The 57671-nt window shown below is 50.5% G+C and carries 51 protein-coding genes and 1 riboswitch (1 of these 52 only partly in view); of the genes, 30 read left to right on the top strand and 21 right to left on the bottom strand.

The features are described from left to right. Nucleotides 1-72 precede the first annotated feature (72 nt). Together BMW55_RS02715 and BMW55_RS02710 are read left to right on the top strand one after the other, a co-directional pair. Complete coding sequence (locus BMW55_RS02715) at nucleotides 73-1776, top strand: cell wall-binding repeat-containing protein (protein ID WP_170839702.1); 1704 nt, start codon at nucleotides 73-75, stop codon at nucleotides 1774-1776. A 165-nt stretch (nucleotides 1777-1941) separates the two neighbouring features. Next, nucleotides 1942-3348: a sigma-54 interaction domain-containing protein gene (locus BMW55_RS02710; protein ID WP_342027727.1), complete on the top strand. Its 1407-nt coding sequence runs from the start codon at nucleotides 1942-1944 to the stop codon at nucleotides 3346-3348. 145 nt (nucleotides 3349-3493) lie between these two features. Here the strand turns inward: BMW55_RS02710 and BMW55_RS02705 are convergent, their stop codons facing one another. The 7 genes from BMW55_RS02705 to BMW55_RS02675 all read right to left on the bottom strand — a co-directional run bounded on the left by BMW55_RS02705 (nucleotide 3494) and on the right by BMW55_RS02675 (nucleotide 10723). Further along, a complete protein-coding gene (locus BMW55_RS02705; RefSeq protein ID WP_089965093.1) occupies nucleotides 3494-3823 on the bottom strand; it encodes a hypothetical protein in 330 nt (109 codons plus the stop codon). A 63-nt stretch (nucleotides 3824-3886) separates the two neighbouring features. After that, the gene (locus tag BMW55_RS02700; protein WP_089965091.1) at nucleotides 3887-4174 is read right to left on the bottom strand and encodes a hypothetical protein; all 288 of its coding nucleotides are present in this window, start codon (nucleotides 4172-4174) and stop codon (nucleotides 3887-3889) included. After that, the gene (locus tag BMW55_RS02695; RefSeq protein ID WP_089965090.1) at nucleotides 4171-4965 is read right to left on the bottom strand and encodes a ParM/StbA family protein; all 795 of its coding nucleotides are present in this window, start codon (nucleotides 4963-4965) and stop codon (nucleotides 4171-4173) included. Before BMW55_RS02695 ends, BMW55_RS02700 begins: the two co-directional genes overlap by 4 nt. A gap of 422 nt (nucleotides 4966-5387) precedes the next feature. Beyond that, nucleotides 5388-6602, bottom strand: a complete 1215-nt coding sequence (locus tag BMW55_RS02690) for a Ger(x)C family spore germination protein (protein ID WP_089965088.1) — start codon at nucleotides 6600-6602, stop codon at nucleotides 5388-5390. A gap of 219 nt (nucleotides 6603-6821) precedes the next feature. After that, nucleotides 6822-8033 carry a Ger(x)C family spore germination protein gene (locus BMW55_RS02685; protein WP_089965086.1) on the bottom strand — a complete coding sequence of 404 codons (1212 nt, stop codon included), beginning with the start codon at nucleotides 8031-8033 and terminating at the stop codon, nucleotides 6822-6824. Beyond that, nucleotides 8017-9117: a GerAB/ArcD/ProY family transporter gene (locus tag BMW55_RS02680; protein WP_089965083.1), complete on the bottom strand. Its 1101-nt coding sequence runs from the start codon at nucleotides 9115-9117 to the stop codon at nucleotides 8017-8019. Before BMW55_RS02680 ends, BMW55_RS02685 begins: the two co-directional genes overlap by 17 nt. A 25-nt stretch (nucleotides 9118-9142) precedes the next feature. Next, nucleotides 9143-10723 carry a spore germination protein gene (locus BMW55_RS02675; protein WP_089965081.1) on the bottom strand — a complete coding sequence of 527 codons (1581 nt, stop codon included), beginning with the start codon at nucleotides 10721-10723 and terminating at the stop codon, nucleotides 9143-9145. A 437-nt stretch (nucleotides 10724-11160) separates the two neighbouring features. On the opposite strand from BMW55_RS02675, the gene BMW55_RS02665 reads away from it, so the two are divergent. The 3 genes from BMW55_RS02665 to BMW55_RS02655 all read left to right on the top strand — a co-directional run bounded on the left by BMW55_RS02665 (nucleotide 11161) and on the right by BMW55_RS02655 (nucleotide 15892). Then, nucleotides 11161-12738, top strand: coding sequence for a M4 family metallopeptidase (locus tag BMW55_RS02665; protein ID WP_089965078.1), 1578 nt, complete (start codon nucleotides 11161-11163; stop codon nucleotides 12736-12738). Between the two features lie 305 nt (nucleotides 12739-13043). Continuing rightward, complete coding sequence (gene megL / locus BMW55_RS02660; RefSeq protein WP_089965076.1) at nucleotides 13044-14240, top strand: methionine gamma-lyase; 1197 nt, start codon at nucleotides 13044-13046, stop codon at nucleotides 14238-14240. 92 nt (nucleotides 14241-14332) lie between these two features. Then, complete coding sequence (locus tag BMW55_RS02655; RefSeq protein WP_170839701.1) at nucleotides 14333-15892, top strand: sigma 54-interacting transcriptional regulator; 1560 nt, start codon at nucleotides 14333-14335, stop codon at nucleotides 15890-15892. Between the two features lie 119 nt (nucleotides 15893-16011). Here the strand turns inward: BMW55_RS02655 and arsC are convergent, their stop codons facing one another. The 5 genes from arsC to BMW55_RS02630 all read right to left on the bottom strand — a co-directional run bounded on the left by arsC (nucleotide 16012) and on the right by BMW55_RS02630 (nucleotide 20670). Then, complete coding sequence (arsC, locus tag BMW55_RS02650; RefSeq protein ID WP_089965072.1) at nucleotides 16012-16434, bottom strand: arsenate reductase (thioredoxin); 423 nt, start codon at nucleotides 16432-16434, stop codon at nucleotides 16012-16014. A 62-nt stretch (nucleotides 16435-16496) separates the two neighbouring features. Continuing rightward, the gene (locus BMW55_RS02645) at nucleotides 16497-17108 is read right to left on the bottom strand and encodes a DUF47 domain-containing protein (RefSeq protein WP_089965070.1); all 612 of its coding nucleotides are present in this window, start codon (nucleotides 17106-17108) and stop codon (nucleotides 16497-16499) included. Between the two features lie 318 nt (nucleotides 17109-17426). Continuing rightward, nucleotides 17427-18776 carry a vWA domain-containing protein gene (locus BMW55_RS02640; protein ID WP_089965068.1) on the bottom strand — a complete coding sequence of 450 codons (1350 nt, stop codon included), beginning with the start codon at nucleotides 18774-18776 and terminating at the stop codon, nucleotides 17427-17429. Between the two features lie 634 nt (nucleotides 18777-19410). Further along, the gene (locus BMW55_RS20025; protein WP_483099580.1) at nucleotides 19411-19767 is read right to left on the bottom strand and encodes a tetratricopeptide repeat protein; all 357 of its coding nucleotides are present in this window, start codon (nucleotides 19765-19767) and stop codon (nucleotides 19411-19413) included. Between the two features lie 21 nt (nucleotides 19768-19788). Then, complete coding sequence (locus tag BMW55_RS02630) at nucleotides 19789-20670, bottom strand: helix-turn-helix domain-containing protein (protein ID WP_089965064.1); 882 nt, start codon at nucleotides 20668-20670, stop codon at nucleotides 19789-19791. A gap of 220 nt (nucleotides 20671-20890) precedes the next feature. Between BMW55_RS02630 and BMW55_RS02625 the strand changes: the two genes are divergently transcribed. Beyond that, nucleotides 20891-21181, top strand: a complete 291-nt coding sequence (locus BMW55_RS02625) for a hypothetical protein (RefSeq protein ID WP_089965062.1) — start codon at nucleotides 20891-20893, stop codon at nucleotides 21179-21181. 52 nt (nucleotides 21182-21233) lie between these two features. Beyond that, nucleotides 21234-21482: a hypothetical protein gene (locus BMW55_RS02620; protein ID WP_089965060.1), complete on the top strand. Its 249-nt coding sequence runs from the start codon at nucleotides 21234-21236 to the stop codon at nucleotides 21480-21482. Nucleotides 21483-21660: 178 nt separating this feature from the next. On the opposite strand, the gene BMW55_RS02615 is transcribed toward BMW55_RS02620, so the two are convergent. Next, nucleotides 21661-22500, bottom strand: a complete 840-nt coding sequence (locus BMW55_RS02615; RefSeq protein ID WP_089965058.1) for a nucleotidyltransferase domain-containing protein — start codon at nucleotides 22498-22500, stop codon at nucleotides 21661-21663. A gap of 116 nt (nucleotides 22501-22616) precedes the next feature. On the opposite strand from BMW55_RS02615, the gene BMW55_RS02610 reads away from it, so the two are divergent. After that, nucleotides 22617-24533: a serine hydrolase domain-containing protein gene (locus tag BMW55_RS02610; protein ID WP_089965056.1), complete on the top strand. Its 1917-nt coding sequence runs from the start codon at nucleotides 22617-22619 to the stop codon at nucleotides 24531-24533. A gap of 214 nt (nucleotides 24534-24747) precedes the next feature. Here the strand turns inward: BMW55_RS02610 and BMW55_RS02605 are convergent, their stop codons facing one another. Then, entirely contained in the window at nucleotides 24748-25146 is a 399-nt protein-coding gene (locus BMW55_RS02605) for a methyltransferase (protein ID WP_089965055.1), read from the bottom strand. A gap of 673 nt (nucleotides 25147-25819) precedes the next feature. On the opposite strand from BMW55_RS02605, the gene BMW55_RS02600 reads away from it, so the two are divergent. After that, nucleotides 25820-27427 carry a M4 family metallopeptidase gene (locus BMW55_RS02600; protein ID WP_089965053.1) on the top strand — a complete coding sequence of 536 codons (1608 nt, stop codon included), beginning with the start codon at nucleotides 25820-25822 and terminating at the stop codon, nucleotides 27425-27427. A 426-nt stretch (nucleotides 27428-27853) separates the two neighbouring features. Further along, nucleotides 27854-29950, top strand: a complete 2097-nt coding sequence (locus BMW55_RS02595; protein WP_089965051.1) for a (Fe-S)-binding protein — start codon at nucleotides 27854-27856, stop codon at nucleotides 29948-29950. A gap of 56 nt (nucleotides 29951-30006) precedes the next feature. On the opposite strand, the gene BMW55_RS02590 is transcribed toward BMW55_RS02595, so the two are convergent. After that, a complete protein-coding gene (locus BMW55_RS02590) occupies nucleotides 30007-31005 on the bottom strand; it encodes a ketoacyl-ACP synthase III (RefSeq protein WP_089965049.1) in 999 nt (332 codons plus the stop codon). A 541-nt stretch (nucleotides 31006-31546) separates the two neighbouring features. On the opposite strand from BMW55_RS02590, the gene BMW55_RS02585 reads away from it, so the two are divergent. The 11 genes from BMW55_RS02585 (at nucleotide 31547) to BMW55_RS02535 (ending at nucleotide 44897) form a co-directional block, all read left to right on the top strand. Continuing rightward, nucleotides 31547-32470 (top strand): S66 peptidase family protein, encoded by a 924-nt coding sequence (locus tag BMW55_RS02585; RefSeq protein WP_089965047.1) that lies wholly within the window; start codon nucleotides 31547-31549, stop codon nucleotides 32468-32470. 279 nt (nucleotides 32471-32749) lie between these two features. After that, nucleotides 32750-33928 carry an acetyl-CoA C-acetyltransferase gene (locus BMW55_RS02580; protein WP_089965045.1) on the top strand — a complete coding sequence of 393 codons (1179 nt, stop codon included), beginning with the start codon at nucleotides 32750-32752 and terminating at the stop codon, nucleotides 33926-33928. A gap of 203 nt (nucleotides 33929-34131) precedes the next feature. Continuing rightward, nucleotides 34132-34374, top strand: coding sequence for a hypothetical protein (locus BMW55_RS02575; protein WP_089965043.1), 243 nt, complete (start codon nucleotides 34132-34134; stop codon nucleotides 34372-34374). A gap of 20 nt (nucleotides 34375-34394) precedes the next feature. Further along, nucleotides 34395-35210, top strand: coding sequence for a 3-hydroxybutyryl-CoA dehydrogenase (locus tag BMW55_RS02570; RefSeq protein ID WP_425283811.1), 816 nt, complete (start codon nucleotides 34395-34397; stop codon nucleotides 35208-35210). 22 nt (nucleotides 35211-35232) lie between these two features. Beyond that, entirely contained in the window at nucleotides 35233-36375 is a 1143-nt protein-coding gene (locus BMW55_RS02565; RefSeq protein WP_089965039.1) for an acyl-CoA dehydrogenase, read from the top strand. A gap of 25 nt (nucleotides 36376-36400) precedes the next feature. Further along, a complete protein-coding gene (locus BMW55_RS02560) occupies nucleotides 36401-37543 on the top strand; it encodes an acyl-CoA dehydrogenase (protein WP_089965037.1) in 1143 nt (380 codons plus the stop codon). A gap of 25 nt (nucleotides 37544-37568) precedes the next feature. Further along, nucleotides 37569-38525 carry a methylmalonyl Co-A mutase-associated GTPase MeaB gene (meaB, locus tag BMW55_RS02555; RefSeq protein ID WP_089965035.1) on the top strand — a complete coding sequence of 319 codons (957 nt, stop codon included), beginning with the start codon at nucleotides 37569-37571 and terminating at the stop codon, nucleotides 38523-38525. Beyond that, nucleotides 38526-39188 carry a TetR/AcrR family transcriptional regulator gene (locus BMW55_RS02550; RefSeq protein ID WP_089965032.1) on the top strand — a complete coding sequence of 221 codons (663 nt, stop codon included), beginning with the start codon at nucleotides 38526-38528 and terminating at the stop codon, nucleotides 39186-39188. After that, the gene (gene icmF / locus BMW55_RS02545; RefSeq protein WP_089965030.1) at nucleotides 39163-42411 is read left to right on the top strand and encodes a fused isobutyryl-CoA mutase/GTPase IcmF; all 3249 of its coding nucleotides are present in this window, start codon (nucleotides 39163-39165) and stop codon (nucleotides 42409-42411) included. Before BMW55_RS02550 ends, icmF begins: the two co-directional genes overlap by 26 nt. A gap of 241 nt (nucleotides 42412-42652) precedes the next feature. Beyond that, nucleotides 42653-43129 (top strand): DNA-directed RNA polymerase subunit delta, encoded by a 477-nt coding sequence (gene rpoE / locus BMW55_RS02540; RefSeq protein ID WP_425283808.1) that lies wholly within the window; start codon nucleotides 42653-42655, stop codon nucleotides 43127-43129. Nucleotides 43130-43277: 148 nt separating this feature from the next. Beyond that, nucleotides 43278-44897, top strand: coding sequence for a CTP synthase (locus BMW55_RS02535; protein ID WP_089965028.1), 1620 nt, complete (start codon nucleotides 43278-43280; stop codon nucleotides 44895-44897). 479 nt (nucleotides 44898-45376) lie between these two features. On the opposite strand, the gene BMW55_RS02530 is transcribed toward BMW55_RS02535, so the two are convergent. From BMW55_RS02530 to BMW55_RS02515, 4 genes are all read right to left on the bottom strand, one after another. After that, nucleotides 45377-45799 (bottom strand): SRPBCC family protein, encoded by a 423-nt coding sequence (locus tag BMW55_RS02530; RefSeq protein WP_089965026.1) that lies wholly within the window; start codon nucleotides 45797-45799, stop codon nucleotides 45377-45379. Next, nucleotides 45796-46125: an ArsR/SmtB family transcription factor gene (locus BMW55_RS02525; RefSeq protein WP_089965024.1), complete on the bottom strand. Its 330-nt coding sequence runs from the start codon at nucleotides 46123-46125 to the stop codon at nucleotides 45796-45798. Before BMW55_RS02525 ends, BMW55_RS02530 begins: the two co-directional genes overlap by 4 nt. An 83-nt stretch (nucleotides 46126-46208) precedes the next feature. Continuing rightward, nucleotides 46209-46631 (bottom strand): DoxX family protein, encoded by a 423-nt coding sequence (locus BMW55_RS02520; RefSeq protein WP_089965022.1) that lies wholly within the window; start codon nucleotides 46629-46631, stop codon nucleotides 46209-46211. A 585-nt stretch (nucleotides 46632-47216) separates the two neighbouring features. Continuing rightward, the gene (locus BMW55_RS02515; RefSeq protein ID WP_089965019.1) at nucleotides 47217-48272 is read right to left on the bottom strand and encodes a hypothetical protein; all 1056 of its coding nucleotides are present in this window, start codon (nucleotides 48270-48272) and stop codon (nucleotides 47217-47219) included. Between the two features lie 133 nt (nucleotides 48273-48405). On the opposite strand from BMW55_RS02515, the gene BMW55_RS02510 reads away from it, so the two are divergent. Continuing rightward, nucleotides 48406-49014 carry a hypothetical protein gene (locus tag BMW55_RS02510; protein ID WP_139179419.1) on the top strand — a complete coding sequence of 203 codons (609 nt, stop codon included), beginning with the start codon at nucleotides 48406-48408 and terminating at the stop codon, nucleotides 49012-49014. 293 nt (nucleotides 49015-49307) lie between these two features. Here BMW55_RS02510 and BMW55_RS02505 read toward each other — a convergent pair whose 3' ends face one another. Beyond that, entirely contained in the window at nucleotides 49308-49886 is a 579-nt protein-coding gene (locus BMW55_RS02505) for an ECF transporter S component (RefSeq protein WP_089965450.1), read from the bottom strand. A gap of 233 nt (nucleotides 49887-50119) precedes the next feature. Beyond that, a riboswitch (FMN riboswitch) is annotated at nucleotides 50120-50270 on the bottom strand. A gap of 196 nt (nucleotides 50271-50466) precedes the next feature. On the opposite strand from BMW55_RS02505, the gene BMW55_RS02500 reads away from it, so the two are divergent. From BMW55_RS02500 to BMW55_RS02485, 4 genes are all read left to right on the top strand, one after another. After that, the gene (locus tag BMW55_RS02500) at nucleotides 50467-50778 is read left to right on the top strand and encodes a cytochrome C oxidase subunit IV family protein (RefSeq protein WP_089965016.1); all 312 of its coding nucleotides are present in this window, start codon (nucleotides 50467-50469) and stop codon (nucleotides 50776-50778) included. Between the two features lie 159 nt (nucleotides 50779-50937). Continuing rightward, nucleotides 50938-51447: a GNAT family N-acetyltransferase gene (locus tag BMW55_RS02495; protein WP_089965014.1), complete on the top strand. Its 510-nt coding sequence runs from the start codon at nucleotides 50938-50940 to the stop codon at nucleotides 51445-51447. 341 nt (nucleotides 51448-51788) lie between these two features. Further along, nucleotides 51789-52229 carry a helix-turn-helix domain-containing protein gene (locus BMW55_RS02490; RefSeq protein WP_139179418.1) on the top strand — a complete coding sequence of 147 codons (441 nt, stop codon included), beginning with the start codon at nucleotides 51789-51791 and terminating at the stop codon, nucleotides 52227-52229. Between the two features lie 23 nt (nucleotides 52230-52252). Next, entirely contained in the window at nucleotides 52253-52570 is a 318-nt protein-coding gene (locus BMW55_RS02485; RefSeq protein WP_089965010.1) for a hypothetical protein, read from the top strand. A 241-nt stretch (nucleotides 52571-52811) separates the two neighbouring features. On the opposite strand, the gene BMW55_RS02480 is transcribed toward BMW55_RS02485, so the two are convergent. Next, nucleotides 52812-53738, bottom strand: a complete 927-nt coding sequence (locus tag BMW55_RS02480; RefSeq protein ID WP_089965008.1) for a ketopantoate reductase family protein — start codon at nucleotides 53736-53738, stop codon at nucleotides 52812-52814. A 207-nt stretch (nucleotides 53739-53945) separates the two neighbouring features. Between BMW55_RS02480 and kapD the strand changes: the two genes are divergently transcribed. The 4 genes from kapD to fsa all read left to right on the top strand — a co-directional run. After that, nucleotides 53946-54569, top strand: a complete 624-nt coding sequence (gene kapD / locus BMW55_RS02475; RefSeq protein WP_089965006.1) for a 3'-5' exonuclease KapD — start codon at nucleotides 53946-53948, stop codon at nucleotides 54567-54569. Between the two features lie 248 nt (nucleotides 54570-54817). Then, nucleotides 54818-55183: a response regulator gene (locus BMW55_RS02465; RefSeq protein WP_089965002.1), complete on the top strand. Its 366-nt coding sequence runs from the start codon at nucleotides 54818-54820 to the stop codon at nucleotides 55181-55183. Nucleotides 55184-56116: 933 nt separating this feature from the next. Continuing rightward, nucleotides 56117-56971, top strand: a complete 855-nt coding sequence (gene fba, locus BMW55_RS02450; protein WP_089964996.1) for a class II fructose-1,6-bisphosphate aldolase — start codon at nucleotides 56117-56119, stop codon at nucleotides 56969-56971. Between the two features lie 56 nt (nucleotides 56972-57027). Then, nucleotides 57028-57671: the 5' portion of a fructose-6-phosphate aldolase gene (gene fsa / locus BMW55_RS02445; protein WP_089964993.1), read on the top strand. It continues 4 nt past the right edge of the window; only the first 644 of its 648 coding nucleotides appear in the window; it begins with the start codon at nucleotides 57028-57030; its stop codon lies beyond the right edge, outside the window.

The raw sequence follows: 57671 nt of genomic DNA, 5'->3' as shown, positions 1-57671 counted from the left end.
AAAAAATGTCCCCTTCGAATAACTAGTATGGAAGCTATCATTCCACTTTACTCTCTGAAGGGGGCAACTTATTTGGCAAAAGGACATCGCAAATGGGTATCCGGAGTTCTCTCCGCAGCCGTGATTTCCTCCATGCTTGCATTCCCGCAGTTTTCCCATGCGGAAAGCAAGATGAATCTGGAAGAGGAGCTCTTGAATGCGAAAAAATTGAAAGTAATCCGTCAACTGGAGCAGCATTACGACGGGCAGCAAAAACAGTCGTCCAAAGCGCTGAACACCCGCAATACATTGAGCGCTGAGAGCACTGCAGTGACGGAACAGACTTATACCGGTACACTTGCGGAAAATGGATATCATGCTTATGCTTTTACGGTTACCCAGGCAGGTACTGTTCAGATGGATAAAGGAGCAAACGCTGACCAGTACGAAGCCTTGATTTTCAATGTCAATGCTCTGGACCCCTCGCCGGAAGACCTGCAGCCGATTGGCAATGGAGAATCCATTGCTCCCGGGGAATATATTCTCATGACGATAGGTGCTGACCAGGTTCAGTACAATCTGAAGCTCAGCGGTTTCACTTTTGAAGGAACGAATGTCCTCCCTAAACTGACCGTCACTTCTCCTTCCCAAACCGAGGTGCGGTTGGCGAAAAATGCCAAATCTTTGACTGTTTCCGGAGACTCGGATAGCGAGGTAACGATCCATACAAGCTCCCAGGAAACTCCTGTTATGGCACCGGCTGGTCCTTTTTCCAAGTCTGTTCCTGTGCAATTAGGCTATAACGCAGTTGATGTAGAAGCCGTAAATACTGACGGAAACTTAAACGGTAAAATGTATGATGTGATGGTTCCGGGAATCGAACGGATTGCCGGGGCTAACCGCTATGAAGTATCCGCCAATATCAGCAAAAAGATTCCTGTGTTGTCGGATACGGTCATCGTAGCGCGCGGTGAACTCTTCCCGGATGCTTTGTCCGGCGGTCCACTGGCTTCCCTGGAAGCGGCGCCTGTTCTCCTGACCAGATCGAACAATCTGGAAGCGCCCATTAAAGCAGAAATTCAACGCCGCCAACCGAAACGAGTGATCATCCTCGGCGGTACCGGTGCTGTTTCAGCTACTGTTGAGTCGCAAATCAAATCCGCTCTCAACAACGATGTAGTGATTGACCGCATCGCAGGAGCAGATCGTTACGAGGTTTCTAAATTAATCGCAGAGCGTCTGATGAATATCGATCCGGAATTCAAGTCTGATTCAGCTTTCCTGGCTTCCGGCCTTGACTTCCCGGATGCCTTGGCCGCATCCAGCCCGGCAGGACAGTTTTTCTCGCCTGTGCTTCTGACGAAGAAAGACTTTATGCCGGCATCGATCGAAAGCTTTGTGAAAGCCCACAATGAAATCAACACCTATTTCCTTGTCGGCGGTACTGGTGTCATCGGAACTCAAGTGGAGCAAAAACTGAAATCCTTGGGTAAACAAGTGATTCGTCTGGGCGGATCTACCCGTTATGAGACGGCGACCATTGTAGCAGACTTTTTTGGTTTGCATTTAGGCGGACATAATGTGGTATCCCGCGGAGATCTCTTCCCGGATGCCTTGTCCGGTGGCCCGCTTGCTTCGTACAGTGGAGCTCCGATCATTTTGACCCGGCCGACGGCTGTAGATAAATTTACCGCTGAATACTTTGGTACTTACGGAGCAGAAGTGATCACCATTCTGGGTGGCGTAGGTGCAGTCTCCGCTGATGTCGAGAAACAACTGTCCAGCTACATTCCGTAATTTAAAAAAAGAAGGCTGAGGAGTACCTCCGATGCCTTCTTTTTCTTTTACAACTTCAATGTTTTCTGTTTCTGGACACTTCCCCTTCCGCCCGTTACAATTTAAAATGACGAATTTTCATCACATTCCGACCATTAGTCGTGGCATCTCAGGGGGGTGGGGGAAGTGTCCGGTCAGCGGAACCATTCTGAAATTACGGAAGATATGGCTCGGGATCTCCTGGAGTCGTTGGATGAGGGAATTCACATCGTCAATGCGGAGGGAATCACCATTTTTTACAACCGGGCCGCTTCCCTGCTGGATGGATTGGCAGTGGAAGAAGTGATGGGAGTCCACGTGTTGGAGGCGTTTCCATCGCTGACGCAGAAAACGAGCACGCTGATGAACGTGCTGGAAACAGGAATCCCGATGGGTGAGCAGCAGCAAACGTACGTGAATCGGAAAGGCAAACAGATTACAACCGTCAACCGGACCGTACCCTTGTGTCGCGCGGGTGAAATCGTCGGTGCTGTCGAGATTTCCCGGGATATTACGCGCATGAAAGAGCTGTCGGAGAAAGTGATCGACCTGCAGGAGCGAATGCGTGAACCACGAGCGAAAGAAACGGTACTCCAACCACGCTTCTTTCGCTTTGAAGATATTATTACGCAAAACCCGGTTATGCTGAGGGAAATCGAACGGGCCAAACGGGCTTCCTTTACCCGTTCACCCGTGTTGGTCATCGGAGAGACCGGAACGGGCAAAGAATTGATCGTCCAGTCGATCCACAGCCATTCCCCCCGGCGCAACCAGCCGTTGATCGCGCAAAATTGCGCCGCCATTCCGTCCTCCCTGCTCGAGGGAATTCTGTTTGGGACGGTCAAAGGGGCTTTTACCGGGGCCGAAGACCGTCCGGGATTATTTGAACTGGCCGATGGTGGAACCCTCTTTTTGGATGAGATCCATGCCATGCCGATCGATGTGCAGGCCAAGCTGCTCAGGGTGCTGGAGGAAGGAGCGGTGCGGAGAGTGGGAGGCACGGAGATGCGTTCCGTGAATGTGCGGATTGTTGTGGCTACCAATGAGGACCCGCTCCGGAGCATTCAGGAAGGCCGGTTGCGCCGGGACCTGTATTACCGCATTCATGTGGTTGGGATTCATCTTCCCCCGCTGAGGGAGCGAAAAGAAGATATCGAACTGTTAACGCGTCATTTTTTGCAAAAAGCAAAGGAACATGTGCCCACCCGGGTGGAAAAGGTGGCTGACGAAGTGATCGATGCCTTCAGGCATTACGACTGGCCGGGCAATGTCCGGGAATTGGAGAACACGGTGGAGGGGGCGCTCAATCTGGCGACCGGATCAGAGATGAAACTGGAACATCTCCCTTCTCACTTTCATCCCCTCCGCCGTCACCTTGACGCGGAATTCATTCCCGAAGTAAAAAATCTGCGTGAAGTGCTCACCCGGGTGGAAGAGAGCATGATCAAGCAAGCGCTCCGGGAATCGCAGGGAAACGTGCTCAAAGCGGCCAGACGTCTGGGAATCCCCCGGCAAACGCTGCAATACAGGCTTAAGAAACTGAGGATGGAATGAGGGGCCGTTTGACGGGAACAGATGCGCACACGGACGGCACGGAAGCAGACCGCGAAAAACGAATGAAGAGCTGTCGGGACGAGACAGCTCTTCTCTCTTTTGGCTAAGCACCACTCCCGTTCCCGGTGGGGGTTTCACGGAACATTTATGAGTGGGAGGGAGCATACACTTCAAAGACCTGAATCATAAAAAAGGTTGGAACCTTGCTCCCTGTATCGATGGGAGTCATCTCAATCAATTTTTTCTCAACCAGATTGTCAATCAGTTCCGAAGTCAGGGAATAGGAATAGTCAATGATGTTGGACAATCGCCGGGTAGAACTGATCAAGCCGCCTTTGGGAACGGAAATTTTAAATTCCGTGTCAAAATAATTCCTCGGAGCAGCCAAACGGCATAATTCGTAGTAGAGAAACCGTTCTTTGGCAGGAAGTTTTTCAACCACCGAATAAGGAACGCTAAATGTATGTTTCTGCATACGCACTCTCCCCTCAAAGATGTCTTGGCAGAATGATGTTTCTCATCGGAATGTTGTCCGCGATTAAAAGTCAAAGGGCATGCCGCTTGCTTTAATTTGACTTAATCCGGCCGTTCGTTCCATACTCCCTTTGTTTCTCATATTGGTTGTCAGGGGCCGTTCCGGCTGCCTGACAGAAGCAGAAATCTCCCGGGGCTGTAATTGTCCCATTTTATAAGCAAAAAGAAGGTTTTTCACCAATCCGGAGAAATTGATATCCTCCCGGTCGGCAAACTTTAATAATTCCAGCTCGACCGCATCTTCGGTATTGAACGAAACCTGCCTTCGTTCCCTCTTTTTATATGTACTCATTCGCCGATCGTCTCCTTCCCTAAGGCATAGTACCCCAGGGCATTGGCAAACTGAGGATCTTCAAACGCGGTCGTAAATCCGAAGCCCGCCCTTTTAAACGGCTCCAACAGCTCGTGTGCTTTTCCTCCGACCAGCTCGACGACATCAGAGGTATCCCACATTCCTCCCAGGTAGCCGACGATCATCGCGGCCATCTCTTCCGGGTCTGCATCGCGCACGTTTTCCCATCCCTTTGGAATGGTTCCGCTTTCCCGATCGATAAAGATGCCGTCCTTAAAAGTGGCATAGTTGGTGGTGCGGGCTCCCGGGTCAACGATTCTCACGGTTCCCATCCGTTTATGCACCCAGTAGGCTGCACCCCCTTCAATCGTGATGGCCGCTTTTTTGATATAAATTTTCCGGTATGTCCCGTTGAGGATGATCTCGTGTTCGCCTTCCAGCAAAGCCCTAAGACGTGTCCGCTCATCTTCTCTGTACATATTGATCGGCACACCCGTGACCAGATGGATATGACCAAAAGCCCCCGCCTGAAACAGAGCGGTTAAGATAAAGAGAAGGGTTTCCGTATTGACTTTGCTTTCCGTCATCATTTGACGGGTAAAAGATCCTTCCCGTTCAGCCAGCTGTCCGACAAAATAATCTTTTCCCTGATAGGTGATTTCCATATCGTCTTCTAACGTCTGGATAAATGTCCGCTGGCGTGCTTTGGAGATTTTGCTGGGAAAGAGAAATTTCCGGTTGCCCGTAACCGTCTTGACATAGCTCCTTCCGGCATCAACTGCAACTAACATCGTGACCCACCCTTCAACATATGTTGGCTATCGTCCTGACTGCAGGCATGCAAACAAAAAGCGGTCAGGATCTGAGTCCGTACCGGGGTCATCCTCTTCACTTTTTTCAACAGTCCAGTACGTACCATAGTCAATTATAGCGGGATTTTATGCTCGATGTGAAAGAAATCATGTTAATAGATAGAAAAATCCGCATCAACAAACGCTCTCCGTAAAAAGAGAGCGTCATTGGCAACTTGATGGGAGACATCCGGCCTGTTTCTGATCGGCCGGGTCAGTCGGTTTGGTTGTTGTTTTTCTCCTGTGCCGGCGGAGAAGAAGCACGAAGGATGCAGTCATCGGTGCTTGTCGGTAGAGTCATTCAAAAGTGGTTTCGGCATCGCTTCCAAGCTGTTCCTTATGCCCGGACAGCAGAAACTGATTTACTCTTTCAGCTTCGAGCCTTGCGTGCCAAAATCACGAATTTGTATAGTCACCGTGTACTTGATACGGGCCCGGCTAAATTCCTTGTCCCAGTCTTTTTTCACTTTTTCCCATACTTCGGGATACCGGATCCTCAGCTGGTTGCCAAATCCGGCCACATCCGCTTGATACTCGTGCTGGATTTTGTTCAGGGACCGGTCCACCCGTTTTCTCACTTCATCATGGAAGGCTTTTTCCACTTTCTTCAGGTGTTTGCTTTCAAAAGCGTTCCCCGGGATCGCCCAGTCTTCGATCAGCCGGCCTTCAAATTCAATCCCGACATCAAAGGAGATCCGGTTGCCTTCAACGCGGGGGTGGATGTGGCTGTTCAGTTTATCGATCATATAGACGGCAGGCTGGCGCTGTTCTTCATACACGGCTTTGATCGCGCCGCCGCCTCCCTGACCGGTCAACCAGTTTAAACCTTCCAGCTCCTCTTCGCTGAGAAAACCGATCAGCTTTTTTGTTTTCCCCTTGATCACGGCAGCCCCGATAAATTTGACGATTCCTGCTTTGGAGGCAATGCTTTGCAAGAGGAAACTGGATTCGGCTGCCAGCTTGCTGTTTACTTTCCCTAAATTCATCGGGGGCAGAAGGCGGGTGGTTTCCTTTTCATTATCGGCGATGTCGACGAGGCGAAAGGAGGGAATCTCCCCCGGCTCCTGCGTTTCCAATGTATCTTTGGCCCGCCCTCTGGCAATAAACACGAGCACGCTCCTTCTCACGGTCGGGCTGCGAAAGTACTCATTCAGCAGTTGTTGCAGGTTGACGGTCCGCGCAAGCGCTTCTCCGATGACAAGCACTTTGAGATGCTGCCCGAACGTACCCCCTTGATGTCCCAATGAGGGTTCTGAGGCCATTTGAAAGGTGCTGTCGCCCGTCAAAACAATATTTTGGTAAGGTTTTTGCTGCTGTCCGCCGTTTTGTTTTCCTGCGGCGGCGATGAACTCGGGGAGGGCCAGCTGTTGGGTAAACAGGATCAGGTTTCTTTTTTTATATCCGCCGCCTTCTGCCGCCCACTCATCCCCGGGAGTTTCTTCTTCTGCCCGATCCAGCCCTTCACCTACGGTGAACCTCAATTCTTCAACTTCTTTGAGATCCCAGCATCCGGTGGTAACAAGCAACAACACAAGTGCAACGATCAATGGCCGCATGCGGCTATGCCTTCGGTCCATGCTTTCCCCCTTCGTACAGCGCAGCGGAAGCAGGATGTCCACCAACAGAAAGGCTTAACCGAGTAAAGGAGCCACACCCGGCACAGGCATCGGGTACAGGGGACCGGTCTCCGACAGCGATCGCAGTTTGGGCAGTTCCAAACGGGTCTTTCGAGTTGGCAATCACGAGTATCCACTTCCTTTGGATGTACCTTTACCATCTCAGAAAAGAGCTTGATTCTACTCCTTCTGCTTGGTTCCTTGCGTGCCAAAATCGCGAATTTGTACTTTCACTGTGTAATTGACACGGGCCCGGCTAAACTCGTTGTCCCAGTCCTTTTTCACTTTTTCCCATACTTCGGGATACCGGATTCTCAGCTGGTTCCCGAATCCGGCCACATCCGCCCGGTACTCCTGATGGATTTTATGCAGGGACCGGCCCACTTGCCTCCTCACTTCATCATGGATGGCTTTTTCCACTTTCTCCAGGTGTTTGCTTTCAAAAGCGTTTCCCGGGACTGACCAGTCTTCGATCAGTCGCCCTTCAAATTCAACCCGGACATCAAAGGAGATCCGGTTGCCTTCAACGCGGGGTTGGATGTGGCTTTTCATCTCATCGATCAAATAGAGGACCGGCTTCCGCTCTTCTTCATACACAGCTTTGACCGCGCCGCCGGATCCCTGACCGGTCAACCAGTTTAAACCTTCCAGCTCCTCTTCGCTGAGAAAGCCGATGAGCTTTTTTGTTTTCCCCTTGATGACGGCAGCGCCGATCAGTTTTACTTTTCCGTCTTTGGCAGCAACGCTTTGCAGGAGGAAGCTGGATTCGGCGGCCAATGTTGCCGATAATTTGCTCATGGTCACCTGAGGCAAAAGGCGGGTGGTTTCCCTTTGATTATCGGCGATGTCCACAAGATGAAAGGAAGGAACTTCCCCCGGTTCCCTCGTTTCCAGTGTTTCGCCCGCCCGTCCTCTTGCTATAAACACGAGCACGCTTCCTCTCACCATCGGGGCACGAAAATAGATATCCAGCAGTTGTTGCAGATTGACGTTTCGGGCAAGACTTTCCCCGATCACCACGATCTTGAGGTGCTGTCCAAACGCACCTCCCCTATCCTGCAATGAGATTTCTGGAACCATTTGATAGATGTTGTCGCCCGTCAGAACCGTATTCTTGTATGGTTTTTGCTGTTTGGATCCGCCGTCCTGCGCTCCCGCGGCCATGAATCGGGGGAGGGCTTGCTGGTGGGTAAACAGGATCCGGTTCCTTTTTTTATATCCTGCTCCTTCTGCCGCCCACTCATCCCCAGGAGTTTCGTCTGCCCGATCCAGCGCGTGTCCGACTACGAACCTCAATTCTTCAATTTCTCTGAGATCCCAGCATCCGGTCAGTACAAGGATCCATACAAGTGAAACGAGCAGAAGACGTATCCGGCTATGCCTTCGGTCCATGCTTTTTCCCCCTTAGTACGGCAATGGCCAGCAAAATGGGCGGCATGATGCCGGCCACAAATACAAAAATATACCCGAGCAGATCTCCCAGTTTAAACAGATCGTTCACATTTTTCGGGGTCATGGCGACAAGGTAGATGAGCGGCAGCAAGGCGTAGATAAAAGGATGAATATTCTTTTTGAACAACTGGGACAAACCCAGGGCGGCAAAGTAGTAGGCACTCGCAAACGTGGTGAAAATCTGCAGAATCCAGACCGCGAGCAAAAATGTTTCAAAGCGTTCAAACACGATCCCGGTCACTTCAAACGACTGGATCAGGGAGATCGTGGGCCAGGTGGTGAGTTTGGCCAGATCGACGGACAGCCCGCCAATTACCATCACCATGGTCATCACGTAAAAGGCGATCGGGAAGGCGATGCCGACTAAGACCGCTTTGACCGCCTTATCCGGCTCTCTCATAAACGCAGTCAGGATGAGCATCGCTTCCACACCCGCATAAGCAAGCGAGGTGGTTTGGACACCTTTGAACAGGGGTGTCACCTGCCCCAGAACCGGGCGAAGGTTATCGAGTTCAAAAATTTGTAAGCTCAGCAAGAGCACCACAAAGAAAATCAGGACCGTAGGCGGCAGTAAAATTTCAAACAGGCGCATCATTGGGTTGATGCCTCCGACAACCAGATACACGCCTACCCACAACATCATGATCATGGTAACCTCTTTTGGAGTAGCGAGTAACAAGTAGGACTTGGTCACTTCCCCCATCGTCCGTATTTCAAATCCCGCCAACAAAGTAAAGTAAACCACCAGAACGAGACTGAGCAGATAACCCAAAAATTTCCCCACAATCTCCTGGCTGTAGAGGTAAAACGTTTTTCCCGGAAACCGCTGGCTGAGCTTGACAAGGACCGCCGCGATCCCCATCGTGACCAGCCCGCCGAGAATGACCGCAATCCAGCCATCAGGGGTGTTCATCTGTTCGGCCGCTGATCTCGGGAGGGTCAGGATTCCGGCCCCGACAAGAATCGAAGCGACGGCAACAGCTGCCTGTGAACTCGTAATCTGGTCTTTCGGGTTGGTAATCACCAGTGTCCACTTCCTTTAACGCCCATTACCCTTTACGCACTTCATTTTTCGTATGCAGCATCTTCGGGCGGCGTTTCATCATCAGAATCGGCATGCGCAAGATGAAGTCTTTCCAATCGCTCAAACGATAGGGAACGGCAGGAGAGGCATAGGGAACGCCAAAACTTTTCAACTTGACAAAATGAATGCAAATCAGGAGAAAGAACAGCGTAACCCCGTACAAACCCAAGAGAGCCGCAAAAAACATGGCACCAAAGCGAAGGATTCTCAGCGCAATCCCGGCTCCGTACTGGGGAATGGCAAAGGAAGAGATAGCGGTGATCGATACGACGATGACCATAATCGGACTCACAATGCCGGCCCGTACAGCGGCCTCGCCAATGACCAGCCCGCCGACCAGCCCGACCGTCTGGCCCACGGGCTTTGGCAGACGCAGTCCGGCTTCCCGCAAAATCTCGATCGCCACCTCCATAATCAGCGCCTCGATAAAAGAGGGATAAGGAACTCCCTCCCGCGTACCGGCGATCGAAAGAGCCAGTTTCGTCGGAATTAACCCCGGATGATAAGAAACGAAAGAGATATAAATCGACGGCCCGAACAGTGAAACAAAGGCGACCGCAAAGCGCAGCATACGCATCAACGACCCCGCAAACCAGCGTTCATAATAATCTTCAGGGGATTGAAGCAGCATGGAAAAGGTGACGGGAACGATCAGTGCAAACGGTGTTCCGTCCAGTAATATGGCCACCCGCCCTTCCAACAGGGCACTTGCAACCCGGTCCGCTCGCTCCGTATTCTGGAGCTGGGGAAAAGGGCTCAAATAATTGTCTTCGATCAGTTGCTCAATATAGCCCGATTCCGGTACATGATCGATATCGATGCGTTCCAGTCTCGTTTGAACTTCCCGGACGATTTCCGGGTCGACGATTCCGTCCATATAAGCGACCACCAGTTTTTTCTTCGCCGTTTTTCCGATCCAGTAATCGACGAAGGTGAGCTGCGGGCTGGCAATGGCCCTCCGCAACAGGGAGATATTATCGCTTAATGTTTCATTAAAGCCCAGCCGGGGTCCCCGCACTAAAGCTTCCGTCACCGGTTCTTCCATGCCGCGGGATTTCCAGGAGGGTGTTTCCAGGATCAAAATCTCGGGCATTCCTTCAATCAATAAAGCCGAAAACCCTGTAAACACCTCTTCCGCTGCCTCTTTGACGGTGCTGACTGCCTTGATTTTGCTGGCAGGCAGAATCTTTTCTTCGATAAAATCTTTGATATTCATAGCGGCCGGCTGTGGGTCGGGAGGAGTTTCTGCCACCCCGTACATTAACGATTTCATGATCTCGTTGATCAGGTCTTTATCTGTAAGTCCGTCGATCAAAACAACCGCTGCCTCAAGATTGGCAAACCCCAGTTTAAACCTCCGAAAGACGACATCCGGGTTTTGTTTGATCTCTGTTTTCATGAGTTCAAGCCTGGAAGAGAAATCATCCGGAGACACAGTCACAGCCGGTTGGCTTGACTCGGTCTGCTGTTGGGCTTGGCCGGGAGAGAGACGGGTCCTGTCCCGATTGCCGATCTTCTTTGTCTTTAACTGTTTCCGTTCAGACATGTTTCCTCTCCTCTTCTGTCATGTGCGAATCCAGGCATGTAACTTTTCGATGCCATATGGAATGAGAAAAACGAATACCGCCTGCAGCATGACATCCCAGCCGGGAAGATAAGATACAATCGCTTTCCACATCTGCATCACCTTAAAGTTAATGTGTGCAGATACAAAAAATTCCATGCAGAAAAGCGGGCGGATTCATTCAAAAGGGTCGGGCGGTGCGAAAGAATTTTAATCGAACCTCAAAAAATGTTTAGGTTATAAGAATATTAGGGCTATATTATGAATTTATTTAATTAAGTTATAAAATAATTAATAAATTATTGACATCATTCATACTTCATTTACAATTGGCTATGGAGAGCCAATGTATTCATACATACTTGAGGGTACATCGCTCCCGAACATCAGGAATCATCATCAAAGGGGGAGGAAACTCCATGAACAGGATGGCGGCAGCGGGTTTGGTTTTGGCCTTCGCACTCGGGACCAGCGGTCTGTTCGGGCTGACCGCAGATGCGAAGAATGACGGGGGGATTCGGTACAATAAAGAAACCAACACCCCCTCGGTGATCACCGAAAAGTGGCGGGCGCCCCGTACGTTTCAGAGCAGTGAAGTGGTCTGGTCTTATTTGGAGGCGAAGCAAGATCTGTTTAAGCTGAAAGGGGATGTGAAGTCGCAGTTCAAAATCTTGAAAAAGGAGAAGGATTCGCTGGGGATGACCCATTACCGGCTGCAGGAAGTATATAAAGGAATCCCGGTATACGGTTCCCAGCAAACGATTCATGTGGATCAAAACGGGGATGTCACCTCGTATTTCGGACAAGTCATCCCGGGACTTGAGGCGAAAAATATTCCGACAAGGGCCAATATTGACAATACGGGGGCCGTTCAGGCAGTAAAAAATGATTTAAAAGCAAGTCAATTCGCAGCGGATCCCCGGGCTGAACTCATGATCTATCCTCATGAAGGAAAATACCATCTCGCCTATTATGTCACAGCTTCGGTCATTTATCCCCAGCCGGGCTACTGGCACTATTTCGTCGATGCAGTGAACGCGAAAGTGATCGACAAATGGAATGCGGCTGAAGCGACCGGCAGCGGGACCGGAGTTTTGGGGGATACCAAAACCTTTGAAACGACATACAGCGGCGGAACTTATTATCTCTGGGGTCAAAGCCGCGGCGAAGGGATCAAAACCCATCATGCCAAAAATGCTTCCTATACTTCGCCAAAACTGCCGGGAACCCTGATTTCCAGCACCACCAACACCTTCACTGACGGTGCGGCCGTAGACGCTCATGCGTATGCAGAAAAGGTTTACGATTACTATAAACTGGTCCATGGCCGCAATAGCTACGACGGAAACGGCGCTGCGATCGTCTCCTCTGTACATGTGGGCAGAAGCTGGAACAACGCTGCCTGGATCGGCACACAGATGGTCTATGGTGACGGTGACGGGATGACCTTCCGTCCGTTATCGGGGGATCTCGATGTCGTTGCGCACGAGCTGACCCATGCGGTAACCGACACGACGGCTGACTTGATTTATCAAAATGAGTCAGGAGCCCTGAACGAATCCATGTCTGATATTTTCGCGGCCATGGTCGATTCCGATAACTGGCTGATCGGGGAAGACGTCTATACCCCGAATATCCCGGGAGACGCGCTCCGTTCCATGTCCGATCCGGCCGCGTACGGGGATCCGGATCACTACAGCAAGCGCTATACGGGCAATGAGGACAACGGAGGTGTTCACATCAACAGCGGGATCAACAACAAAGCTTGCTACCTGATCGCCCAAGGCGGAACTCATTACGGGGTGACAGTTACCGGAATCGGCCGGGACAAAACGGCAAAAATCTACTACCGTGCACTCACTGTATATCTCCATCCGAGCTCCACTTTTGCCGATATGCGCCAGGCGGCCGTCCAGGCGGCAACCGATCTGTACGGTGCATCCTCTCCGGAGGTTCAGGCTGTGAAAAATGCCTATACGGCTGTCGGTGTAAATTAAGGAAAACGAATCAGAGCATCCCATTCGGCGATCGGCCCGTTCTGCACGCAGTGAGCAGGGCGGGCCGTTATGAGTAGGTTGACGGATTGAAAAAAGGTTATCCTGAATAGGATTTGCCTCCCGATAACAGCAAGTGGCCGCAGGATACGGCTATGAAATGCTTTTCGGCTGGAAACTTTTCTTTCCATCCATTCATAAAAGTTTCCATCTGTCCCCGGGGTCTGGCCGGAATTCAAGGTGTAAGAATATGGCATATTTTTTGCATGAATAGATGGGTGAGCTGATGATCTGGAGGAGGAATCCATATGAGAGTCAATCAACCGGGTGCAGAGTACGGCCGATCGACCCAGGCGATTCATGCAGGATACGATAGAGATCCGGCCACCGGTGCGTTAGCTGTTCCCATCTATCAAACGTCTACGTTCGTTTTTTCATCGGTCGCGGAAGGAGCCAAACGTTTTGCGGGAGAGGAATCAGGCTATATTTATTCCCGGCTCGGAAACCCGACCGTCCATGTGCTGGAACAAAAAGTTGCCGCGCTGGAAAAAGCGGAAGCCGCGCTTGCTTTTGCTTCGGGAATGGCCGCTGTCTCCGCTGTCCTGTTGGGTCTGGTTAGAACGGGGGACTATATCCTTTGCTCCAAAGGGCTTTACGGATGCACATATGGGTTGCTTCGTTTGCTCAGGGAGCGGTTTGGCGTGGATTACTCCTTATGCCATATGAAAGATGAACAAGAGGTGATTCATTCCCTGCAGCCGAACACCAGGATCATCTATGTGGAAACCCCGGTCAATCCAACCATGGAACTCGTCGATTTGCGCATGATTGCCAAAGTGGGAAAAGAGCGGGGGATTTATACGGTTGTTGACAACACGTTTATGTCACCCTATCTCCAGCGGCCCATCGAGCTGGGATGCGATCTGGTCATCCACAGCGCCACCAAATACATCGGGGGCCACGGAGATGTTGTCGCCGGCATCGCGGCAGGTCCGCAAAAGTTGATGGATGAAATACGAATGACCACTCAGAAAGATATGGGCGGAATTTTAGCCCCCATGGATGCCTACTTGCTCATCCGCGGACTGAAAACGCTGGGAGTGCGGATGGATCGGCACTGTGAAAATGCACAAAAAGTGGCGGAGTTTCTCTGTGCCCATCCAAAAGTGGCCCAAGTCTTCTATCCTGGCCTGCCTGGCTTTCCCCAGTATGAGCTGGCCAAAAAACAGATGGACGGATTCGGCGGCTGTCTCAGCTTTGAGCTGAAAGGCGGGCTTGATGCGGGCATTCGCATGATGAACCGGCTTTCTCTGTGTAAGCGTGCTGTCAGTCTCGGAGACGTGGATACCTTAATTCAACATCCGGCCTCCATGACGCATTCCATCGTCCCCGCGGAAGAGCGCAGAAAAATGGGCATCACCGATGGATTGATCCGACTGTCGGTGGGGATCGAAGATGTGGAAGATCTGATCGGCGATCTGGAGCAAGCGCTCACATTTGCCTAGATTGTGTTGCTGTCCTTTTTTCCGGACCATCTCTGACCCGGTTTTTCTTTGTTATCATGAGAATGAGATCTCACATCCAAAAGGAGGTTCTCATGAATACGATCACTTTTAAAGTCCGCACGGAAAACCGGGTCGGGATCACCCATGACGTGCTGGAGTGCTTGTTCTCCGCCCGGATCGACCTGATCAGCATGGAAGTAAAACCTCACTATATTTATCTGAAGATTCCTGAATCGGATCGCTGGTTCCTCTCGGACCTGTTTTTAGCCATTCAAAAGATCCGGGGGGTGAAGCAGGTCGAAATCATGAACTATCTCCCTTCGGAAGCGCGGGAAAACCAGATGAACACGATTCTCTCCACCGTCTCCGAAGGCATTGTCCTGCTGGATGAGCAGCTGTGTATCCAGGCGATCAACCGGGCTGCTGAAGAAATGCTTCACATCACCGGGGAAGAAGCAAGTGGAAAACCGTTTTACCGGCTGTGGAAACAAGGGACCGAAGAGGCGGAGCGCTGCCTGCGGGAAGGAGTGGAGATTCAGAATGTCTCGGTTTCCATTCCGGTTGCCCGGAAAGGCAGAGCCCGTTTTGTCGTCAGCTATTTACCCGTACGCCCCACCGGACGGCGGGAGCGGCAGGGGATCGTGGTCGTCTTGCGCGATATGAAACAAATTCAGCAGCTGATTCAGTCTGTCAACGAAACTGAGGTCATCACCTTTGATGATATCATTCACCAGAGCGCCGCCATGCGAAACTGTATGGAAACAGCGAAACGAATTGCCGGAAAAAATGCCACGATCATTCTTCAGGGAGAGAGCGGAACGGGCAAAGAGCTTTTTGCCAGAGCGATCCACTTTGCCAGTTCGCGGGCAAACGGCCCCTTTGTCCCCATCAACTGTGCGGCCATTCCGGAAACGTTACTCGAAAGTGAACTTTTTGGGTACGAGGCGGGAACCTTTACCGGGGGATTAAAAGACGGAAAGAAGGGACTGATCGAAACGGCGCAGGGAGGAACCTTATTTCTTGATGAGATCGGCGAAATCCCCCTTCATCTGCAGGCCAAATTGTTGCGCGTTTTCGAAGACCGCACAATCCGCCGCGTGGGGAGCCATGCCGTCACCCGCCTCGATGTCCGGATAATAGCTGCCACCAACCGCGATCTTTCCGCCATGATGACCAAGGGGGAATTTCGTGAAGACCTTTTTTACCGCCTGAATGTGATTCCAATCCACATCCCCCCTCTCCGTGAACGGAAAAGCGACATCCGCCTGCTGGCTGAATTTTTCTTGAAAAAGGTATGCCGGCTTGTCCATCGCAATCCCTTGCCTCTTTCCCCGCAAGCGATTCGCCTGCTCGAGTCCTACCACTGGCCGGGCAATGTCAGGGAACTTCAGAACGTGATCGAGCGGGCGGTTTATCTCTGCCCTGAGGAGCAGAAGGAAATAACGGAGATATATTTGAAAAAAGAGCTTCGGTCCATTCCCGCCGATCGCCGGCCCCAACAGTGCTTAAAGGAGCAAATGGAATCATATGAGAAGACGATTCTGGCCGATGCCCTGCACAAGTACAAATCCGCACGGCAGGCCGCCAAACATTTGGGTCTGAGCCATACGGCTCTTTTGAACAAGATTAAAAAATATCAACTGGGTGTGTAAAGCGGCCATGATCCGATGGGGTTCGGTTTCTTACGATCGTGATGAATAACCCGGAATGCACACGCCGATGCATTTCTGCAAGATTGAATTCCGCCGGCTCCCGGAAAAACGGAGCCGGATTATTTATTTTCTTCGGCAAACTGTTGAATCCTTGCTTCGATTTGGTCTCGAACGCGGCGGAAAACTTCCCATACTTCTTCTTCTGTTCCCTGTGCTCGAGCCGGATCATCCAATCCCCAATGATCGCGATGGACATGAACAGGAGTCACCGGGCATTTGTCGTTGGCATCTCCGCAAAGAGTGATGATATAGTGCGCACGGTTGAATAGTTCAGGATCAATGACATCAGAAGTTTGATTGGAGATATCAATTCCTTTTTCGGCCATTACTTTGATGGCTTTTGGATTCAGTCCGTGAGCTTCAATTCCGGCACTGTAAACATCGAAGCGATCACCTAAATATTTCTTTGCAAATCCTTCTGCCATTTGGCTGCGGCAGGAGTTTCCGGTGCATAAGAAATAAATGATTTTTTTGTCAGACAAGGTTGTTTTCTCCTTTAAGCAGGGTTGAACAAAGCGGATTAAAAAGATACTGGCATTTTTAATCAACCATACTTGATAATCATGCCTTCCAAAATATTTGCAATATCTTCCGCTGCATCTGTGAGTCTTTCTAATCTTTCATAGATATCCTTCATTTTAATCAATTCAACCACTTCAACCGGGGGATGAAAAAGGGAGCCAACACTTTCTCTCATTAAACGATCTGCTTCGTCTTCAAGCATGTTGATCTCCACACATAACTTTTGAATGGTGGTAAAATCTTGTTTTTGCAGGGCGATAAATGCATCCCGAAGGTGTTTGCCCAATGGCTCCAGCAAATCCGCAAACCGGATCAAATAGTCTGTAGGCTGATCGATATAGACAATCCGGGTAGCGCAAGACTCCACACCATCCAGGACATCATCCAATTTCCCGGCTAATTGAAGGATATCTTCCCGATCCAAGGGAGGATAATATGCCTTGTTCAGTTCTGAGATAAGCAGTTGGGTATATTCATCCCCTTTGGACTCTAATGCCTTAATCTGTTCAGCGTACTCTTCCTTTTTCTCCAGAGTCCTCACATTTTCACGAAACAGGCGTATAGCTTCGACAATATTGTTTGCGACATCAATTAAAGTCTGATAGAAAAATGCATCGCCGTTTGAGCCAAACAATTGAGATCCCTCCTGTGCTCATCGAATGAGGATAGGGTAATGAATGCATAAAACGATGATTCGTTCGCGCATATATAAGTATATTTGAAAAAAGCCTGCTATCCCACATCAGATTATTTCTATCCCACGCTTTTGCGAATGCTTGTTAAAAGCTGGTTCCGGATTAAAAAAAGACCGCTGATCAAGTCAGCAGCTTTACAGAATGAGATGTGTCAACAGTTGTACAAAATATCATGATGTTCCATCTAGATTGCACACAATCATGAAGCTTGAATCGAAGGTCCCGAGCAAACCCTTCATACAGTATTTTTCGGCTAATTATGGCATATACGTTTCCGCTTTCTCGTATTCCTGTTTTTTGATTTTTTTCATTAAATCCATGGCGCGGGCATAATCGTCATCAATTTCTTTCATTTTTTGATTATACAGTTTGCTTTGATATTGTTTTAACATTTCCCGGCGTTTGTCAAGTTTTTTCGATACAGCCCCCTCATAGCCGCCCATGCTTTCCGGTATGATCTTTTGCTCGACGAGGAATTGAACGGCTGCATTCATGTGTTCATACTCCTTGTCAATCAAGCTGGGGAACTTTCCGGGTTGAATGAAGGTTCCCAGCAGAGACAAGATATAATTATTAGCCCGTTGACGTTCCCAGTATAATTCATTGCTGTTTCCAATGCTCCACAAATTTACTTCATTCGTACGACCAACGTATGTTAAAAAGTCGGCAAATCTGTTCCGCAATTCTTCGCTTGAGGTCACATTGGTGAATTCCCCGCCTCCCGCTTTGGCTACTTCCTCCAGGGCTTTCTGGCTTTTGTCGTCCAAATCTAACCCGATGATGTTGACCACGGCTTTCACTTTGGCTTCATGCAGTGTTTTTGCTTCTTTCACCGGATCGCCGCCGCAGGATTCAATGCCGTCGCTGACTACATACACCATATTTTCGTCATCGGGATGGGCGGCATGCAAGTCTTGGCCCGCTGCTTTGATCGCCGCAGCCAAAGGAGTCCAACCGGATGGCTTCAACGAGTCGACCACTTTCACAAACCTGTCTTCCTGGTATGTAGACAATGGATAAAGCTCTTCCGTACTGGCGCAAGAGACCGCCTTATCTTTTTGCTGGTTGCTGCCTTTGTGGCCGTAAGCGCGGATGGAGATGCGCACGTCCCCCTCCAGTGACTTGGCAAATTCTTTCACCGCTTGTTTGGCTTCTTCCATCTTGGTTTTTCCATCCACTTTGCCGGCCATGCTGCCGCTGGAGTCGATCAAGACGACGATATTTTTCTGTTTCGTTTTCTTTTGATCATTGCTGCCGCTCTTTGGTTGGTTTGGATCGAAATTCCCCAGCTTGCTTAAGGCAAATGAAGGCTTGTACTCTTTTACTTCTTTGATGACCGGTTTATAATCCTCCGCCAACAGCCATACCAAACGCGTGTACACTTGATCTGCGGTCAGATTTTTGGGCCATTTTTTCAGTTCCTGCTGCACCTTCGCTTCGTCATACCGATCTCCCGCATACTTTCCAGGCCCTTCCATAGCCATGCCTTCGGCTGTCGTCGCTGCTTTTTTTGGCGCAGGTTGTTTGGGCTTAGCGGCTTCACCCGCGCAAGCCGAAGTGAGTAAAACAAGGCTCAAAAGAATACTTAAAAATGAGAGCTTCTTCATGAATAACCTCCTGCGTAAATGGATTGATTTTCCGGATGAAAGGGGATGGTGGTGAAATATATAGAATCACCGTTATCGTTGATCCTATGGATGATTGTTAGGCAAAACCAATTACTGCTCTTACAAACAAAAGCCGGAAATTTGACCCTCCCCCTCTATTGAAAAAATTATATTGCCATTTTACTATAATCTCATTCAGAAATCAGGAAATTTTTTCATCTATTCCTTGGATTGCTAGACTATACCTTTAAATTAAACAGAACGCTTGTTCGTGAAAATGATTAAAAAAATGCCGGACTTACGGGAGGGTTGAAACACCCTCCCGCGTCCGACACACGCGATCATCCCCATCGCTGAATCAAGTGATTTTCACTCGCTTGCAAGGATATGAAGCTTCACCCATACTTCCGGCCCCTAATCGGTTGGAGTTGTACCATCAGGTATGTCGCCATTGCTGTTGAAACGCAGAACCATGGACATCTCCTCCTTTTCCGTTCTAGTCGGTTGGTTCCGTATCCCATTCGCTGCTGAAACGCTGAGTCATGCATAGATCATCCTTATCGCTCTAGTCGCTTGGATGTGTGCCGTCATCATCGCCCCTAAAATGAAATATCATTTCATGACTCTCCTTTATCTATGCCTCAAGCTCGAAATACATGTCAGCGTATTTGTTAAAATTCTCATAATCCCCGATCAATCGGTACGCCCGCGACAAATGGTATAAGATGTTGGATTTTAGTTTGGAATCTTCAATCTCCAGTTCATAGGCCATTTTTAAATGAGAGATTGCCTTTTCAAAATTCGATTCGGTTTGAAAGGATTTTGCCATCAATAAGAGGCTTTTAGCATATCTTAACATACGATTTTCTCTCTTCGCAATCTCCGCAGCTTTTTGCAAAGTCATTTTTGCTCGAAGAAAATGTTTCATCAGATAATAAACTTCTCCAAGTTCAAAGTAGACATCAAGGACTAACGAGTGCCTTCGAGTGATTTGATCTTTTAATTCGGTCGCTTACTCCAAACACTTCAAGGCATGTTCCAGTTGTCCGCTTTCCTTGTAAATTTTCCCCATTGTTTTAAGCAACTCTAACTGTCGTTCATAGTTGTGATTGACGATAGCAAGATACAATCCCTTTTTCGCACATTTGATGGCTTCTTCGTAGAGCCTGATCTCACTTTTCAATCTTGCCCGCATATCGAACAAGCCGATCACGGAATCGATGTTTAGTTCGAGGGTGTTGATGTTTTTGATATTTTCCAGGTTCTCCAATGCTTTTTCCGTCCGGTCCAGACGCCAGAGATAAATGCTTTTGTTTTGCACCAGACTGATGTAATACGGTTTTCGCTCTCCGTTCAGGTCGAAGCAGCTTAATCCTTCGCTGGCGTGTTGTAGCGCTTTTTCCTTGTTTCCCCTGTAATGCTCGATCACCGAAAGAAGGTTGAGACTGACGGGTTTGAGATTGGTTTTGGCCAGATCCGGCATTTTTTCCAGCTCGTGCAGCGCCCGGTAGATCCACTCCACGGCCGGGTCATATTGATTCATTTTGTAGTGGCAACGGCCTTTTAAGTAATACAGCCACGGGCCGTTGTACTCAGCGGGCAGTTTGTTTAGCCGGGTGAGCGCTTTTTTGGGCTCCGTGTTGATCTTCCGCTCGAGGAGCAGCAAATCCAGCTCCCTCTTTTTCTCCTCTTCCTTATCCCGCTCGGACAGGTCGGACAGGTTCAGTTCCAGTTTGCGCAAGAGGTAGCGCACCTTGGTTTCGTTCTGGGACAGCCCCCTTTCGATCATCGACAGTGTGGTCCGGGGAATATAGTCATCGGCCAGGTCGTCCAGTCTCAATCCCCGTTCTTGCCTCACTTTGCGAATCAATTTTCCCACCCGTTCAAAATCCATCAAGCTCCCTCCTGTTCGCGATTTCCCTACCCGTATCAGTTCTGAAATTTCGGAATCAACCTTGTCCAAATTCGTTCTAAGGTCACATAGGGCGGACGAGTACGGAAATCAACGAAAAATTTAATCTAATTTCTGTAACTTATTGAACTCTCTTCCTGAAATTTCTATACTTAGGTTAAGTCAAATCATTCTGAAAATCAACTGAAAAAGGTTGTGATCCATGATCATTCCATTCGCCGCGCGGCTGAAGAAAGCGGCCGCTCTCTCAGATGTTTCCACGGGCTCTTTTGTATTTCTAAAAACTTTAAACGAAAAGTTGATCATCATTCCCCTCATCGACGCCCAGATTGAGACAAGGGATCACCAACTGATCATTTCGGGAAAAAGCATCAGCGGAAAAAAGAGAGAAAGGAGGGAAAACGGGCTCAAGGCGGGTTGTGAAGCACCAGGGAATGAAGCGAAACAAAAACACCCCCGCGGTGGCAACCTGGGGGGTGAACAGAAAAAATGAGGTTATCCCCATTGTACCATATTCCGACTGAATCCGGAATGGAGGGTTATAAGTGGAAGAACGAGAGATTTTACTCAAATTGGACCGCGAAACCAAACAAATCCTTTGCCGTTTGTTGAGTCAATATGCAGAGTCGCTCAGAGAGAAGGCGGAGGGGCAAAAGACATTTACCCGGCTTCTGATCGCCCACGAAATGGAGCGGACAAACGATGTTCTCAATCAGATCACAACCCAGTGGGGGCAGGCGCTTCCTTCCCTGCCTGCTCCTCCGCCGCCTGCCAAGCCGGGGGATCTTCAATGATGAGATGAATGAGAATATAAACAGGTTACAGGACTCAGGTAGTTCCATAGCCTCGAGTAGAAATGCCCGGATTTCGATCCGGGTTCGTTCACTTTTATACCGTGTGGTCCGGGTCGACTTGATGAATTCATTGAAAACACGCCATTTTTCGTTTTCCATGCTCTTTTGAGCTACCATTTTATTCAGCCTGAAGCAGTTTTTCCGTTTCCGTGACAAGCTCCCGGAGCATGCCGACGGCTTCCCTTGTGCGGTCTTTGTTTGAAGATAGCAATGTAAAGATCCGGTCTACTCTCTTCTTATAGTCCACAGGCTTGATATCAAACCGATCCGCCATCGCTACAGCATTTTTCTCATTGATGCAATATTCTTCGTTCCTGGCAAATAACACTTGATTCAAACTGGAAATCGCGCGGAAGCAATGTCCGGCAACATACGAAACGTCGTCTTTATCTGCATATTTGTCCATGAACAGCAGGGAAAAAGATGCCTCAAACATAAACCATCGGATGATCGCTTCCTGCAGCGTTTTCGGGTACGGCCTGGTTTTCGCTTGTAATTCAGCTATTCGATTTGCCGGATCGGAGAGTATTTGACAGATGGATACCTCCCCCATGTACATGACATTCAGATAAGCATGGGGATGGCCGGTCTGATAGTGAGCCGTAACCGTTCCTTGCAGGCAATCCTCGATGACGCGGGCGACCCTTTTGACATCGCGGAAAATAAAATCAACATGATAACCTTGAATGACGAGCCATCCCCCGCCGTTGACCCACGGTCCCCAGCCTCCTAAAGGGGTAATTAAGTTTGTTCTGTGTTCATCATCCAGTTCCGTCGCGATTTCATTCAAATTCCGCACGTCAAAGCCTGCCGATTCATCATAATAAATCCCGATGTCGATGTCAGAGTCCGGCCGGTGAGTGCCGCGTGCCCTTGATCCCCCCAAAACGACTCCGACGATCCCGGGTACGCCTTCAAGTTTTCTCGTTACATCTTCAATGATATTTTGCACAGTCATCTATATTTCATCTCCCCTGATCGAAATCCAAAAACGACTTGAATCTCAAACTACGTGAGATTTTATAATAGTGGCCGGATGCAGTACAGGAAACAACTGGAGAGGGGAAGCTCTAAATGAAGAAGATGCCTTCTTTATTGTTGAAAGGGATCATTTTTGTTCTCGTTACTTCTTTTATCTGTTCATGGAGTCTGCCGGTTTATGCACAAACACCACGTTCTGAAAAAACCTTAACGGATGTGAAAGAGTTTGAAGCTTTTCTGGACCGGTTTATGAATCAAAAATTAAGAGAGAAAAATATTGCCGGGGCTTCCTTTGTTCTGGTGAAAGACGGGCGGATCTTTATAGCGAAAGGTTACGGCTACGCAGATCTGGAAAAGAAGCAACCTGTCGACCCGGATACAACCATTTTCCGCGTTGCCTCCATATCCAAACTGTTTACAACCACCGCGGTGATGCAACAGGTAGAAAGAGGAAAACTGGACCTACATACCGATCTGAATCAATATTTAACCGGAACATATCTTCATACTCCTTTCGCCAAACCGGTTACGATCCATCATTTATTAACACACACGGCCGGTTTTTTGAACGAAACGAGTATGAATGTGTCTGTCCGCGATCCGAAAAAAGTGAAATCCCCTTATACAGTCGATTCTCCTGTGCTGGAACCCGGAAAGATGATCAGCTATTCGAATGCGGGCATGGAATGGGCCGGACGGCTGGTTCAGGAATCCTCGGGAATGCCGTTCAATCAATATATGAAGAAGAACATCTTTGAACCTCTGGGAATGAAACGCAGTACCTTTTCACAGGATCTCCCTGAAGAGTGGAGAGATCATCTGGCAACTGCCTATCGTTTTAAAAACGGAAAGAATGTCCCTCAGCCTTACTCGTATTTTCATGGGGGGCCATCCGCTTCGCTGCATACGACGGCCACCGATGTGGCCCGGTTTATGATCGCGCACTTGCAACGGGGGACGTTTCGGAACAACAGGATTTTAGAAGAGAAAACCGTCGCGCTCATGCATCGGACCCAGTTTCGCCACCATCCCAAAGTTCCCGGAATGGCCTACGGCTTTTTTGAGGAAGAAATGAATGGCGATCGAGCTCTTTTTCATGAGGGGCGCTTACCGGAGGGCACCAGCCTGCTTTACCTCTTGCCGCAGGAGAATACGGGATTTTTTATCACCTATAATCGCAATCCGGTTGAAGAGAAGGGAAAGCCGGTCACTCAACAGTTGAAGGATGAAATCATGAATCGGTATTTTCCCGGCAAAGCGTCAGCGGTTCGGGACGTACAGCCGGATGACTTTGAAAAGTATGAAGGCGTTTATCGGTGGGAATGGTACCCCCATCACACAATGGAAAAAATCGTCTCGTTGTTTACACAGATCCATGTGCAGAAAAATAAGCAAGGTCACTTGGAATTAAAAAGCATCGCCCACCCGCCGTCCCTGCTCACTTATGCAGAACCGGGTGTTTTTCAAACCAACGAAGGAAAAAAGCTGGGTTTCCAGTCCAATTCATCCGGAGAAATGACATTTTTCTATGAAGAAGGGAATATGGCGGCCTATCAGAAAGTGAAATGGTACGAAACGGATGTTTTCCATTTTGCATTGCTGGGACTGTTTGCTTTTACTTTTCTGCTCGCAATAGGGTACTCCCTCTTTGATCTGGTGAAATATCTGTTGCGAAAGAGAGGGAAGTGGATTTTTTCTGTCATCATCGGGATCACGGGAGCGGGGAATCTTCTGTTTTTGGCAGGGTGCGCGTTCCTGGTCATCATTCCCTACTTCACCACCTACTGGGCGGCGTTTCACTTCGGGATTCCGTGGACGGTCAAATGGATCAGCGTACTTCCGTGGGTGAGTGGTGTGTTAAGTATCGGGCTGTTGATCGAAACGATGATGGGATGGAAAAAACAACGATTATCAACAGGGAGAGGCATTTATTATCTGGTGACAGCTGTGATGACTTTGGCTTTCATAGGATATGGCTGGTATTGGAATCTGATCTGGTTGTCCTATTAATGGCGGGAATCTGCCAGCTGTATGATGCGACAGCCGTTGGGAGTGTGCTGTCGCCTGGCATTTTGGGCTAACAAGAATGAGAACGTATCTGAAAAATGCATCTCAATCCTGTTCATTCCCTCCGTTCCATGGGGTCAAGCGGGGAAACCATCTCGGCACATTTTCCCGGTAAATGACGTAATCCTGTCCAAACCGCCGGACGAGGCCCGGTTCTTCATAGAAGAGGGTAACTGCATGTATCAGCGTCCAGAAGAGGAGAAACCAAACGAGTAAATAAAAGGAGCCGAAAACAACCACTTCTCCCAGTAATAAAGAGAACACCGCTGTACATCGGGTTTCGGACATAGCGATAGGGGCCTGCGACTACCAGCTTTTGAGGCGGATTCCAAGGTGCTAATGTGCCTTCCCCCTTCCGTGCGAACAGACGAATGGTTGTGACAAGGAGGTACAATCCTCCTGAGAGAAGCAATGTTCCCACGATGAGACTCCCTCCCATCGCCCAACCGATCCGGAGATCCCCCGACAAGACCAGAATCAAGAGAGGAATGGTCACGGTGACATTAAAAGGTGCTGCCAGAATGGCCTTCACATGGGAGTAAACAGAATTCTTCATCCTCCACACTCCTTGCCAACATTTTTTTCGCGCCACTGCCTAGGGGTTGAAATCTTTCAGGTCGATGGTCCCGTACATCTGACAGCGCTTCCGTTTTGGTCTTGCATCCGCCGGATTGAAAGCCCTATTCCATGGACCACCAGGTTCTTTTCCTTTCCCCCGCGCATAGGAAAACAGGACCGTATAAGGGAACCATCACAAGCGACAGACTCACCGGAGTCCGGGTAATAATGTGTTTATTCCGCATATTTTTGCAAATAAAATTCCTTTATATGTGAATGAGGTTCAAACACCAACGGAGACCGAAACAGGTTTTTTTGGCTCGCTGTATCCTTTTTCTCCCGCTCACCTGCTCCTTAACCTCATTCTAATATAAACATTTCCAACGGTAAAGTGAGTACTCACTCATAATTATCGCAGAAACTCAACTTCCTGGAAATCAATTCGGTTGTAATCCCCCATCATTGATGAATTTTGCATCAGTCCATGATCCGCTCACCTTTTCGCTTGCATGTCGATCATGCAGGATTCCCATTTGATATTTAATCTTTTTAATTTTTTCAACCCGGTAGTGAAGTTCAAATGATTCAACTATAATGAAGAAGCAATAACCCAAAAACCGCCTGCATCAATGGCGAAAGTCCGGTTACACATCAAGGGGGAGAAACATTTCATGAAGAAACGAGCCGCGGTTGGGATGGTTTTATCCATCGCCCTTGGAGCAAGCAGTTTCTTGTTCCAGCAGCCTGCCGAGGCGAAAGGCGGGGAAGAAATCAGGTACAGTAAAGAGTATAAAACGCCTGCCTATATCGGCGAAAAATGGAGTAAGCCCAAGAATCTGAAAAATGAAGAAATCGTGTGGGCCTATTTACATGCGAAAAAAAGCCTCTTTAAGCTAAAAGGGGATGTGAAATCGCAATTTAAAATCTTGAAACAAGAAAAAGATTCGCTGGGGATGACTCACTATCGGGTGCAGGAAGTTTACCACGGGATTCCTGTTTATGGTTCCGATCAAACGGTACATACGGACCGGGACGGTAATGTCACCTCGTTCTTTGGGACGGTGATCCCGGACCTGGGGGCAAAGAAAATTCAAACCACTGCCAAAATAGGAAAGGAACAGGCCGTTCAGATTGTGAGGAAAGATCTGGAGGCGCAGCCGGGCAACATCAGCCGGCTGGCAAGTGATCCCGATACCGGCCTATATATCTATCCCCATCAAGGGAATTATTACCTGGCCTATCACGTCAAAGTTTCCGTCATCCAGCCCGAACCGGGTTACTGGCACTATTTCATCAACGCAGTAAATGGAGAGGTCATCCGCAAGTATAATACAGTTCATCAACTGACCGGGTCCGGCCGGGGGGTATTGGGAGACAGAAAAACATTTGAAGTCGATCATAAATATGGAAAATATTATCTCAAGGGGACAAGCCGCGGGGGCGGAATCAAAACCTACAATGCCTACCACGTCATCTATGAATCGCAATTGCCCGGCACGATGGTTTCAAGCAAAACCAATTACTTTCTGGACGGAGCCGCAGTCGATGCCCACGCGTATGCGGAAAAGGTTTATGATTATTTCAAAAATGTGCACGGACGCAACAGTTACGACGGCAACGGGGCACCGGTGATCAGCTCTGTGCATGTGGGCAGGAACTGGAATAACGCAGCCTGGATCGGTACGCAAATGGTATATGGAGACGGCGACGGGATCGTGTTCCGCCCCCTTTCGGGAGCCCTCGATGTGGTCGGGCATGAATTGACCCATGCCATAACCGAGAAGACGGCCAACCTGGAGTATCACAATGAATCGGGTGCGTTAAACGAGTCCATTTCCGATATTTTTGGCGCGATGGTCGATTCGGGCGACTGGTTGCTCGGGGAAGATGTTTATACGCCGAAACAATCCGGTGACGCGTTTCGATCCATGTCCAATCCCACTCAGTACGACCAGCCGGATCACTATAGCCGTTATGTCCGGCTTCCCGATACACCGGACGGGGACTACGGCGGGGTACATATCAACAGCGGAATCAACAACAAAGCGGCCTATCTCCTGGCGGAAGGGGGAACGCATTACGGCGTGAACGTGACCGGAATCGGCCGTGCCAAAACAGCCAAAATCTACTATCGCGCACTTACCTTGTATCTAACCAGCCGTTCCACCTTCGCCGACATGCGCCAGGCGGCCATAAAAGCGGCGACTGATCTGTACGGGTCCGCTTCCCAGGAGGTTCAGTCCGTAAAAAATGCCTACTCGGCAGTAGGTGTATATTAGACATTTGGCAAAAGCACCCATTCCGTTTGGGATGGGTGCTTGTTCGTTTTTGTTTTTTTGAGCGAAATATCATCATCTTGCTACCAGGGCCTTTGCGAAGGGCGGCCGGGATGCCCGCCGGCACCCCGATCCCCATATTCAAATAAGTCCCGGTATCTCCCTTGTGTGAACAGGCGAACCGGTTTGAAAATATTCCCTCATAAAAATAAATGATGGACTGCTCCATGAATCAAATCCATCCGTTGGAACATCATTCAGAAATATTTATGAAATGTTAATGCTGTTTCAATTCATGTTAGAAATGAATGAATGACCACTCAGTATTATGATATAATAAGAAAAATGATATAATGAAAACGGATTCATCTCCGATAGCGGCGAGATTGTTTTCTGAATCTATGCAACTGATGGAAAGGGGAGAAATCAATGAATGCACTACAAGTATTGAACCTGATCGCCTTTCTGGCCGTGGCGGGATACGCATTTTACCTGTTTGGGAATGTGGTGTACCAGCGGTATATGTATGTCCGATTGGGCAAACCTTCGGACTTTAACGTGGATTTGAAACAGAGTCTCCATGAAGTATGGGTCAATGTTTTCGGGCAAAAGAAACTGCTGAAAGACAAAAAAAGCGGCATTATGCATGTGGTGATGTTTTACGGCTTTATCATCATCCAGTTTGGGGCTATCGACCTCTTTCTCAAAGGACTGTTACCCGGCAGCCATCTGCCGTTTCCGGCATATCCCGTCTTTCTGTTTATACAGGAGCTGACCACGTTTTCGGTGCTGTTGGCCACCCTGTACGCTTACTATCGTCGCTATATCGAGAAGATTCCGCGCCTGAAACGCGGGTTTAAGTCGGGGCTGGTCATTATCTTTCTCTTATCTTTGATGGCGTCGATTCTGTTTTCGGCAGCCTTTGAAAAGATCTGGTTCGGCCACGAAGTCTCCTGGTACACGCCGGTTTCTTCCTTGTTGGCCCTGCCGTTCATCGGCTGGATGAGCCCTGCGGCCGGACAGGTGATGTTTTATGTGTTCTGGTGGGTGCATGCGCTCGTGCTGTTCAGCTTCTTGGTGTATGTCCCCCAATCCAAGCATTTTCACTTAATCGTTGCCCCGATCAACGTTTTCTTAAAAAGGCAGCAGCCTCCGGCCAAACCGTCCCTCATCGATTTTGAAGATGAGTCGGCAGAAGTGTACGGAGTCGGCAAAATTGAAGACTTTAACCAAAAACAGCTGATCGATCTCTACGCTTGTGTCGAGTGCGGCCGGTGCACCAGTGTATGTCCTGCGGCGGGAACCGGGAAAATGCTTTCCCCGATGGACCTGCTCGTCAAAATGCGTGACCACCTCACTGCCAAAGGGGCGGCGATCACCTCCAAGTCCCCCTGGGTTCCCGGTTTTGCTTTTGCCGGAACCAACCAGGCGGCACTTGAAGTCGCCGTGACCCGGGAAGATGACGGAACCGTCAACTATCCGGTCAACTTGATCGGCGATGTGATTACCGAACAGGAATTGTGGGCTTGCACCACTTGCCGCAACTGTGAAGATGCATGTCCTGTGATGAACGAACACGTGGATAAAATTATCGATATGCGCCGCTATCTCGTGATGACGGAAGGGAAGATGAGCCCCGAGGCTTCGCGGACTTTCTCCAATATCGAGCGCCAGGGGAACCCGTGGGGAATCAACCGCAAGGATCGTGACAAATGGACAGAAGACGCTGAAGTGCCCGTACCAACGGTCAAAGAGGAAAAAGAGTTCGAGTATCTTTTCTTCGTCGGTTCCATGGGTTCCTATGACAACCGCAGCCAGAAGATCAGCCGTGCCCTGGTCAAGATTTTGAACCATGCCGGCGTGAAGTTTGCGATTCTCGGTAATAAAGAGAAAAACTCCGGCGATACGGCCCGCCGGATGGGAAATGAGTTCTTGTTCCAGCAGCTGGCGGCGGACAATATCGCTTTGTTTGAAAAACATAATGTGAAGAAGATCATCACGATCGACCCTCACGCGTACAATATCTTTAAAAATGAGTATCCGGATCTCGGTTTGCAGGCAGAGGTGTATCACCATACCCAGGTGCTTGCCGATCTGCTTCGCCAGGGACGGATCAAGCCCACCAAAGAAGTGAAGGAGCGTATCACGTACCACGATTCCTGCTATCTGGGCCGCTATAACGGAGAATTCGATGCTCCGCGCTACATTCTTCAGCAGATTCCGGGCGTAGAATTGGTGGAAATGAACCGGAACCGTGAAAACGGCATGTGCTGCGGGGCCGGCGGCGGAATGATGTGGATGGAAGAAACGGAAGGAGTCCGCATCAACGTGGCGCGCACCGAACAGGCGCTTGAAGTGAATCCGAGCCTCATCGGGAGCGCCTGCCCCTACTGCCTGACCATGCTTTCCGACGGCACGAAAGCAAAAGAAGTGGAAGAACGCGTAAAAACGATGGATGTAGCGGAGATTCTGGCACTCTCGATCGACTTTGAGAGCCGGGAAGAAGCGGCGGAAGTGACTCATTAACCGGACAATCAATAAGCACTCGCAATCGGTTGGATCGCGGGTGCTTTCTTTGATGGTTAAACCGTCCAGGTAATCAGGGAGGCGGAATGCACAAAACCGCCGCCAAAACCATGGAGCAGCACAGTATTTCCTTTTTTCAGCTTCCCTTCCCGAAGCCCCAGGTGAAGGGCGAGCGGGATAGTGGCAGAGGAAGTATTGCCATAGTATTCAGCGCTGAATAATGTCTTCTCCATCGGAAAGCCGATTCGTTCGCAGACCGCCTGAATGATCCGGATATTGGCACTGTGGGGAACAAACCAGTCCAGCTCATCCAGAGACATACCGGCTTCCTGCATCAGTTTCGGAATCTCTCTGTTTAACGTGCTCACAGCGAGTTTGAAAACTTCCCTGCCGTTTTGCACAATATTTCCTTCTCCGCTTAAGCAGACTCCGTTTAAGCGGTCGGAGATTCCTGTCCGGTAGAGATGGATTCCCGCTCTGCCGTCGGAGCCTGAGACGGAGTGGAGAAAGCTGGGCTGGTGTTCATCTTTTTCCACCAGAGCGGCTCCTGCACCGTCGCCGAAGAGGATACAGGTGGTGCGGTCCGAATAATCGGTCACTTTGGACAGCGTTTCTCCGCCGATGACCAGCACTTTTCGATGGAGGCCGGAGGTGATCAGGCCGTTGGCGAGATTTAAGGCATAGACGAAGCCGGCACACGCGGCACTGATGTCAAGCGCGCCGGCCGAAGGAATCCCGAGCCGTTCCTGAACCAGGCAGGCGACGCTGGGAAACGGGAAGTCCGGCGTGGTGGTGGCCACCAGGATCATATCTACATCGGCAATGGAAACTTGAAACTGTTCCACCATATTTTGTACGGCTTTGACACATAAATCACTGGTAAAGACATCGGGCGGGGCAATTCGTCTTTCGCGGATCCCCGTTCGCTGGACAATCCACTCATCCGAGGTATCCACCATGCGTTCCAGATCGGCGTTGCTCAGAATGCGCTCCGGCACATAAGAGCCGATCGCAGTGATTCGCGCTTTGGACTGTATGTGTGCGGGACTCAACATAAGGCTTAACTCCTTTGAAATGAGCTGAAAATTAGAACCTGATCATAATAGTAGATATTAGAATCTGGTTATAACCAATATAACGCAAATGAGGGAAAAGTCAAATAACAGATCGCTTGTTGTAAAAGAAAAAAGCCAATCTGCCTGAACAGGGATATGCTTTTCGTAACCGGAATAAACATTTCGGAAGGGGTCTGTCATACAGGGGAATGAACAGTTGGCGCCCGTTTTTGCAGCACTTCATCACTTGGCGACACAATCGAACAATGAAAGCGACTTTCGTGCAGGGAGGACGTTGGCCGAGGTGCCGTAGAGGCCGAACCGGCGGAGGCACCGACGGAGGGAGGAAGCGGATCGCGAGTCTGAGCGGCAGCGCGTTTGATCCGTGCCCGAAGTGAGTGGGCCGGAGCGGTCAGGTGTTTCATCCTTGCCGGCCTCAAGAACACGAGACCGACACGGCCGACCGCCCCGGCAGCACAATCACAGAACCACCCTTAACAGGCGCTTTTTACAGGAAAATGGTCAGAGGGGGCGATGCAGAGTGAAGCCAAATTCGTTGAAGCCGGGCGATACCATCGGCATCATCGCACCGGCAAGCCCGATTGAACCTGAACAGCGAGACAAAGCGATCCAGCTTTTTTCAAGCTTTGGCTACAGGATCAAAGCGGGAGAATCGGTCTACCGCCGGCATGGATATTTGGCCGGAAGTGACGAGTTGAGAGCAGAAGATGTGAACCGGATGTTTGCCGATCCCGAGGTGAAGGCGGTTTTTTGCATCAGGGGAGGGTACGGAACCTCGCGGATTCTGCCGCTGATTGACTATGCGATGATCCGGTGCAACCCCAAAATTTTTGTCGGCTATAGTGATATTACTGCCTTGCATCTGGCCATTCACCAAAAAACAGGGCTTGTCACCTTTCACGGACCGATGGTGGGTGAGCTGGCCAGGGAAGAGGACCCGCTTTCCTGGTCCGTTCTGTTCAGGAATCTGGCCGATCCCCGTCCGGCAGGCGAATACAGGGAGCAGCCGGATACGGATTCCTTTGTGATGACTGAAGGAACAGCAGAAGGGCCGTTAACCGGAGGAAACCTATCCCTCTTGGTATCGACTCTCGGCACGCCCTATGAAGTGGAGACAGAAGGGAAAATCCTGTTTATTGAGGAGGTGGGAGAGGAGCCTTACCGGGTGGATCGCATGCTTGTCCAGTTACGCTCCGCAGGCAAGTTGCAGGCAGCGAACGGAATCATCTTCACCGAGTGTACGGACTGTCAGCCGAAAGATCCGGAAAAGAGCCTGACCATCAGGCAAATCCTGAATGAGCTTATTCAACCTCTGGGCATCCCTGCCTATTATGGATTGAAGGCGGGACACACCTGTCCCAACTTGACTTTGCCCATCGGTGTATATGCGAGAATGAATGCCACAGAGAGGTGGCTGCGAATGATGGAAGGGGGGGTGTGTTAACCTCCTCTTTTTTTAACAGGTGAAGAAGGCTGGGGAGATGTTGCGGGTTTGTGACGGCACAGGGGATGAACGCATGCGGACCGCCTTGGCAACAACTGAATTATATACAGAAAATTAATCAAAAAATGAATACCATATTTTATACAAATAAACGAATTACGTCAACTATTGTTAAAAGGGACTCATTCAGTTACTCTAAGAATGAAAGGGTTTTCATTTGCTCGTATATCGAACGAACGCTCGATAGAACGAAAACATTTTGGCGGAGGTGGCTCTTTCATGACGGAAACGGTGGTTTTGGGGGGAGCTCGGACTCCTTTTGGCAAGTTTGGCGGAGTTTTGAAAGATGTACCGGCTGTCGAGTTGGGCGGGACAGCGATTCGGGCCGCGCTGGACCGTTCCGGGGTTCCGGATGAGGCTGTCGATGAAGTGATCATGGGCATGGTATTGCAGGGAGGAGCAGGCCAGATCCCCTCGCGTCAGGCAGCGCGCCGCGCCGGTCTTGCGTGGGAAGTGCAGACGGAGACGATTAATAAAGTGTGCGCCTCCGGTTTGCGCAGCGTCACCCTGGGCGATCAAATCATTCGTGCCGGTGACGCGGATGTGATCGTGGCGGGCGGCATGGAGAGCATGAGCAATGCTCCGTACATTTTGCCGTCGGCCCGGTTTGGACAGCGCATGGGTGACGGCAAAATGGTTGACCTCATGGTGCATGACGGTTTGTGGTGCGCTTTTCATGACGTCCATATGATCGTCCACGGAAGCAACACGGCGGCGGAGTACGGAGTAAGCCGGGAAGAGCAGGATGCTTGGGCGCTCCGCAGCCACCAGCGGGCCATTGCCGCGATTGAGGCGGGGCGTTTGGCCGAGGAAATCGTGCCCGTCACCATCAGCGGGAAAAAGCAGGCGATCACCGTTGACCGGGATGAGTCTGTCCGGGCGGATACCAGTTTGGAGAAGCTGGCCTCTCTGAAGCCCGCCTATCTCAAAGACGGCACGATCACGGCCGGAAACGCTCCCGGTGTCAATGACGGGGCGGCAGCTTTGGTGATCGCTTCGGCAAACAAGGCGGAGGAACTGGGCGTCAAGCCGATGGCCCGAATCCTGGGACATGCGGCTGTTGCCATGGAGGCTAAGGATTTTCCGGTTACACCTGCGTATGCGGTGAAGAAGCTGCTTGACAAGCACGGACTGGACGTGAAAGAGATCGATTTGTTTGAAATCAATGAAGCTTTTGCCGCCGTGGCACTCTGTAACAGCAAAATCCTCGGGCTGGACCCTGAGAAGCTGAACGTTAACGGAGGAGCGGTTGCGCTGGGCCACCCGATCGGAGCGAGCGGCGCGCGGATCTTGCTCACTTTGATCTACGAGCTGAAACGGCGCGGCGGGGGCTTGGGCGTCGCGGCGATTTGCAGCGGTGCAGCCCAGGGTGATGCCGTATTGGTTCGCGTGGATTAAAAACAGCCTTGGCAGCTGTCACACCCTTTGGATGAAAGCTCGCTCAGGAATTTGTCCGTCTCCGCTCTGATGCAGTGGCAGAGTCGCTCCGCCGGAAAACAAATTCCTCCGGTCCATCGTTGTTGATTCTATTTTCACACAAAGGCTTTCGGAACGGGTGACAAGCTAGAGATGTGAGGCAAAATCTTGCAGGCAGGTCGTGATTGGGCGAAGTGCATTTGAGGCCGTTCCCTGCGGACAACTCGAACGGAAGAAGGCAGCGGATCAAATGTTTGAGCGACAGCGAGTTTGATCCGCGTCCGAAGGGAGGGGCCGGAGCGGCCGGTTGTTGCATCCTTGTCGGCCTCCAGACCACCGAGACCGGCACGGCCGACCGCTCTGCAAGCACGTTTACAGCTTACTTTCACATGAAAAGGTGGGGAGATTCGTGGGCATCAAACGGGTGAGTGTGATTGGAGCGGGCCAGATGGGCAGCGGAATCGCCCAGGTGGCCGCCCAGTCCGGCTTTCCAGTGGTGCTGCTGGATACCAAAGAAGAGTTTGTGCAAAAAGGGTTCAACACCATTGCCAAAAATCTGGATCGAAGCGTTTCCAAAGGGCGGATCACCGAAGAGGAAAAAGCGGAAATTCTCAATCGGATCACAACGACAACGGACATGGAGGACGCCGCCCGGGACGCGGATATCGTCATCGAAGCAGTCATTGAAAACATGGGAGTGAAAACGGAAGTCTTCCGTCAGTTGGATGAGCTCTGCCCCGGGCATGCCATCCTGGCCAGCAACACTTCCTCCCTTCCGATCACGGAGATTGCTGCGGCCACGAAACGCCCGGAGCAAGTGATCGGGATGCACTTCATGAACCCGGTTCCGGTCATGAAACTGGTCGAGGTGATCCGGGGGCTGGCCACCTCGGATGAAGTATTCCAAACCGTCATGCAACTGGCCGGAGAGATGGGCAAACATCCGGTCGAAGTCAACGATTTCCCGGGATTTGTGTCCAACCGTGTGCTGATGCCGATGATCAACGAGGCGATTTATGCGGTGTATGAAGGAGTTGCTACTCCGGAGGCGATTGACGAGGTCATGAAACTGGGGATGAACCATCCGATGGGCCCGCTCACCCTCGCTGATTTTATCGGACTGGACACTTGCCTGTACATCATGGAGACCCTCTATGAAGGATTTGGCGACAGCAAGTACCGCCCTTGTCCTCTGCTCAGAAAGTATGTAAAGGCAGGCTGGCTGGGCAGAAAGAGCGGCCGCGGTTTTTACGTGTACGAGTAGCAGCGATCAGGAGTGGAGCATCATGAAGTTTACCTTTACAGAAGAACAAGAGATGATGAGAAAGATGGTGCGCGATTTTGCGCGTACGGAAATCACCCCATATGTGAATCTGATGGATGAGGAAGACCGTTTTCCGCGTGAAGTGATCGATAAAATGGCGGAGTTGGGGTTGATGGGGATTCCCATCCCGGAAAAATGGGGTGGTGCCGGTGCCGACTTTATCTCCTACATTTTGGCACTCGAAGAGATCTCCCGCGTCAGCGCCTCGGTGGGAGTCATTCTGGCGGTGCATACGTCTGTATGCACCCTGCCGATTTTGAAGCACGGGACGGAAGCACAAAAAGAGAAATATCTCCCCTTGCTTGCGCAGGGCAAGTATCTGGGAGCATTTGCCCTGACCGAACCCCAGGCGGGTTCGGATGCCGCCCGCATTCGCACCAGCGCGCGCCGGGCAGGGGACAAATATATTTTGAACGGAAGCAAAGTGTTTATCACCAACGCCGGTGAAGCGGATGTCTACCTCACCTTTGCTGTCACCGACCCCGAAAAAGGGGAAAAAGGAATCACCGCTTTTATCCTGGAAAAGGACACTCCCGGCTTCCGGGTCGGCAAGAAAGAAAAAAAGATGGGGCTAAACGGGTCCAATACGTGCGAACTCATTTTTGAAGAGGTGGAAGTTCCCGCGGAAAACCGTCTGGGTGAAGAAGGGCAGGGATACGAGGTGGCTCTCTCCAATCTGGCGGGAGGACGTATCGGAATTGCCGCTCAGGCACTGGGAATCGCGACCGCCGCCTTTCATCATGCCCTCGACTACGCCAAGGAGCGCAAACAATTCGGGCAGCCGATCGCCCGGCAGCAGGCGATCCGGTTTAAACTGGCCGATATGGCCACCCGGATCGAAGCGGCGCGCCTGTTGGTCTACCGGGCGGCTGAAGCCAGACAGCAAGGGCTTCCCTGCAAAAAAGAAGCCGCTATGGCCAAGATGTTTGCCTCCGATGTAGCGATGAAGGTAACCACGGAAGCCGTCCAGGTCTTCGGCGGTTACGGCTATACGCGCGAATATCCCGTGGAACGGTTATTCCGCGATGCCAAAATCACGCAGATCTACGAAGGAACCAACGAAATTCAACGCATTGTGATCGGAAACGAACTGATTTCCAGCTGATTTCACCACAAGGGAGATGGAAACCATGCAATTCCGCTTGAGCGAAGAGCACGAAATGATGCGCAAAATGGTGCGGGAATTTGCTCTCAAGGAAGTGGCTCCCACAGCTGCGGAGCGCGATGAAAAGGAGATCTTTGACCGTTCTATTTTCGACAAAATGGGAGAACTCGGCCTGACCGGCATCCCGTGGAGTGAAGAGGTGGGGGGCGTAGGCGCCGACTACTTGAGCTATGTCATCGCCGTGGAAGAATTGTCGCGCGTTTGTGCTTCCACCGGAGTCACGTTGTCGGCGCACATCTCCCTGGCCAGCTGGCCGATCTACAAGTTTGGCACCCCCGAACAGAAAGAGCGTTTCTTACGTCCCCTGGCAGAGGGGAAAAAGCTGGGCGCTTACGGCCTGACAGAACCGGGCTCCGGTTCCGATGCAGCCGCGATGAAAACCACGGCCGTCCGGGACGGGGATCATTATATTCTGAACGGGAATAAAATCTTTATCACCAACGGAGGAGATGCCGAAATCTACGTCGTCTTCGCCGTGACCGATCCCGCTTTGAAACACCGGGGAATTACCGCCTTCATCGTGGAGAAAGGGACACCGGGGTTCTCCTTTGGGAAGAAAGAGAAGAAACTTGGCATCCGTTCCTCCCCCACCTTGGAGATCATCTTTGACAACTGCCGCATTCCTGCCAGCCAGCGACTGGGCGAAGAAGGACAGGGCTTTAAAATCGCCATGATGACGTTGGACGGCGGACGCAACGGAATCGCCGCCCAAGCCGTGGGCATCGCGCAGGGAGCCTTCGATGCCGCCCTGGCCTACGCCAAGGAGCGCAAGCAGTTCGGTAAGCCGATCGCCCAGCAGCAAGCGATTCAATTTAAGCTGGCCGATATGGCCACCCAGATCGAAGCGGCACGCCTGTTAACCTACCAGGCGGCGTGGCTGGAGAGCCAGGGGCTCCCGTACGGGAAAGCGTCGGCAATGGCGAAGCTGTTTGCCGGGGATGTGGCGATGCAGGTAACGACAGAGGCCGTCCAGATTTTCGGCGGTTACGGCTATACCCGTGAATACCCGGTCGAGCGGATGATGCGGGATGCGAAGATCACGCAAATCTATGAAGGAACCAATGAGATCCAACGGGTGGTCATTTCCAACTACCTGTTAAAAGAGTAACCAGGCAGCCGGGAGGAACCAGGGGATGGATGATTGGCTCCAGTCGATCCAAAACAAAGACAAGCGGCACATCGCACGGCTGATCAGCCGTATCGAAAACGGCGATCCACAAAAAATAAAGATCCTGGAAGAACTGTACCCTTTCACCGGAAACGCTTACCTCATCGGTCTGACGGGCCCCCCCGGCGCGGGTAAAAGTTCGCTGCTGGACGGGTTGATCCGCCATCTTCGCGATGAACGGCTGACGGTCGGAGTCATCGCGGTAGATCCGACCAGCCCCTTTACCGGCGGGGCCATCCTGGGAGACCGGGTGCGCATGACCAAACATGCTCTGGACGAAGGAGTGTTTATCCGGAGCATGGGCAGCCGCGGCAGCCTGGGGGGATTATCGCGGGCGACCAAAGAAGCTGTCCGCGTGTTGGATGCGGCCGGTTTTGATGTCATTCTCATCGAAACGGTGGGTGTCGGGCAAGCGGAACTGGATATTATGCACATCGCAGATACCGTCGCACTCGTTTTGAATCCGGGCGCCGGGGATGTGGTACAGGTGTTTAAAGCCGGCATCATGGAAATTGCTGACTTGTTTGTGATCAATAAATCTGACCGTCCCGGGGCCCGGCGTCTCGCAGCGGAGATTGAAGAATTGCTCGATCTGGCCAAACACGGCCATGCCTGGCGGCCTCCCATTCTTCACACCATCGGCACAAAAAGTGAGGGAATTGAAGATCTGTGGCGGGAGATGACCCGACACCGGGATTATCTTCAAGCGTGCGGGGAATGGTCGGGCCGCCGGGAGCGAAACCTGGAGCAGGAAGTCCGGGAAGTGATGGAAGATCTCGTGCGGCGGAGGCTGGAAGAAGAGCTGAACCTACCGGAGTTTAAACAGGAGCTGGAGCGGGTGGCACAACGAAAAAAAGATCCCTATCAAGTCGCCCGTGAGTGGTTGGAGCGAGTGCTGGGACGGACAGGGGGTGAATGTTAGTTGAACAAGAACTCCAAGCTGATCCCTTCCATGATCAAGGACCAGCGGCTGATCGAACAGCGCAGGCAACAAATCATCGAAGGTGCGGTGCGCCTGTTCGTGCAAAAAGGTTTCCACAAGAGCACGACCCGGGAGATTGCCAGAGAGTGCGGATTATCCATCGGAACGATGTATGAATATATCCAGACCAAGGAAGATGTGCTTTATCTGGTCTGCGATCATATCCATTCAGAGCTGGAGCAGCGGCTGCAGGAGTCCGTTTCGGATGACGATACGGGGATCGAAACGCTTCGGAAAAGCCTCAAGCAGCTGTTCAAAGTGATGGGGGAGATGCGCACCTCCGTTTTGCTCATCTACCAGGAGACCAAGTCGCTCCCCAAAGACAAGATGGCTTACGTACTCAGCAAAGAAGAAGAGATCACCGCCATTTTTGAACGGATTCTCGAAAAAGGGATGAACGACGGAACGATCCGGATCGACCCTTCCTCGGTGAAATTGATGGCCCACAACATCATGGTGATGGGGCAAATGTGGACCTTTCGCCACTGGGCATTGGGTCGTCACTACGATTTAGACGAATATACGGAGCGTCAAATGGCTTTTCTTTTAGGCGAGTTTACATCTGGAGGGAACAGGGATGGAAACGGAAATCTATCGACCTAAACACGCGGTCCGCTTTGTGACGGCAGCCAGCCTGTTTGACGGCCATGATGCCTCCATCAACCTCTTCCGGCGGTTGCTTCAGGCGTCCGGAGTGGAAGTGATCCATCTGGGCCATAACCGGTCGGTGGATGAAATTGTTGAGGCTGCCATTCAGGAAGATGTGCAGGGAATCGCTGTCTCTTCCTATCAGGGCGGGCACATGGAATTTTTTAAATATATGGTGGATTTGCTCAAAGAGCGGGGAGCTTCCCACATCCGGGTCTTCGGGGGAGGCGGCGGAGTCATCGTCCCGCGTGAAATCCGGGAGCTGGAAAGCTACGGGGTGAGCAAAATCTTTTCCCCGCAAGACGGGCTCAATCTCGGCCTGCAAGGCATCATCAATCACATGGTCCGGGAAACCGATTTTCCGACCGTCCGCGAGATTTCCTGGGAGCTGGAAGCGCTCGAAAGCGGGGACAAGCGGGCGATCGCCAGGCTGCTCACCTATGCCGAAGAAGCGTATGATAACGAAGATTTGAGAGAAACAGCAGCTGCCTTGTTCGCTGAGCTGGCTGACTCCGTTGCCGCAAATAAGACGATTCCCGTCATCGGGATTACCGGTACGGGAGGAGCGGGGAAAAGTTCGCTGACCGATGAGCTGGTGCGCCGTTTCGTGCAGGATTTCACCGACAAAAAAGTGGCCGTCCTGTCGGTCGACCCGTCCAAACAAAAAACGGGCGGGGCTCTGCTGGGGGACCGGATCCGCATGAACGCGGTCCATCATCCCCGTGTCTACATGCGAAGCCTGGCGACCCGGCGCACCCGGTCGGAACTGAGCGGCGCAATCCGCGAAGCCATCGCGGTCATGAAACGGGCAGGCTATGATTTGATCCTGGTGGAGACCAGCGGGATCGGACAGGGCAATGCCGATGTCGTTCAAGTGAGTGATCTGTCCGTCTATGTGATGACTTCCGAATACGGCGCGCCTTCGCAGCTGGAAAAGATTGAGATGCTCGACTACGCCGACCTGGTCGCGATCAACAAATTTGACCGAAAAGGATCGGAAGATGCCCTGCGCGACGTGAAAAAACAGTACCGCCGCAATCACAACCTGTTTCATGCCCCGGATGAAGAGATCCCCGTCTACGGTACGATGGCCAGCCGGTTTAATGATCCGGGAACCAATCTCTTTTACCGGGCCCTGATCGATAAAATCAACGAAAAATTGGGGCTTGCCTGGGAGTCTTCCCTGGATGTGAGCGGGCAGAAGATGGAGGTCCGCCACATTATCCCCCCGGAGCGCACCCATTACCTGCGTGAAATTGCGGCCACCGTGCGGAAGTATCATGAGGAATCCCGGCAGCAGGCGGAGCTGGCCACCCGTCTCTATCAGCTCCGGGGGACGCAAAAGCAGCTGGCCGGGCAGGACGATCTGGTCGGTCGGCTCGATCAGACAGTCAGGGAAATTGAGGAAAAGCTCACTCCGGAAAATAAACGCGTGCTGGACGAGTGGCCGAAGCTGGCAGAGCAATACCGTCAGGACACATTTGTCACCAAGGTGAGAGACAGGGAAATCCGCATTCCGCTCTATACGGAAACCTTGTCCGGCAGCAAAATTCCCAAAGTGGCGCTGCCCAAATACAAGGATTGGGGGGAACTGCTCCGCTGGCTGCACAAGGAAAATCTGCCGGGCCATTTTCCGTTTACGGCCGGCGTGTTCCCGTTCAAACGGACCGATGAAGATCCGAAGCGCCAGTTTGCCGGAGAAGGGACCCCGGAGCGGACCAATAAACGCTTCCACTATCTGTCCAAAAATGATCCGGCCAAGCGGCTGTCCACCGCTTTTGACAGCGTCACCCTGTACGGGGAAGACCCCGCCGAACGGCCGGACATCTACGGTAAAGTGGGTGAATCCGGGGTTAGTGTCTGCACGCTGGACGATATGAAAAAGCTTTACGACGGCTTTGACCTGTGTGCCCCCAACACCAGCGTTTCCATGACCATCAACGGTCCCGCCCCGATTATTTTGGCGATGTTCTTCAATACGGCCATCGAGCAGCAGATGGACAAATTCCGGCAGGAACACGGGCGGGAACCTTCTCCGGAGGAAGCGGACCAGATTCGGGCCCGCACCCTGCAAACGGTGCGCGGAACGGTGCAAGCCGATATATTGAAAGAGGATCAGGGACAGAACACATGCATTTTCTCGACCGAATTTGCCCTTAAAATGATGGGGGACATTCAACAGTACTTTATCGATCACGGGGTCAAAAACTATTATTCGGTCAGCATCAGCGGCTATCATATCGCCGAAGCGGGCGCCAACCCGATTTCCCAGCTGGCATTTACATTGGCGAATGCTTTTACCTATGTGGAATACTACCTGAGCCGCGGGATGAAAATTGATGAGTTTGCCCCCAACTTATCTTTCTTCTTCAGCAACGGCCTGGATGCCGAATACTCGGTGATCGGGCGCGTGGCGCGCCGCATCTGGGCGATCGTGATGAAGAAGCTGTATGGAGCCAACGAGCGCAGCCAGAAACTGAAATACCACATTCAGACTTCAGGCCGCTCCCTGCACGCCCAGGAGATTGATTTCAATGACATCCGCACCACGCTGCAAGCGCTCATGGCCCTCTACGATCAATGCAACTCGCTTCACACGAACGCCTACGATGAAGCGATCACCACGCCGACCGAAGAATCGGTGCGCAGAGCGATGGCGATTCAGCTCATCATCACCAAAGAGCTCGGGCTGGCAAAAAACGAGAATCCGTTGCAAGGTTCCTTTATCATCGAAGAGCTGACCGATCTCGTGGAGGAAGCCGTCCTGCGCGAGTTTGAACGGATCAGCGACCGCGGCGGCGTGCTCGGGGCGATGGAAACGCAATATCAGCGCGGAAAAATCCAGGAAGAATCGCTCTACTACGAAACGAAGAAGCACTCCGGCGAACTGCCGATCATCGGGGTAAACACCTTCCAGAACCCGAATCCGCCGGAAGAAGTGGAAATTGAGCTGACCCGTGCCACCCCGGAGGAAAAGCGGACACAGATTGAAAATCTCCGCCGGTTTCACGAACAGCACCGCCATGAAGCGGAAAAAGCGCTTGAGCGGCTCAAACAGGTAGCCAGGGAAAATGGCAATATTTTTGCAGAGCTGATGGAAACGGTCAAAGTAGCCAGCCTCGGTCAAATAACCCGTGCTCTGTATGAAGTGGGCGGACAGTACCGCCGCAATATGTAAACATCAGAGCATGATCAGTCAAACCCGTTGCCGCGGGAACTTACAAGGCAACGGGTTCATTTGCTTGTTCGGCATGAACGCCGCCAGGGGATTGGGCGGCGTTCATGCAGCCTGTTGGATCAAGCCGGGATGGAAATTCGGATGGGTTCTTTGTTGACTTCACCCGTTTTTTGGATAAAATAGTTGTACGAGATTATAGGGAGGACTGTGGACTTCACCCGTATGGAAGGATGTGTCCAGTTTGAGCGACAACCTCAGAACGGAAATGATCATGGAAGCATCGATGGTTGATCTGGCTTACGATTTGCTGAAAAGCAAAGGGGAGCCGATGATTTACCGCGATATCATGAACGAAATTGCCAAATTGAAAGGCTTTACCGAAGAAGAGATCAATCAGTATATTGCTCAGCTATACACCGAAGTAAACATTGACGGCCGCTTTATCTGCGTCGGCAGAAGCCTGTGGGGCCTGAGGGAATGGTATCCGACTGAGCAAGCGACGGATTCTGCCGTTGCCGCCAATGTGAAAGATGATTATCTGGACGATGAACTCGAAGAAGATCTGTACGAAGATGAAGAAGTTTACGATGAAGACGCTCATGATCTCGATGATGTGGATGAACTCGATCCATATCATGAGGATGAGGAAGCCCCGTTTGACGATGAGATCATCGGCGAGGACTTAGGGGATGAAGAAGAGCAGGAGGATGAGCTCTAAATCGCTTGACAAACCTACTCGCCTTCGATAAACTATGTTTTGGGCTCATAAGAACGGATTTGAGATATGGAGCGCCCCTAATGCAGGGGCGCTTTTTCTATTTTGTATGCAGATTTTTGGGCATCCTGTTTTATGGGAGGAAGATATAATGACAAAATATATTTTTGTGACCGGAGGCGTGGTTTCTTCGCTGGGGAAAGGGATCACGGCTTCCGCTTTGGGACGGCTGCTTAAAAATCGGGGCTTGAAGGTTACCATTCAAAAGTTTGACCCATATATCAACATCGACCCGGGCACGATGAGCCCGTATCAGCACGGGGAAGTGTTCGTGACCGACGATGGGGCCGAAACCGACCTGGACCTTGGCCATTATGAACGTTTCATTGATATCAACCTGACCAAGAACAGCAATGTGACCACCGGTAAAATATACCAATCCGTCATCAACAAAGAGCGCCGTGGCGACTACTTGGGCGGAACCGTGCAAGTGATTCCGCATATCACCAATGAAATCAAGGACCGTGTATTCCGGGCTGCCCGGGAAACACAGGCGGATGTGGTTATCACCGAGATCGGCGGAACGGTCGGCGATATTGAAAGCTTGCCTTTTTTGGAAGCCATTCGCCAGATCAAGAGCGATGTGGGCCGCAAAAACGTGGTGTATATTCATTGCACCTTGATTCCGATGCTGAAGGCGAGCGGGGAGCTCAAAACCAAACCAACCCAGCACAGTGTGAAAGAACTGCGCAGCATCGGCATTCAACCCAATATCATCGTGTGCCGGACGGAATACCCGATCTCTGAGGAAATGAAACAAAAACTGGCCCTCTTCTGCGATATTGACCGGGAAGCCGTGATTGAAGCGCGTGATGCGGAAACCTTGTACGAAATTCCGCTGATGATGCAAAGAGAGGGCTTGGATGAAATTGTGGTCAAACACCTGGGCCTGGACGTCGGGCCGGCAGATATGAGTGAATGGATCAAGCTGGTGGATAAGGTGAAAAACCTGACCCATACCACCCGCATTGCCATCGTCGGAAAATATGTGGCGCTCCATGATGCCTATATGAGCGTTGTTGAAGCGCTCCGGCATGCCGGTTTTGAAAGCGACACCGATATCGATGTCAAATGGGTCAATTCCGAAGAGGTTACGGATGAAAATGTGGCGGAACTGCTTGGTGATGTAGACGGCATCCTCGTCCCGGGAGGTTTCGGCGACCGCGGGATCGAAGGAAAAATCGTGGCTACCCGCTTTGCCCGGGAGCAAAAAATTCCGTTCCTCGGCATCTGTCTCGGAATGCAGATGGCTTGTGTGGAAGGCGCCCGCAACCTTCTGCATCTGGAAGGAGCCAACAGTTCCGAATTTGATCCGGAAACTCCCCATCCGATCATCGATTTGCTGCCGGAGCAAAAAGAGATCGAAGATCTGGGCGGAACGATGCGCTTGGGTCTGTATCCCTGCAAATTGCATCCGGACAGCCTGGCTTACAAATTATACGGCAGCGGTTTGGTGTACGAACGCCACCGCCATCGATACGAATTTAACAATGAATACCGTGAGCAGATGGAAAAAGCGGGCTATGTCTTTTCCGGAACTTCCCCGGACGGACGTCTGGTGGAAATCGTTGAGTATAAAAATCATCCCTGGTTTGTCGCTTCCCAGTTCCATCCGGAGTTTATCTCCCGTCCGAACCGCCCGCAACCTCTTTTCCGCGGCTTCGTTTCCGCCGCACTCCAAATAAAGTTAAAAGAACATGTCCGCATTTAATAAATACAAAACCCGGCTGGAAATCCCTGCTGGGTTTTGTCTTATCTTCTGATTCTTACACCCATACATGTTCCTTTCAGATTGACCGGGACCGAGATGACATGTTCGTCACGATGAGGATTTACTTCATGCCGCGTGAAGCAACGCAAAGGTCAGGGATGAGGAGAAAGGAGGAAAACCGGTTTATCGAGCGGGACGGAAAGCCCCGTCCACCCCGGTTCCGCACTTCGGACAGCGATTGAAAAACCGGCGAAGGAGTATGAGCATCAGGCACTTGAAACAAGGAACAAATTTAGATTCATGGGCATCGCCCTCCGTATATCAAAGATGCAACTATATAAACATACGAAAGTGATAGACAAAATGACAATATAAAAAAGAAGCCCCTTGAAGGAGCTTCTGCGAAAAAAATCGACAGGAGTCGAGAGTATTTTGATCAAATCACATGAAAGAAGGGGATGTTTGAGTACTGGATGCGGTTATTGTTCCAACACCTTTTCAAGCTCGCTGCTCCATTTACTCCAGCCATATTTGGCGCCTTGGAGTCCTTGAGCGTTTGAGAACCCGGTTTGTTCGAGATGAAGGTTAACCTTTCCGTTCCCTAAATCCTGCAGCGTCCAAGTGACCGTGTGCTCCTCTCCTCCGCTGGCCCAAGTATAGGACAACCGGTTTGGTTCGTCCACGATAAGTACTTCCCCTTCAATAATTCCATCCCACCATTCGTTCGGCTGAGTGCGAAACTGAAAACGGTGCCCCACGACGGGCTTAAAATCATTCTCCATCGCCTGACCGGTGTGGATGTTGACCACCCACTTGGCAAGCTTGCTTGAATCAGTTAAGGCGGACCAAAGCTTCTCGATCGATGTCGTGAACTGAAAATCCAAAGATAATGTTAAACTCATTCTTCATCCTCCTCTAATAGTTGGTTCAAGCGCATCATGTTCGTACTCCAGAACTTCCTGTAGAAAGCCACCCAATCCTGAACCTCTCTGAGTGGAGAGGCGTTTAGCCTGAATCGCGTTTCTCTGCCGACTTTTCTGCTGGTCACCAGTCCAGCCTCTTTCAAAATCGCCAAATGCTTGGATACCGCTGTACGCCCCATTTGAAACTGGGCCGTTAATTCATGAAGCGGTTTCTCCTCTGCTTCTGCTAACAGACGAATCAGTCGGCGCCTGGTCGGATCTGCAATCGCGTCAAACACATCCCGCAACTGGTTGTTCTCGCTCACAGCGCCCCCTCCTAAAAATCTTATTTTCTGTAGTATACGTCTATTGGTGGTACGAAGGGACAGCCGTTAATTCCACCACCTCCTTAAAGTATGCGGCTCTTCGGACGGAGCGCCCACGAGGCGATATTTAGTGCAGCATAAGAAAGCGGGAGGATAATATGAAACCCGTAATCACCATAATCGTTAGCAAACGCATGAGATAAAGCCGCACCAGTCATTAAAAAGAAGATCCCGGCGTGGGCCCATTCTTTCAGCCGGGGAAAACCCGGCACGACGAGAGCGATGGCTCCAAGCACTTTCCAAATCCCGAGAATGGTCAAGACGTATTCCGGGTAACCAAGATTCGTCACTAACTCAAGGTTTCCCCCATATTGCATCAGTTGCCCGATACCACTTAACATAACAGCTGCTGCAAGTAGTAAGGTGACTGACCAATAAGCAATCATTTTTCCTCGGGACCGGGTTTCTACGATCGCGGTTGTATCCGCACCGATCATCTTACTCATTTGTTTCCTCCTCATCATCGTTTCAAGGGAAACTTATTCCGGTTCCAAACTTTCCACATGACTAACTCCTAATTGGACACCATTTAGTGTCTCTTTAATCATAGGACACCATTTGGTGTCGTGTCAACACATTTTTAAACTCCACATGAAAATGGACAGTCAGCTATGTGTGTCAACGATTGATTTTATGTCATTGATTCGGAGGAAGGCGGTCTTCTGTCGCCGTACAAGGGGGAAAAGGAGCGAAGACGGATTGTGGGGTCATTTGGCCAAGAACCGGAATCGGTAAAAACAACGTTCTGACCGGAAAGAGAAAGACCTACCCGGAAGTGAAAGGGCAGGTCTTTCTGACGGCAGCGGGAAGATCCGCGGTGAAATGAAGTTGAGTGCAGCTGCCATTTTGTCATCGGACAGTGAGTTCCCCCCCTTTGCTGCACATCCGGCTGCCAGCAAAAGGATGAACAGGAGAAACAGAGATCGGTGAACCAAGACGGACTCCCCTTTATGCTTGCTCGAGCATGGATTGGCGATACAGGTCACATGCGCGCAGGCTGCCCCGCATCGGACAGCCTTGCGCCGTGGATATTATTCATGGGTGTGCAGGTATTCCGGATGTTCGATCCCGTTGAACCAGGAGCAATTCCAGTGTCCGTCTTCCTTTTTCGTCCAATTGCAATATACATTGGTTGTGCCGTCACCGATCGCGCGCATTCCGGACTGGATGGACTCGATATAACAGTTGATGCTGTTGCCGTAAAACCAGGATAAAAACGGGTTAGTCGCAGCACTCATCCCAAGTGCGATCGACCGGGAGCAATCTGAACTATTAAAGGGAAAATCCTCTGTATCGTCATTGGGATCCTTCTGATTCGGATCCGGCTCTTTTTGCCCGGGAGGAGGGAGGGTGACCCCTTCATCCGCTTCGTTGCAGCCGACGATATTGGCGATCTCCGTACGCGGATCGGTTAAAATTTTCATTGCACCGTCTCCATAACCAACAACGGTTCCCTTTTCGAGCGGCGGATAGGTTTTATTTCCCTGAGCGTGGACGGTATCATCGGAAGTGGAGCGGGAAGCCATCGACCGGCTCATCCGCTTTGCGTTGGCGATAAATTGCTTGTCAAACAATTGGATATCGATATCCATTTTCGGATGTCCGTTTTCCACGATGATCTCCAGTTCGCGGACGGTGGATCCGTTTCTCGACAGGATCATCTTGTATTTGCCGGGTGCCAGGCCGGAGAGAACATACTTCCCATGCTTATCTGTGGTCGTCCTTTTATCGCCGACCTGGATCTCGATAAACGGCAAGGGCGTCTTCAGATCCGCCGACCCGTCCGGATGAGTGTCAAACCGGTCCTCCACTTTCGTTTTCTCTAATTCTTTCAGGGCTTTCCTGATCTTCTTCGCCTCTTCTTTGGAAGCATCCTTTAACCGGGCATTCAGGTCTTCTTTCATTCTCTCAATCGAATCGCCCATCCATTTTTTTGCTTTCTCGGCATGTTCCTTGTCAAACTCGATCGTGGTAGTCACCCGGCCCGAAATCGTGCTCTTCTTTTCGGCATATGCCGGTGCGTCAATAGAGAAGCTGAACGAAAACATCAGCGCGGCCGCCACAAACAGCTTAAACCACTTTTTCATCGCCAACCTCCCTGATTTGAAAATATTTACACTTGATATTATAATCATAGCATGGGTATTTTTACAATATAGAATTTTATTATTTTTTAATCTATTTTTGGTATAGACATTGTAACGATAGGCGGGATGGATGTTGCTGAAGAAAAAAGCAAGTCTGCTTTTGTGCTTGATCCTGGCGGTGGCCATTTTGGGCGGCTGTTCTCGCGATTTGCCTGAAGTAAAGGTTGACGGCCAAGCTTATATTTACCGCGGAAAACACTATACCGAGGCTTTCGGTTTGGAAGTTCCTCTTTCTGACATCGGGGAAGAAATAGGAATCACTCCTGCAGGAAGAATCGTTTGTGCGATCAAAGGGGTGCCGACGGACCAGTGGATCGCCATTAAAGAAGAAGCGGGATTTGGAAGCGTCTATAAGGAACAAAATATCGGCGCCGTGGATGTAAAGGAGTTCGCCCCGGTGGAAATCGAAGTGTTTGCCCAAAGGGGCCGGGGTGAGAGAGGTGTGATCCGCGATATGGAAAAGATTGACCGCCTCGTGAAAATTATCATGGAAAGCCGTCCCGTGTCTGTGCCCAAGAAGATGAAAGTGTCCCGCTTCCTCCAGCTTAAGTCCAAAAAATACAAAACGATTCGGTATATCTTGACCTATATCGAGGATTTGCAGGGCCGCCGTTATATAGAAGACGAACGAACCGGCAAGGTGTACGAGATCGGAACGCTTTTGGAGGGCGAGATCCGGTAGGCAAACCAAACCGGCAAGGCCGCTCTTGCTGGACAGGCATCTGGATTGAATGTACGCCGAACTTACCTCCAAAAAACAAGCGGCTCACCGGGCTTTTTCATAGGGGTAGATGGAGCATCCGCAGATTTTGCCACCCATTGCTCAAGAAATGGAAAATGACTAGAGATTTATATGAAGCAACTCAAGTCCATTCGTCTTTATACGGGAAACTCAGAAATGACACGTTCATATTCGCTTTTCGCTTTCATCAAAATACGAAACCCAGCGGGAAATCCCTGCTGGGTTTTTATAGGTTATCCACGCACAAGAGATCGCTGCTCCATATATGGTTTTAATTTCAAATAGAGCGGGATAAAGATGAACCCGATGAGAAGGCCCTTGAGCACATTGAAAGGAGCGACTCCGTATAAAATCAGGCTCATTTTCTGTGCATGAGTAACTGTCCAATCGATGAGGATGCTATATGCCGGGAAAATCACATACCAGTTGGCGATGGTCATCACGGCGGCCATCAGGATCGTTGCGGTTACCAACCCGTAGACCAGTCCTTTTACATTCCCGGTCTTCCGGCTGATCAGTACGGTAACCGTGACAAAGATGCTTCCCGCGAGGAAATTGGACATCTGCCCGATGGGAATGCCTGTGATGCTGCCCGAGAACAAATAATGAAGCAGATTCTTTAAAAACTCCACCAGGATCCCTGCCGCCGGGCCATAGACAAGTCCGCCGACCAAGGCGGGGAGATCGCTGAAATCTATCTCCAAAAAAGTGGGGAACCCCGGCAAAGGAAAGTCGAGATATTGCATCAAAAAAGCACTTCCGGAAAGCAGCGACAAAAAGACCAATTTCGTCAAACGCTGTGAATGTTGCATCAGATGTACACACTCCTTTTTGTGTCTCTGATGACAACCGTACGACAGATTATAAAACCCGGAGAAAGAGGTGCCGTCACAGGCACGCAGCTTCCTCCGGGCATAGGGAAAGAAGGGGACACCGACCTGTTTCGGAAAATAAAGGAATCCATCCTTTTCACAAGCCATCAGGTCTTCCGTACCGCAAAAACGGGCACACTTCCCCCGTCGCTTCTTCCTTTTTCGTACGTGTTATCATCCTTCTCCCATCCAGACTATACTGTCGGTTTCGGAATCTCACCGAATCCACCGCATCAAGCGGGTCACGGACTGAGGCACGCTGTTCCTGGTCGAACAGGCACCATCACCGCCGGTCGGGAATTTCACCCTGCCCCGAAGGATTAAATGAACATGTATTCACTTTTCATATTCCATTATAGATTAGAAAGGCGAAATGTCAAAGATCAATTGACAAAAGTGGAAAAATTATGCCACATGTTCCGTGCGATAAAAACGGCCGGTTTTGCAGGATAGAAGAATTTTTCTGTATAATATAAATAGTATAAAAACAAAATCCCCCGCATCCGAGGGAGGGTCACCGATGGATCCCCAATTAAACCGGCAGACAGTCAAACCCGCCAAACAAACGTCTTCCTCATCTCCTTGGAAATACGTGATTTCCTTTTTTTTGATGATCCTATTTACTGCGATCGCATTTATCCTGGTTGAACGCAATTGGCTGAGTCCGGAGGGAACTTTCTGGTCGATTACAATTCTCGCGGCCATCCAAGTGGTGCTGCAGCTGTTTACCTTTATGCATCTCGATCAAAAAGGGCAGGAAATTCCCATCATCTTTATGGGGCTCGGTATATTGATTGCCGTCATCTCCGTGGTGGGCATCGTTTTGATGTAGGAAAAGAGAAGGGAAACGGATAACTCCTATACCTGAACAGAAGAGCTGCCTCCCCGGGGGGTGGCTCTTCTGTTTGGACAGGTGATTCGTGTATCCCTTGCCTCATTTGATTAAAATATAAGAATGATAAGGAATCATGTTTGAGAGAGGAAGGGAAAGATGAAATTCGTTCAAGCGAAAGAAGAACAATTGCCGGAGATCATCAATCTCTACGACAACGTCGTGCAAGTGATGAACGAAAACGGGATCGACCAGTGGGGAGAAGACTATCCCAACCCCGATGTGTTAAAAAGGGACTTGGAAGAAGGGAATCTGTACCTCCTGAAGAAGGACGGAAAAATCGCCGGCGCCGTCGTGTTGAACAAAGAGTACGAACCGGAATACAAGCAAATCCCCTGGCAAGACCGGTCCGGTAACTTTTTGGTTGTACATAGATTATGCATCAACCCCTCTTTTCAGGGACAGGGAATCTCCAAAATCCTGTTGGATGAGATTGAGGAGTTCGCCAAAACCCACGGTTATTCCAGTATCCGTCTCGATACTTACATCCCCAACGAAAAAGCGATGAACTTATACGAAGGCCAGGGGTATGAGCGGAGAGGGAAGTTTTACTTTCCGACGCATCAGGAGCCGTTTATGGCCTTTGAAAAGGAGTTGATTCATTCCTAAGAGAAAAGTGCCCCCCTTCATAGGAAGAGGGTGGCCGGGTTTTCCCCACTAACCTTCCCTTTTTTAGGGGAGTTTTTTCTTTTTTTTAGCAGGAATATACAACCTGCAGGTTGAATCTTTAAAAATAAAAATAAATGGTTAGAAGGGCATGGGAAGCTCATGCCGAAACGAAGAGAAACTGCTCTTGTTCCTGATGAATAGAGTGTATTTTCTGTAAATTATCATCCCAACAGACGAAATCCTTTTTGACCCAGGAAGGGCAAACGGATCCGCCACCAGTGAGCCTGTTGAGATCTGTGGATAAAAACATCGGCGCAATAGTGAAGAAAGGAAGGGATGATTTGATCATCACGGAGAATGCCTACCGGGAATCGAAAAAAATGATCGCCAGCTGGGAAGAGGGAATCCGAAAACTTCAGGATCGATGGCGGAGAGAGGGGTTGACCCAGGAAGAGATTGACTCCTTGACCCTGGCTCACTCCCACTTGACGATGAAGATTCAAGCGGAGATTCAAGAGTATGAAGCCATCAAACGGGGCGAGTTTGACATGACCTGCAACTTTGAAAACATCGGACAACAACTGGTTCGTTTTCGGATCTGGAAGGGGCTCAGCCAATCGGAGCTCGCCGAACGTCTCGGGGTTACTCCTCAACAGGTATCGAAGGATGAACGGAACGGGTATGCACGGGCCAGTTCGGAGAAAATCCGCCAAGTATTGGAGGCACTTGGCATTGAGGTGACGATTCAACCTGCTTGGCAGACAGCATCAGGAGAAAAGTGAGCTATGGAGGGGAGTGTCAAACGATGAGCGTGAAGGAAGACATCATTGAGAGGCTGACAACCAAGTGGATTCAACACTATCAACGGATCGCCCAGGAAACCGGACAGCCCATCGCGTTGTCCCCGCAAGGATGGTGTGATTTCTGCGGGGAAGGCGTTTGGCGCTGGCAACTTCATCTTGTGGAACAAAGTGACAAGGCGATCGGACCGGCCAAGAGTTTCCTGCACCCCATGGCTTGTGAAACCTGCATTCACCAGTTGCAACTGACTCGTTCAGAAGACGAAGAAGCTCTCGAATTTGAGGCGTTGGGCCAAGTGGCCAAACGGATGATGCAAAAGTAGGCAACATTCCGGCGGTCGCGAACCAAAACTTTCATGCCGGCCGACACAACCCGAACCGCACCCGGCGGAAGATAAAAGCAGTCGATCCGTTTGGTCGACAGCGGATGTAACCAGCTCCTGCAGTCGGGAGGCCGATCTTAGCAGGCCATACCGAGCCACGGATATATACGTTGACAAAAGAGGCAGCAACCATCCGTGGGTTGCGAAGAATGGTTGCTGTTTTTTCCTGCCGCCTGATGGGTCATTTTCCGGCAGCATCATGTTGATCTTGATATATTTTAAGAGTGCTGTAAATCATTTTCAAAATCGGCAAGTCCAATTCCTGAGGGGCGAGGCGGATGAGCGTTCCATGCAGATGATCCGTCTCGATGGGAAGCCCTTTTTCCATATCTCTCAGCAAGGATGATTTCATGGTCGGCTCCAGCTTTTCCATGTTGGACAGAATGCGCTCGGCCAAGTCTTCTTTCAAGTTAGGCTCTTGCGTGCGGGCGATGCCGACGATTTCCCTGAGCAAACGCAAGTATGTCTCTTTCCCGTACGGGGAAGAGAGAATCGGCCCGATGCTGCTTCGCATGATGGAAGTCATTCCGCTCATCGCGCTGATGAAAATGTATTTTTTCCACATCTCCACCTTGATTTGTCCGCTCGAACGGGCACTCATGTTTGCTCCCGCAAACAATTCTTCCATCCTGCGCACTCTGGGCGTTGATTCCCCATTCCATTCACCGAAGACGATCTCATGCACCTGATTGTATTGCTCGATCTGTCCCTGCCCGTTCAGTGTTGATTCAATGAAACATAGGCCTCCCAAAACCTTTTCCGCACCAAACCGCTTTCCGATGGTGTCGATATGACTGATTCCGTTCAGCAATGGGAGAATGGTGGTATGTTCACCTACATAATGATGTAGCGAATCCAAAGCCTGATCCAAGTGGTATGCTTTGACTGACAATAAGATCAGATCATATGGATCGTCCGGCTGTCCGGGCAAAAGCGTTTTGACCCGCAGCGCGGTATCGCCATGAACGCTTTTGATGATCAGACCTTCGCGATCGAGTTGCTGTTTGCGCCGCTCGCGGACTAAAAAAGTAACATCTGCTCCTTTTTCTGCCAACCTTCCCCCGAAGTAACCGCCAACGGCTCCGGCTCCCACCACTAATACGCGCAAAAGAAAGAACCCCCTCGCTTTTTGTTCTATTCAGATTTTATCACATTTTTCCTTCGGATGCCGAAAGAGACGGGGGTGAAGGAGCGGACATTTTTCATCACGCATTGGCGTAAATAGAGCCGGACAGTCGTTTTTCAGTCACCCTTTTTTGCGATTTCTTGGTATAGTAGAAATAGAATTCCGTTGAAGCAAAGGATGGAGCTGCCAATGGCTGATCATCATCTTTTTATTGATTTTGAATTTACAATGCCGGAAACGGAGAGAAGAGACAAGAGTTTTGTCCCGGAAATTATTGAAGTGGGAATGGTTTGTGTATCCGGCCTTGAAGTGCAACAAACATTCAGTTCTTACGTAAAGCCGGTGATCAACCCGATTTTAACGGAGAGATGCAAGGCATTTTTGAATATCACCCAGGCCGATGTGGATCAGGGCATTTCCTTCACCGAACTGGTCGAAATCTTAAAAACGTTTGATCAAAGCGGAAACGCGCGCGTGGTCACCTGGGGAAACATGGATATGTATGTGCTCAGAAAATCTTGTGAATATTGGGGAGTTCCTTATCCTTTTAAGGGCCGGGAAGCGGATCTGTCCATTGAGTATAAAAATTTTTATGGTGACCGCAACCAAACGGGACTGATCAAAGCTCTCCATGAGTACGGGTACAAGGCGAAAGGGAAACATCACCGGGCGCTTGACGATGCGTTGGCTACCTTTGAGATTTATAAACTGATCGAAAATGACAGAAGGTATCTCAATAAAACGAACAGCCCCTGCATTGGTGATTTTGTGGATGTTGCCAGTTTGTTCGGGAAGGTGGGGTCAGGTCATTAACTCTTTTTGCCTGGTTGATTTTATCCCAATATTTAAATTGTTTTCCGGTCCATTTGCTTTCATTGGGTCTCTGTGATCATTGCGCATTTCGGAATATACCCTGATAACGCGATCATCCCACAAGATCAAATTTTGTATGGCCATAGCAGGAAAAAGCGGGACGGACACGAAAATATAGTCAGCAAATGGTGCTTTTTCATACGATTTACATAGATATTTCCCGGGAGCAAGAGAGGTGGTCTGCACCGATGTCACTGAAGAAGATTTTGGTGGTTGATGATCAATATGGAATCCGGCTGCTGTTGAAAGAAGTATTTTCCAAGGAGAATCTGCATATTTTTCAGGCATCCAACGGCAGACAAGCTTTGGAAATTATTCGATCGGAAAGGCCGGATCTTATTTTGCTGGATATGAAAATGCCGGGGATGGATGGACTGGAGCTCTTGAGACGGCTGAGGCAAATTGATTCAACAGTAAAAGTGATCATGATGACGGCTTACGGGGAACTGGATATGGTTGCTGAAGCCAGCAGGCTCGGTGCTTTAACCCATTTTACCAAACCGTTTGACATTGAAGAGCTCCGGTCGGAAGTGATGAGACAACTGGCATCTTAAAAACGGATATCAGTCACAAACGGTGGTGGGTGTGTCCGTGTGCACCAGCCGGGCCGATGTCCCGTTCGGGACCATCCATTCCCGGATGATAAACGTCTCGAAAAAACATGGAGACAGTCGGTATCTCTTTTGATGGAAACCGGACCTGGTCCGTCCTGCTTATTCATCGCCCGTGTACTTGAACAGCCGCTTTTGGTTGCCCGTTCTTCCGGCAATTGCGTGGCACCCAAAGGCCGATCGGCTGTGTTTTTTGTTTTCAGCGATGGGCAGCGGCGGGAAATCCCCGTGTAGATATACAGCCCCGAATGAACGGGAAACTAGCGATGAAAGGTCAACTCGTGCAGGGAGGCCATGATGGGGCGAAACGTACCCGGCGGAGGCTCCCCAAACGAAGGGAGGAAGCGGATCACGTGTTTGAGCGGCAGCAGGTTTGATCCGCACCCCAAGTGTGGGACCGGAGCGGCCGGCTTATTGCTTCTTCGCCAAACCCAAGAACACGGAGGCCAACAGGGCCGGCCGACCCGGATGCACAAACACAGGAACAAATCCTGCACAACCGGTTTTCTCAAAATATCAGCTTGTCATATCTTGGGATGAGTGCCGCTTCGGCATTTGTCTTCCGTTTCCGCTCCGATGCAGCGGCAGAGTCGCTCCCTCCGATCCGTCGTGTCTGGCAGTATCACCAGGAAATGCCGGGATTGGTCATTGGCGGGCATGTACGCGCAGCATTGGAGGAATATATAAGAGGGTGGAACCGGGAGACCGCTGCACCGGATCCAGCGGGGAACATTCTGTGTCAAAGCATCCGGGAAAATATGAAAACCGTTTTAATTTTGGGTTTATCCGGCTTCCGTTCAACTACCAAACTCATACCTTGAGTGATATAATGACAAAATGAATAAACCCCTTCAACAGATTAAAGGAGGCCTCCATATGCCACTTGTTTCCATGAACTATTTTTTGCCGCAAGCCAAAAAAGAAGGGTTTGCCGTTGGACAGTTTAATATGAATAACCTGGAATATGTTCAAGCGATTACAGAAGCCGGAAAAGAAGAACGCTCCCCGCTGATCTTTGGTGCCAGTGAGGGTGCCATCCGATACATGGGTTTGAATAATGTCGTTGCACTGGCCAGAGTGGCAGCTGAAGAATCCGGTCTGCCGATTGCTCTGCATCTCGATCACGGCAGCAGCTTTGAAATAGTTATGAAATGTATCCGTGCCGGTTTTTCTTCCGTCATGTTTGACGGTTCGCATTATCCGCTGGAAGAAAACATCCGCTTGACCAAAAAAGTTGTCGAAGCGGCTCACGCGGTAGGGGTATCCGTAGAGGGAGAGCTGGGTACCATCGGCGGTGTGGAAGATGATTTGGATGTCTCAGAGGAAGACGCCACCCTGGCGAATCCGGAAGAAGCCATCCGGTTCTGGGAGGAAACCCAGGTGGACGCCCTGGCGATCGCAGTGGGTACCGCTCACGGAATGTACAAAGGGGAGCCGAAAATCCGGTACGACATCATTGAAAAAGTGAGCCAAAACATCGGGGTTCCGATTGTGTTGCACGGAGGCTCCGGAGTGCCGGATGAATCGATCAAAAAGTCGATTTCCCTGGGTGTGGGAAAAATCAATGTGAACACTGAAAACCAGGTTGCGAGCACCCGCGTTGTGCGCGAACTTCTGGAAAACAATCCGGATATGATCGATCCGCGCAAATATCTCGGACCGGCCCGGGAAGCGATCAAGGAAACGGTCAAAGCAAAAATGCGACTGTTTGGAAGCAGCGGCAAAGCTTAAGACTTGGACGGGTCCCATCATTGCCTGCCGCCTGAACCCAAAGGAGGAATGGTGAAATGAAATTTTTTCTCGATACAGCCATTGTTGATGAAATTCGCCAAGTCCATGAGTGGGGCATCTTGTCCGGAGTGACGACCAACCCCAGTTTAGTGGCCAAATCCGGCCGCGTGTTTGAAGAAGTTTTGCAAGAGATCTTATCGATTGTCGACTGCCCGGTGAGTGCCGAAGTGCTGAGCAGGGATGCCCTTGGCATGATTGAAGAAGGAGAAAGGCTGGCATCTCTTTCCCCCAATGTCACCATCAAAGTGCCGATGACAGCGGAGGGATTAAAAGCGGTTCATCATTTCTCCAAAAAAGGAATTCAAACCAATGTCACGCTTATTTTTTCAGCCAATCAGGCTCTGTTGGCGGCCCGGGCAGGTGCCACGTTCGTCAGCCCGTTTGTCGGGCGGCTGGATGACATCAGCCATGACGGAACCCAGCTGATTCACCAGGTTTCGGAAATTTTCCGTATCCACGGAATCGAAACGGAGATAATCGCGGCCAGCATCCGCCATCCGGTCCATGTAACCGACGCCGCGCTGGCGGGAGCGGACATCGCCACGCTGCCGTATAAGGTGTTGGAACAACTGGTTCGTCATCCGCTCACCGACCAGGGCATTGAGAAGTTTGAAGCTGACTGGAAACAAGCGAAACATTC

The sequence above is a fragment of the Lihuaxuella thermophila genome (genome assembly GCF_900110165.1).
Taxonomy (GTDB): Bacteria; Bacillota; Bacilli; order Thermoactinomycetales; family Thermoactinomycetaceae; genus Lihuaxuella; species Lihuaxuella thermophila.
The sequence above is the reverse complement of the archived record's forward strand: the minus strand, read 5'-3'. Positions and strand labels throughout refer to the sequence as shown.

Bases quoted from the DNA above. Each gene is read 5' to 3' on its own strand.
- BMW55_RS02705 (WP_089965093.1), bottom strand. From the start codon at position 3,823: ATGCAGAAACATACATTTAGCGTTCCTTATTCGGTGGTTGAAAAACTT.
- BMW55_RS02700 (WP_089965091.1), bottom strand. From the start codon at position 4,174: ATGAGTACATATAAAAAGAGGGAACGAAGGCAGGTTTCGTTCAATACC.
- BMW55_RS02695 (WP_089965090.1), bottom strand. From the start codon at position 4,965: ATGTTAGTTGCAGTTGATGCCGGAAGGAGCTATGTCAAGACGGTTACG.
- BMW55_RS02690 (WP_089965088.1), bottom strand. From the start codon at position 6,602: ATGGACCGAAGGCATAGCCGCATGCGGCCATTGATCGTTGCACTTGTG.
- BMW55_RS02685 (WP_089965086.1), bottom strand. From the start codon at position 8,033: ATGGACCGAAGGCATAGCCGGATACGTCTTCTGCTCGTTTCACTTGTA.
- BMW55_RS02675 (WP_089965081.1), bottom strand. From the start codon at position 10,723: ATGTCTGAACGGAAACAGTTAAAGACAAAGAAGATCGGCAATCGGGAC.
- BMW55_RS02665 (WP_089965078.1), top strand. From the start codon at position 11,161: ATGAACAGGATGGCGGCAGCGGGTTTGGTTTTGGCCTTCGCACTCGGG.
- megL (WP_089965076.1), top strand. From the start codon at position 13,044: ATGAGAGTCAATCAACCGGGTGCAGAGTACGGCCGATCGACCCAGGCG.
- BMW55_RS02655 (WP_170839701.1), top strand. From the start codon at position 14,333: ATGAATACGATCACTTTTAAAGTCCGCACGGAAAACCGGGTCGGGATC.
- BMW55_RS02640 (WP_089965068.1), bottom strand. From the start codon at position 18,776: ATGAAGAAGCTCTCATTTTTAAGTATTCTTTTGAGCCTTGTTTTACTC.
- BMW55_RS02630 (WP_089965064.1), bottom strand. From the start codon at position 20,670: ATGGATTTTGAACGGGTGGGAAAATTGATTCGCAAAGTGAGGCAAGAA.
- BMW55_RS02625 (WP_089965062.1), top strand. From the start codon at position 20,891: ATGATCATTCCATTCGCCGCGCGGCTGAAGAAAGCGGCCGCTCTCTCA.
- BMW55_RS02615 (WP_089965058.1), bottom strand. From the start codon at position 22,500: ATGACTGTGCAAAATATCATTGAAGATGTAACGAGAAAACTTGAAGGC.
- BMW55_RS02610 (WP_089965056.1), top strand. From the start codon at position 22,617: ATGAAGAAGATGCCTTCTTTATTGTTGAAAGGGATCATTTTTGTTCTC.
- BMW55_RS02605 (WP_089965055.1), bottom strand. From the start codon at position 25,146: ATGAAGAATTCTGTTTACTCCCATGTGAAGGCCATTCTGGCAGCACCT.
- BMW55_RS02600 (WP_089965053.1), top strand. From the start codon at position 25,820: ATGAAGAAACGAGCCGCGGTTGGGATGGTTTTATCCATCGCCCTTGGA.
- BMW55_RS02595 (WP_089965051.1), top strand. From the start codon at position 27,854: ATGAATGCACTACAAGTATTGAACCTGATCGCCTTTCTGGCCGTGGCG.
- BMW55_RS02590 (WP_089965049.1), bottom strand. From the start codon at position 31,005: ATGTTGAGTCCCGCACACATACAGTCCAAAGCGCGAATCACTGCGATC.
- BMW55_RS02580 (WP_089965045.1), top strand. From the start codon at position 32,750: ATGACGGAAACGGTGGTTTTGGGGGGAGCTCGGACTCCTTTTGGCAAG.
- BMW55_RS02570 (WP_425283811.1), top strand. From the start codon at position 34,395: ATGGGCAGCGGAATCGCCCAGGTGGCCGCCCAGTCCGGCTTTCCAGTG.
- BMW55_RS02565 (WP_089965039.1), top strand. From the start codon at position 35,233: ATGAAGTTTACCTTTACAGAAGAACAAGAGATGATGAGAAAGATGGTG.
- BMW55_RS02560 (WP_089965037.1), top strand. From the start codon at position 36,401: ATGCAATTCCGCTTGAGCGAAGAGCACGAAATGATGCGCAAAATGGTG.
- meaB (WP_089965035.1), top strand. From the start codon at position 37,569: ATGGATGATTGGCTCCAGTCGATCCAAAACAAAGACAAGCGGCACATC.
- icmF (WP_089965030.1), top strand. From the start codon at position 39,163: ATGGAAACGGAAATCTATCGACCTAAACACGCGGTCCGCTTTGTGACG.
- BMW55_RS02535 (WP_089965028.1), top strand. From the start codon at position 43,278: ATGACAAAATATATTTTTGTGACCGGAGGCGTGGTTTCTTCGCTGGGG.
- BMW55_RS02530 (WP_089965026.1), bottom strand. From the start codon at position 45,799: ATGAGTTTAACATTATCTTTGGATTTTCAGTTCACGACATCGATCGAG.
- BMW55_RS02520 (WP_089965022.1), bottom strand. From the start codon at position 46,631: ATGAGTAAGATGATCGGTGCGGATACAACCGCGATCGTAGAAACCCGG.
- BMW55_RS02515 (WP_089965019.1), bottom strand. From the start codon at position 48,272: ATGAAAAAGTGGTTTAAGCTGTTTGTGGCGGCCGCGCTGATGTTTTCG.
- BMW55_RS02505 (WP_089965450.1), bottom strand. From the start codon at position 49,886: ATGCAACATTCACAGCGTTTGACGAAATTGGTCTTTTTGTCGCTGCTT.
- BMW55_RS02500 (WP_089965016.1), top strand. From the start codon at position 50,467: ATGGATCCCCAATTAAACCGGCAGACAGTCAAACCCGCCAAACAAACG.
- BMW55_RS02495 (WP_089965014.1), top strand. From the start codon at position 50,938: ATGAAATTCGTTCAAGCGAAAGAAGAACAATTGCCGGAGATCATCAAT.
- BMW55_RS02485 (WP_089965010.1), top strand. From the start codon at position 52,253: ATGAGCGTGAAGGAAGACATCATTGAGAGGCTGACAACCAAGTGGATT.
- kapD (WP_089965006.1), top strand. From the start codon at position 53,946: ATGGCTGATCATCATCTTTTTATTGATTTTGAATTTACAATGCCGGAA.
- BMW55_RS02465 (WP_089965002.1), top strand. From the start codon at position 54,818: ATGTCACTGAAGAAGATTTTGGTGGTTGATGATCAATATGGAATCCGG.
- fba (WP_089964996.1), top strand. From the start codon at position 56,117: ATGCCACTTGTTTCCATGAACTATTTTTTGCCGCAAGCCAAAAAAGAA.